Genomic DNA, 45,098 nt, shown 5'->3' on the forward strand with positions numbered 1-45,098 from the left:
GGGGCCGAAGGCGCCGACCAGGATCCACCGGGTGCCCCACTTCTCCAGACCTTCGTCGTCGATCTGCTCCGGGAACACCCAGCGCTTGTCGGCGTCGCGGATCGCGTCGATCGCGGCCAGCCCGGCCGCCCGGTGGTCGGCCTGGTTGTAGCCAAGGCCGGGGAACTCGACGTCCCAGGGCCCGACCACCACGGCGTCCGGCCGGAACTGCCTGATCTCGCGGGCGATGTCACGGCGCAGGTCGAGGTTGTAGACCAGCACGCCGTCGGGGTGGTCGAGGACGGTGAGGCGCTCGACCCCGACCGCGGCGCACGCCGCCTCTTGCTCGGCCCGGCGCAGCCGCGCGGTCTCCTCCGGCGGGTTCGGCATCCCGGCCTCGCCGCGGGTGAGCAGCAGGTAGCCGACCTCGGCCCCCTGCGCGATCCACTTGGCGACCGCCGCGGACGTGCCGTACTCGACGTCGTCCGGATGTGCGACCACGCAGAGCACGCGCTCGAAGGTGTCGTCTGGGAGGGCTGGCAGCGTCATGCCGATCAGCATGCCCGACCGACCCGCATGGTGCGACCGGATTTGACCCGTCCCGGGTCGACAGGGGTCGGCTCAGGGGCGGCGGTACGGACGCTGGTGGAGCAGGTGTACGGCGTGGTTGCGGCAGCCGAGCGTCGCGAACCGGACGAACCGCGAGCGGGTGGCGTTCGGGACGTAGACCCGGAAGCCGTCCGCCCGGGCCCGCTTGCAAGTCCGGGCCGGGTAGGTCTCGGCGGTCGCCAGCCGGACCGGGCTGACCAGCCGCTGGCCGGGGCGCACGACGTACGACCTCACCGCGTCCCGCTGCTCGCGGACGGCGGACCGGCCGATCTGGGTGCCGTCGCCGTCGCCGACGTACGAGATGCCGCCGTAGCCGCCGGTCAAGCACGCGTGACCGGACACGTTGGTCAGCCGCATCCGGCGTAGGTGCTGCCGGCACCGGCGTCGGTGGCTACGAAACCCTCGGCGAGGTCGGCGTTCGTGCAGCGTGGCGTCGCGGCCGGCGTAGCTGCGGTCGTTTCAGCGCATCGAGCGGTACGCCGGAGCGACCTCGTTGATCGCGTCGCCCATCCGGTGGATCCGCAGCGCGTTCGTCGAGCCGGGGATGCCGGGCGGGCTGCCCGCGACGACCACCACCAGGTCACCCTCGTGCACCCGCCCGATCTGCAGCAGCTGCTCGTCGACCTGGCGCACCATCTGGTCGGTGTGCTCGACCGAGACCGTCTTGAAGGTCTCCACGCCCCAGGTCATCGACAGCTGCGAGCGGGTCGCGGCCTCCGGCGTGAACGCGAGGATCGGGGTGGTCGCCCGCAGCCGGGACAGCCGGCGCGCGGAGTCACCGCTCTGGGTGAACGCGACCAGGTACTTGGCGCCGACACGCTCCGCCACCTCGGCCGCGGCCTTGGAGATGACGCCGCCGCGGGTCCGCGGGTTCCACTCGATCTTGGCCATCCGGTCCAGGTGCTGCTCGGTCGCCTCCACGATCTTGGCCATGGTCTGCACGGTCTGGATGGGGTACTCCCCCACGCTGGTCTCGCCGGACAGCATCACCGCGTCGGCGCCGTCCAGCACCGCGTTGGCGACGTCGGACGCCTCGGCGCGGGTGGGCGCCGGCGCGGCGATCATCGACTCCAGCATCTGGGTCGCCACGATCACCGGCTTGGCGTTGCGGCGGGCCTTCTCGATGACCTGCTTCTGCAGGAACGGGACCTCCTCGAGCGGACACTCCACGCCGAGGTCACCGCGCGCCACCATGAACCCGTCGAAGGCGTCGATCAGCTCGTCGAGGTTCTCGATCGCCTGGGGCTTCTCGATCTTGGCGATGACCGGGATCCGGACGCCTTCTTCGGCCATGATCCGGCGTACGTCGTCGGCGTCGGACGCCGAGCGCACGAACGACAGCGCGATGAAGTCGACCGACAGGTGCAGCGCCCAGCGCAGGTCCTCGACATCCTTCTCCGACAGCGCCGGCACCGACACCGCAACCCCGGGCAGGTTGATGCCCTTGTGGTCGCTGACCCTGCCGGCGACGACGACCTCGGTGTGTACGTCGTGACCCTCGACGCCGACCACCTTCAGCCGGACCTTGCCGTCGTCGATCAGCAGCGGGTCCCCGACCGACACGTCGCCGGGCAGCCCGTCGTACGTCGTACCGGACTCGTCGGCATTGCCGAGGATGTCGCGAGTGGTGATGGTCCAGGACTGGCCCTTGGCCAGCTCGACCGGCCCGTCCGCGAACCGGCCGAGCCGGATCTTCGGCCCCTGCAGGTCGGCGAAGATGCCGACTCCGTGGCCGGTCGCATCGCTGGCCTCACGGACCAGCCGGTAGGCACGCTCGTGGTCGGCATGGGTGCCGTGGCTCATGTTGAGCCGGGCGACATCCATGCCGGAGTCGACAAGCTCTCGGATCCGCTCGGGAGTCGCCGTCGCCGGACCGAGGGTGCACACGATCTTTGCTCTTCGCACACCACGACCCTACTTCCTGGATCGTTAAAACCGCCGCAAACAACCAGCGTCGAGACGGCGCCAGTTTGTGCGAGACCCGGTCAAGTCGGCGCGGCAGTTTCACTAGGTACCTAGTGAAGCTGTCCCAACCCGTCGGAAACTTCGCGCGGGCCGGGACAAATTCACTAGGTACCTAGTGAAACTGCCGGCCAAGTCAGACCGTCAGCGGCCTGGCTGTCGGCGGGATGGGGGCCGGGAGGGCGGTGGAGCCGGTGAGGAACTCGTCGACCGCGGCGGCGGCGGCGCGTCCCTCGGCGATCGCCCAGACGATCAGCGACTGGCCGCGGCCGGCGTCGCCGGCGACGTACACGCCGTCGACCGACGACTTGTACTTCCCGTCGCGCGCCACGTTGCCGCGCGCGTCCAGCTCGACGCCGAGCTGCTCGATCAGGCCCGCCTTCTCAGGTCCGGTGAAGCCCATTGCGAACAGCACCAGCTCGGCCGGGATCTCGCGCTCGGTGCCCTCGACCTCGTTGAACTTCCCGCCCTCGAAGACCACGTCGACCAGGCGGAGCGCCCGGACGTTGCCGTCGGCGTCGCCGAGGAACTCCTTGGTGGACACGGCGTACACGCGGTCGCCGCCCTCCTCGTGGGCCGAGGAGACCCGGAAGATCATCGGGTACGACGGCCACGGCTGGCCCGCGGGTCGTGCCTCCGGCGGCTCCGGCATGATCTCGAGCTGGGTGACCGAGGCGGCGCCCTGGCGGTGCGAGGTGCCGAGGCAGTCCGCGCCGGTGTCGCCGCCGCCGATGATCACAACGTTCTTGCCGGTGGCCAGGATCTGGTCCTCGACATCTTCGCCGAGCGAGGTCCGGTTGGCCTGCGGCAGGAACTCCATCGCCTGGTGGATGCCACCGAGCTCGCGCCCGGTGACCGGCAGGTCCCGGGCCTCGGTGGCGCCGACGGCGAGGACGACGGCGTCGTACCGCTCCTTCAGCTGGGTTCCGGTGAGCTCGGCGCCGACATCGATGCCGGCCCGGAAAATGGTGCCCTCGCGGCGCATCTGCTCCAGCCGCTGGTCGAGGTGCTTCTTCTCCATCTTGAACTCGGGGATGCCGTAGCGGAGCAGGCCGCCGATCTTGTCGGCGCGCTCGTAGACCGCGACGGTGTGCCCGGCCCGGGTGAGCTGCTGCGCGGCGGCCAGGCCGGCTGGCCCGGAGCCGACGACGGCCACGGTCTTTCCGGACAGCCACTCCGGCGGCTGCGGTCGGACGAAGCCGGACTCCCAGGCACGGTCGATGATCGAGACCTCGACGTTCTTGATCGTCACCGGGTCCTGGTTGATGCCGAGCACGCAGGCGGTCTCGCACGGCGCCGGGCACAGCCGCCCGGTGAACTCCGGGAAGTTGTTGGTCGCGTGCAGCCGGTCGATCGCGCCGTCCCAGTCGTTGCGCCAGACCAGGTCGTTCCACTCGGGGATGATGTTGCCGAGCGGGCAGCCCTGGTGGCAGAACGGGATGCCGCAGTCCATGCAGCGGCCGGCCTGCTTGCTGATGATCGGCAGCAGCGCCCGGCCGGCGCTGCCCGGGTAGACCTCGTTCCAGTCCTGGACCCGCTCCTCGACCGGGCGTCGGGTCGCCACCTCGCGCCCGTGCTTCAGGAATCCCTTCGGGTCAGCCATGGAGCACCTCCATAATCCGCGCGGCGGCCTCGTCCTCGTCGAGGCCCTCCTCCAGGGCCTCCTCGCGGGCCTCGAGCACCCGCTTGTAGTCGCTCGGCATCACCTCGGTGAACCGGCCCAGCGCGGCGGCCCAGTCGGCGATCAGCGCCTCGGCGACCGGCGAGCCGGTCTCCTCGAAGTGGCGTGTGACCAGGTCGTACAGCTCGTCGGCGGCCTTGCCCTCGACCTTGCCGAGCTCGACCAGCTCCGGGTTGACCCGGCCCTCGTCGAGGTCGAGCACGAACGCGTAGCCGCCGGACATGCCGGCCGCGAAGTTGCGGCCGGTCGGGCCGAGGATCACGGCCCGGCCGCCGGTCATGTACTCGCAGCCGTGGTCGCCGACACCCTCGACCACGGTGGTGGCACCGGAGTTGCGGACGCAGAACCGCTCCCCCACCTGCCCGCGCAGGAAGATCTCGCCGGAGGTCGCGCCGTACGCGATCGTGTTGCCGGCGATGATCTGCTCCTCGGCCGCGAACGTCGCCGTCCGCGCCGGTCGGACGACCAGCCGGCCGCCGGACAGGCCCTTGCCGACGTAGTCGTTGGCGTCGCCCTCCAGCCGCAGCGTGACCCCGCGCGGCACGAACGCGCCGAACGACTGGCCGGCGGAGCCCGTGAAGGTGATGTCGATGGTGCCCTCGGGCAGACCTTCACCGCGGTACCGCTTGGTCACCTCGTGACCGAGGATGGTGCCGACGGTGCGGTTGACGTTGCGGATCTCGACCTGCGCCCGCACCGGCTCGCCGCGCTCCAGCGCCGGCTCGGCGATCCGCACCAGCTCGTTGTCGAGCGCCTTGTCCAGGCCGTGGTCCTGCGTCTTGGTGCAGTGCCGGTCCTGGCCAGGGAAGAGGCTGACGTCGGGCATGTGCAGGATCGGCGTCAGGTCCATCCCGGCCGCCTTCCAGTGCGTGACCGCCCGCTCCACGTCGAGTGCGTCGGCCTGGCCGATCGCCTCGTCGACCGTGCGGAAGCCCAGTGACGCGAGCAGCTCGCGGACCTCCTCGGCGACGTACTCGAAGAAGTTCACGACGTACTCGGCCTTGCCGGTGTACCGCTCGCGCAGCACCGGGTTCTGGGTTGCGACGCCGACAGGACAGGTGTCGAGGTGGCAGACCCGCATCATGATGCAGCCGGAGACCACCAGCGGCGCGGTCGCGAAGCCGAACTCCTCGGCACCCAGCAGCGCCGCGATCACCACGTCCCGGCCGGTCTTGAGCTGGCCGTCGGTCTGGACGACGATCCGGTCCCGCAGGCCGTTGAGCAGCAGCGTCTGCTGGGTCTCGGCCAGGCCGAGCTCCCACGGACCGCCGGCGTGCTTGAGCGAGGTCAGCGGGGAGGCGCCAGTGCCGCCGTCGTGCCCGGAGATGAGTACGACGTCCGCGTGCGCCTTGCTGACACCCGCGGCGACCGTGCCGACGCCGACCTCGGAGACCAGCTTCACGTGGATCCGAGCCGACGGGTTGGCGTTCTTGAGGTCGTGGATCAGCTGCGCCAGGTCCTCGATCGAGTAGATGTCGTGGTGTGGCGGCGGGCTGATCAGGCCAACGCCCGGCGTGGAGTACCGGGTCTTGGCCACCCACGGGTAGACCTTGTGGCCGGGCAGCTGGCCGCCCTCGCCGGGCTTGGCGCCCTGAGCCATCTTGATCTGGATGTCGTCGGAGTTGGTGAGGTACTCGCTCGTGACGCCGAAGCGCCCCGAGGCGACCTGCTTGATCGACGAGCGCCGCTCCGGGTCGTAGAGGCGGTCCGGGTCCTCGCCGCCCTCACCGGTGTTGGACTTGCCGCCCAAGCGGTTCATCGCGATCGCGAGGGTCTCGTGGGCCTCCTGCGAGATCGAGCCGTAGGACATCGCGCCGGTCGAGAACCGCTTCACGATCTCCGAGACCGGCTCCACCTCGTCGATGCCGATCGGCTGCCGACCACTCGCCTCGGCGTCCTTGAACCGGAACAGCCCGCGCAGCGTCATCAGCCGCTCCGACTGCTCGTCGACGGCCTGGGAGTACTGCTTGAAGATGTCGTAGCGACCGCTGCGGGTGCTGTGCTGGAGCCGGAAGACAGTCTCCGGGTCGAACAGGTGCGGCTCGCCGTCGCGGCGCCACTGGTACTCGCCGCCGATCACCAGCTCCCGGTGCGCCGGGACGATGCCGCCACGCGGGTACGCCGTGGCGTGCCGGCGCGCGACCTCCTCCGCGATCGTGTCCAGCCCGATCCCGCCGAGCTTGGAGGTGGTGCCGGTGAAGTATTTGTCGACGACGGTCTGGGAGAGGCCGACCGCCTCGAAGATCTGCGCACCGGTGTACGACGCCACCGTGGACACGCCCATCTTCGACATCACCTTGAGCACGCCCTTGCCGAGCGCCTTGATCAGGTGCTTGACGGCGGTCTCGCCGTCGGTCTTGACGTAGTAGCCCTCGCGCGCGAGGTCCTCGACCGACTCCATCGCGAGGTACGGGTTGACCGCGGCCGCGCCGTACCCGACCAGCAGCGCGACGTGGTGGGTCTCGCGGACGTCGCCGGCCTCGACCAGCAGCCCGACCCGGGTCCGGGTCTTCTCCCGGACCAGGTGGTGGTGGACCGCGCCGGTCAGCAGCAGCGACGGGATCGGCGCCAGCTCGGCGGTGTGGTGCCGGTCGGAGAGCACGATGATCCGCGCTCCCCCCGCGATCGCCTCGCTGACCTCCTCGCAGATCTCCTCGATCTTCGCCGCCATCGCGGCGCCGCCGCCGGAGACGTCGTACAGACCGCGCGCGACGTGGGTGATGAAGCCCGGCATGTCGCCGTCGCGGTTGATGTGCCGGATCTTGGCCAGGTCGTCGTTGCTGATCACCGGGAACGGCAGCACCACCTGGCGACACGACGCCGGCGTGGGCTGCAGAAGGTTCGCCTCGGGCCCGATCGAGCCGTTCAGCGAGGTGACCAGCTCCTCGCGGATCGCGTCCAGCGGCGGGTTGGTGACCTGGGCGAACAGCTGGCTGAAGTAGTCGAACAGCAGCCGCGGCTTCTCGCTCAGCGCCGCGATCGGGGTGTCGGTGCCCATCGAGCCGATCGGCTCGAAGCCGGTGTTGGCCATCGGCGTGAGCAGGACCCGCAGCTCCTCCTCGGTGTAGCCGAAGACCTGCTGCCGGCGGGTGACCGAGGCGTGGGTGTGGACGACGTGCTCGCGGCCGTGGATGTCGTCGAGGTGGATCAGGCCGGCGTGCAGCCACTCGTCGTACGGGTGCTCGGCGGCCAGCTCGGACTTGATCTCCTCGTCCTCGATGATCCGGTGCTCGTCGGTGTCGACAAGGAACATCCGGCCCGGTTGCAGCCGGCCCTTGCGGACCACCGTCGCCGGGTCGAGGTCGAGTACGCCGACCTCGGAGGCGAGGACGACCAGGCCGTCGTCGGTGACCCAGTAGCGCGACGGGCGCAGGCCGTTGCGGTCGAGCACCGCGCCGATCTGGGAGCCGTCGGTGAAGACCACGCAGGCCGGGCCGTCCCACGGCTCCATCATCGTGGCGTGGAACTGGTAGAAGGCGCGCCGCTTGGCGTCCATCTCGGCGTGGTTCTCCCACGCCTCCGGGATCATCATGAGTACGGCGTGCGGCAGCGACCGGCCGCCCATGTGCAGCAGCTCCAGCACCTCGTCGAAGGAGGCGGAGTCGCTAGCGCCGGGGGTGCAGATCGGGTAGATCCGCTCCAGGTCGCCCGGGATCAGGTCGCTGTCGAGCAGCGCCTCGCGGGCCCGCATCCAGTTGCGGTTGCCCATCACGGTGTTGATCTCGCCGTTGTGCGCGATGAACCGGAACGGGTGCGCCAGCGGCCAGCTCGGGAAGGTGTTGGTGGAGAAGCGCGAGTGCACCACGCACAGCGCGGACGCGATCCGCTCGTCGACCAGGTCCGGGAAGAACTTGTCGAGCTGGTCGGTGGTGAGCATGCCCTTGTAGGCCAGCGTGCGGCTGGACAGCGACGGGAAGTAGACGTCGGTCTCGTGCTCGGCGCGCTTGCGCAGCACGAACGCCAGCCGCTCCAGGGCCATGCCGGTGACCTTGCTGCCGGTGCCGGTGACGAAGACCTGCGCGAACTGCGGCATCACCGAGCGCGCGGTCTCACCGAGGGAGTCCGGGTCGACCGGCACCTCGCGCCAGCCGACGACGGTCAGCCCCTCCTCGCCGGCGATCTCCTCGATCCGGCGGCGGGTCTTGGCGACCTCCTCGGCGTCCCCGGGCAGGAACGCGGTGCCGACGGCGTACCGGTGCTGCGCGGGCAGCTCGAAGCCGGCCTCCTGGGCGACCTCGCGGAGGAAGGCGTCGGGGACCTGCATCAGGATGCCGGCGCCGTCGCCCGAGTTGGGCTCGGCACCCGCGGCTCCGCGGTGCTCCAGGTTGCGGAGCGCGGTGAGCGCCTTGGCAACGATGTCGTGGCTGGCAACGCCGGTCAGGGTCGCAACAAAGGCCACACCACATGCGTCGTGCTCGTGGCGGCCGTCGTACAACCCCTGTGGCGGCGGGAACGCGTGCATAGCTGGCACGGGGCATTCTCCCGTCGTCGTCTGCGCCCGAGCGCGTTACGCCGTACGGCGTTCCGGCAGGGCGGTCTGGCAAAGCAGGTCAAGCGTGCTGGCAGGGGACGACATTGGCCCAAGCGGAGAGGCCAGGCTACCACCCGGTTAGGTCCCGACCCGGCGCCTGACCACCCCGGACCAGCGCGTGAGATAGGCCTCAGCCATGCTGCTTGACCTGGCTAGACCTGGGTGCCGACAGCCGCGCCGACGCCGTACGTCGCCGCGAACGCGGCCGCGCCGAGCAGGGCCTGGCGCAGCCCGCCGTACCACCAGCTGCGGGAGGTCACCCGGGTGACGACGGCGCCGCAGACGAACAGGGCAACCAGCGTCAGCAGGATCGCCGGCCAGAGCGCCTCGGCGCCGAGCAGATACGGCAGCACGGGAACCGCCGCGCCCAGGGCGAAGGACACGAACGACGAGCCTGCTGCCACCAGCGGCGAGGGCAGGTCGTCGGCGTCGATGCCGAACTCCTCGCGAGCGTGTACGGCGACCGCATCGTCGAGGTCGCGGTGGACCTGCTGGGCGACCTCCGCGGCGAGGTCCGGGTCGATCCCCTTGTCGACGAACATCGCCGCGAGCTCGGCCTTCTCGCCGACCGGGTTCTCGATGATCTCGCGGCGCTCCTTGGCGATCTCCCGCTCGGCGGACTCAGCCTGGCTGGCGACCGAGGCGTACTCCCCCGCCGCCATCGAGAACGCGCCTGCGGCCAGACCGGCCAGGCCGGCGAGCACGATCGTGGAGGTGTCCTCGGCGCCGCGGGTACCGCCCGCCACGCCCGCGATCAGCGCCGCGTTGGAGACCAGCCCGTCCATCGCCCCGAACACCGCCGGCCGCAGCCAGCCGCCGGTGACGTCCGCGTGCTCGTGGTTGATCTCGGGAGCGTCGGTGCCCGTCATGGCACGAACGCTAGTCCCCCGACGTGCTCTCGACCTTCTTCTCGACCTCGGTTTCGTCGGCCTCGTCGTCGGCCTCGTCCTCGTCGGCGGCCTCGTCCTCGTCGGCGGCCTCGTCCTCGTCGGCTCCGTCCTCATCGTCGTGCTTGACGAGGTCGACCTTGTCGCCGTCACCGGCGGGCGGACCGTCGACGTACATGCTCTCCTCGCGGCCGGGCCGGTTGAGCGTCGCCCAGGCGAAGTACGCCGCAGCGAGGGCGAACAGCACGATCGAGGTCCACACGTTGAGCCGGAGCCCGAGGACGTCGCCGTGCTGGACCTCGTCGATCCGGAGGTTCTCGATCCAGCCGCGGCCGGCGGTGTAGCCCATGACGTACAGCGCCAGCACCTTGCCGTAGCCCAGCTTGAACCGCCGATCGGCCCAGATCAGCAGGCCGAAGATGCCGAGGTTCCAGACGCACTCGTAGAGGAAGGTCGGGTGGAAGGTGTCGAAGTCCTCGTAGCCTTCCGGCCGCTTGCCGAGCGCGATCTCCAGGCCCCATGGCCGGTCGGTCGGCTTCCCGAACAGCTCCTGGTTGAACCAGTTGCCCCAGCGGCCGATCGCCTGCGCCACGAGCACGCCGGGCGCCAGCGCGTCCATCAGGGGCAGTACCCGGATCTTGCGGATCTTGGCGAAGATCCATACGCCCAGTGCGCCGCCGATGATCGCGCCCCAGACGCCGAGACCGCCGCGCCAGATGTACAGCGCGGTGATCGGGCTCTCGCCCTCCCCGAAGTACTGGTTGCTGTCGGTGAGCACGTGGTAGATCCGGCCGCCGACCAGCCCGAACGGCACCGCCCAGATCGCCAGGTCCTGCACCTCGCCGTACCGGCCGCCGCGCGCCTTCCAGCGCCGCTCGCCGATCCAGATCGCGATGATGACGCCGAGGATGATGCTCAGCGCGTAGCCGCGGATCGGGACCGGCCCGAGGTGCCAGACACCCTGGCTCGGACTGGGGATCGACAGCACCGTGACCAGGGGTGTGGCCAGCAGGTCGGTCAGCATCGTGGTTTCCTCACTCGATCAGGACTTGAGTTCAGGGCTTGAGGTTCAGGGCGGGGCCGTCACCGGCCAGCAGGACCGCGAGGTCGTCCGCGAACTGCGCCGCGGAGGTTTCCTCGGTCCAGAGGATAGGGGCCTTGTCGTCGGAGCCGATGCCGACCACGTGGGTGCTGTGCGCGACGTCGTAGCCGCCGCTGGGCAGTTTCTCGCCCTTCTCGACGGCCACGGCGAGCGGCTTCGCGATCTCGATGATGGTGTCCAGGTCGCCGGTCAGCCCGACGTAGGACTCGTCGTAACGGTCCAGGTAGTCGCGCAGCACCTGCTCGGTGTCGCGGGTCGGGTCGGTGGTCACGAAGACCACCTCCACCTGGTCGCTGACGTCCTCGTCCAGCCGAGTCAGTCCGGAGGTCAGCGAGGACATCACGATGTGGCAGATGTCGGGGCAGTTGACGAAGCCGAAGAAGACCAGCGTGAGCCGCTTGTCGGTGTCGCCGGCCAGTGAGTACGGCGCGCCGCCGGTGTCGGTCAGCGGCGTGGTCGGCACGGTGTAGGGGCGGTCGAGGACCGCGCCGTACATGCCGTCGGTGTCGCCGCCGCTGAACTGCATGCCGTCGTCCGGCTCGGACGAGCAGGCAGTCAGCAGCATTGCGGCGGTCACGAGAGCCGCGAGAAGGCACTTACGCACGCCGCACCCCGGCCGCCAGGTCCTCGGTGAGCACGGCCAGCGCGGCGTGGCCCGCCGCCCGGTCCGCGCCGGCGTCGAGCAGGGTGCGGACGAACGCGGAGCCGACGATCACGCCGTCGGCGTACGCCGCGATCTCGGCCGCCTGGTCGCCGTTGGAGACGCCGAGCCCGACGCCCACCGGCAGGTCGGTGACCTTCTTGGTGCGGGCGACGAGGGGCTGGGCGAGGTCGCTGGTGCTGGTCCGGACGCCGGTGACGCCCATGACCGCGGTCGCGTAGACGAAGCCGCGGCAGTTGTCGACGGTCATCGCGATCCGCTCGTCGGTGGAGCTCGGCGCGACCAGGAAGACCTTGTCGAGGTCGTGGGCGTCGGCCGCCGCGATCCACTCCGCGCCGCTGTCGGGCGTCAGGTCCGGCGTGATCAGGCCGGCTCCCCCGGCGCTGGCGAGGTCTCTCGCGAACCGGTCCACGCCGTACCGCTCGACCGGGTTCCAGTAGGTCATGATCAGCGTCGGGGCGCCGGTGGCAGCGACCGCCTCGACGGTGCGCAGTACGTCGGCGGTGCGGACGCCACCGTCGAGGGCCTGCTGGGCGGCGGCCTGGATCGTCGGGCCGTCCATGACCGGGTCGCTGTAGGGCAGCCCGATCTCGACCACGTCGACACCGGCGTCGACCATCACCTTGAGCGCGTCGATGGCGCCGGGCACGTCGGGGAAGCCGGCGGGCAGGTAGCCGACCAGCGCCGCGCGGCCCTCGCCGCGCGCCTTGTCGAAGGCGGGTGCGGCGCTCACTGGCCGGCCTCCTCTTCGTACTCGCCCAGCTTGAACCACTGGGTGACGGTGTCCATGTCCTTGTCGCCGCGGCCGCTGAGGTTGATCAGGATCGTGGTGTCCGGGCCCTTCTCGGCCACCAGCGCCTTCGCCTCGCGCAGCGCACCGGCCACGGCGTGCGCCGACTCGATGGCCGGGATGATCCCCTCGGTGCGGCTCAGCAGTGCGAGCGCCTCCATCGCCTCGGCGTCGGTGACCGGGAGGTACGTCGCGCGGCCGGTCTTGGCGAGGTGGGAGTGCTGCGGCCCGACGCCCGGGTAGTCCAGCCCCGCCGAGATCGAGTGCGACTCGATCGTCTGGCCGTCCTCGTCCTGGAGCACGTAGGTCCGCGCGCCGTGGAGCACGCCGCTGTCGCCGGCGAAGATCGTCGCGGCGTGCCGCCCGGTCTCCACCCCGTCGCCCCCGGCCTCGAAGCCCCAGATCGCGACGTCGGGGTCGTCGAGGAACGCGGTGAAGGCCCCGATCGCGTTCGACCCGCCGCCGACGCACGCCGCGACCACGTCCGGCAGCCGGCCGGTCAGCTCCAGGCACTGGGCGCGCGCCTCGTCGCCGATGCCGCGGCAGAAGTCGCGAACCATGCTCGGGAACGGGTGCGGTCCGGCCGCCGTACCGAACAGGTACGCCGTGTGGTCGACTGTCGCGACCCAGTCGCGCAGCGCCTCGTTGATCGCGTCCTTGAGGGTGGCGCTGCCGGACTCGACCGAGACCACCTTGGCGCCGAGCAGGTTCATCCGGGCCACGTTGAGTGCCTGCCGCTTGACGTCGACCGCGCCCATGTAGACGGTGCAGTCGAGCCCGAAGTACGCCGCCGCGGTGGCGCTGGCCACGCCGTGCTGGCCGGCGCCGGTCTCCGCGATCACCCGCTTCTTGCCCATCCGCTTGGTGAGCAGCGCCTGGCCGAGCACGTTGCGGATCTTGTGGGCGCCGGTGTGGTTGAGGTCCTCACGCTTGAGCAGGATCCGGGCGCCGACCTGCTCGGAGAGCCGGGCCGCGTCGTACAGCGGGCTGGGCACGCCTGCGTAGTCGCGCAGGATCGCGTCGAAGTCGGCACGGAAGGTCTCGTCGGCGGTCGCCTCCTGCCAGGCCTCGGTGAGCTCGTCGAGCGCCGCCACCAGCGCCTCGGGCATGAACCGCCCACCGAAGTCTCCGAAGTAGCCGCTCTCGTCGGCGTCGTACGACCCACTCACTGTCCTGCTCCCAATCCGGTCATCGCGCGGACGGCGGCCTCCGGGTCGCCGTCCTTCACGAGTGCCTCTCCGACGAGCACCACACCAGCCCCATCGCGGGCGTAGCGCTCGGCGTCCTGCGGTCCGCTGATGCCCGACTCGGCGACCTTGACCCGGTCGTCGGGGATCAGCGCGGCGAGGCGGCCGAACGTGTCGGCGTCCACCTCGAGCGTCTTGAGGTTGCGGGCGTTCACACCGATCAGCTCGGCGCCGAGCGCGACCGCCCGCTCGGTCTCCGCCTCATCGTGCACCTCGACCAGCACGGTCAGGCCGAGGCCGCGGGCCGCCGCGTACAGCTGCTCCAGCTCGGGCCCGGGCAGCGCGGCGACGATCAGCAGCGCCAGGTCGGCGCCGGCCGCGCGGGCCTCCCAGAGCTGGTACTCGGTGACGATGAAGTCCTTGCGCAGCAGCGGCGTGTCGACCGCGGCGCGGACCGCGCGCAGGTCGTCGAGGCTGCCGCCGAACCGGCGCTCCTCGGTGAGCACGCTGATCGCGCGGGCACCGCCCTTGGCGTACGCCGTCGCCAGCGCCGCCGGGTCCGGGATGTCGGCGAGGTCGCCCTTGCTGGGGCTGCGCCGCTTCACCTCGGCGATCACGCTGAGCCCGGCAGCCCGGAATCCGGGCATCGGGTCGAGCGCCGGCGCCTGCCCTTCGACCGCATCCCGGAGCTGCTCGAGGCTTGTCTCGCGCTGCCGGCGTGCGAGGTCGGTCCGGACACCCTCGACGATGTCGTCGAGCACGGACATGCTGACCTCCAGATCGGTTGCGTTCGAGCGGCCCAAGCCTCTCACGGCGCGGAAAGCCGCCGGATGGCAGTTCCGTGGGAAGGACAAGCGATACCGTCTGCGGGTGACGCAGCCACCCAACTTCGGCAAAGAGCCGGACGAATCGGACGAGCCGACCCGCTACGGCGGGCCCCCGCCGCAGCAGCCGCAGCAGCCGGATACGCCCGGCCAGCCGCCGTACCAACAGCCTGGGTACGGGCAGCAGCCCGGCTACGGCCAGCAACCGGGGTACGGCCAGCCGGCGTACGGTCAGCAGCCCGATTACGGACAGCAGCCGTACGGCGCCCCGCAGTACGGTGCCCCGCAGTACGGCGCGCCCGGCTATGGCCAGCCGGCCTCCCCGACGGGCACCAACGGTCTCGCCATCGGTTCCCTGGTCGCCGGCGTCTCCGCCCTGGTCCTGATGTGCTGCTGCCTGGGGATACCTGCGGGAATCGCCGCGCTGGTCATGGGCTTCATCGCGCGCGGCCAGATCGAGAAGAGCGGCGGCGCGCAGACCGGGATGGGGCTGGCGATCGGCGGCATGGTCACCGGTGGCATCGCCGTCGTGCTGTCCGTCGGGCTCACCATCCTCAGCTTGGCAACAGGCGGCTTCGACGGCTCGTACTACGACAACTACTGATCGGCACCGTGTAGCCTGCGCTGTCGTGCGGGCTGCCGACGGATGTAGCCCATGAACCAATAGGGAGTCTCTGAATGAGCTACCAGCAACCTCCGGGCTACGGCGCGCCGGGCTACGGCCAGGGCCAGCCGATGGGCGACCACCCGAAGGCGCAGACCGCGATGATCCTGGGCATCCTGGGCCTTGTGTGCTGCGGCCTCCTCGGCATCCCGGCCTACATCATCGGCAACAACACCGTGAAGGAGATCGACGCTTCCGGTGGCCAGTACGGCGGCCGCGGCATGGCCAACGCCGGCAAGATCTGTGGCCTGATCGCGATCGTGCTGATGGTTCTCGGCCTCATCTTCTACGCCATTCTCTTCGCCGTCGGCGCAGCGAACGCCTGATCCAAGCCGAGAAGGGCCCGACCGGAGTTCCGGTCGGGCCTTCCGCATCTCTAGGCGGTTGTCGACCTCACGGCGTCGAGGTCAGAACGTCGAGGTCAGGGCGCGAGCCAGGAGCCCGGCAGGTTGCGCAGCACCGTGAACACCACGGCGACGCCGATCAGTCCGGCCCCGAGCCACCAGTGCACCCGGGTCGGCTGCATCGGGCCACCGCCGCGCCAGCCGACGACCAGGCGGCGTACCCAGAGGCCGAGGATCAGCGGGATCAGGGCGATGAAGAGCAGGTTGCTGGAGGCCGCGGCCGCGAAGTCGAGGTTGGTCAGGTCGTTGACCGCCCGCAGGCCTCCGCAGCCGGGGCAGTAGACGCCCATCGCCGCGGACGGGCAGAAGCCCCAGCTGCCCGACTCGTGTGGGTCGCGGAAGTGCAGCGCGACCGTCAGTCCGGCCGCTACCGCGGCGCCCAGCACCGGGCCGCGCACCCGCGTCCACCGGTCGGCGGGGGTCGCGGTCGCGCGGGGCAGGGTCACGGCCATCGCGACCTCAGTGACCGGTCTCGCCGAGGCCGAGCTTGTTCATCACCACGAAGACGACCATGGCGACCGGCGCCAGCGCAACGCCTACCCAGAACAGCTCCAGGCTGACCGGGTCCAGCATCAGCGCGACGCCGCCGACGACGAAGCCGGCCAGCGCGATCGCGACCGCCGTCCAGGCTGCAGGGGTGTTGCCGTGGCTCTCGGCCATGCGTGTTGCTCCTCGGGTGTGGCGTGACTCGTGGTCGCCAGTGTATTCGTAGGGGCGAGCCGTAGGATCACCAGCCACACCTGGCCGAGGAGACACATGGGGAACCCCGCAGCAGCGATCCGGGTGGCCAACACCATCGCCACCTTCAAGTGGATCGTGATCGGCCTGATCGTGCTGGCCATGTTCGTCGTACCGGCCGTCGTGTTCTTCGGCGTGCTCGAGGGCGAGGACCTGGCGCCGCTCGCGATCCTGCTGCTGGCGGTGGCCGCGCTGGTCGGCGGCGTGCTCGGCTCGATCATCGCCTGGGTGCTGTTCGGTTGGTTCGAGCAGACGCTGCGGATGCTGGCGATGGTCGCCGGCAACACCACCACGGCCGCTCCCGCGCTGCAGCCCCAGCAGGCCTACTACCGGTGACCGGCCGGGCCGGCCGTCATGCGGTCGGGTCCTGCCCGTCGTCGAGGGACTTCCACAGGTCCAGGCTGGACCGCTCCTCGGGCGGCACCGACGCCGGCTCGGCGGCCGCGGGTGCGTCGTACCGGCTGCCCATTTCGGGCCACTCCGGGACCAGCCGGACGGCCGCGAGGGTGGCCGCTAGCGAGCGTACGGCGGACAGCGCCGTGACGTAGTACCAGCCGGTCCTGCTGATTCCGGAGTCGGCCATGCCCATCGTCGTCATCTCCTCACGGAGTGCGTCCGGAGCCGCGGTGAAGCCGACCACCACGGTGACCAGCAGGCCCGCTGAGGTCAGCGCGCCCAGCACACCGACCAGGCGCCGCACCCGCCCGCGAGTCACCAGTAGCACGCCCCAGCACGCCAGGACGACCAGGCCGAGTGCCGCCGCGAGCGGCATCTCCGCGACGCTCTCGTCGACCAGTCCGCGCAGGCTCGGCTCGGTCGGCCGGGCCCACGGCTGGTTGCCGGCGACCGCGGCCAGGGCGCCGGCGGCGAGTCCGGCCAGCACCACCGGGCCGAAGGTGCGGCGCTGCTTGTTTTCGTCCCCACTCATGCCTGCTCCACCAGCCCGTCGTCGAAGCAGGTGCGGCTCCCGGTGTGGCACGCCGGGCCTTCCTGGTCGACCTTCAGCAGCAGCGTGTCTCCGTCGCAGTCCAGCCGGACCTCGACAACATGCTGGCGGTGACCGGACGTCTCGCCCTTCACCCAGTACTCCTGGCGGGACCGGCTCCAGTACGTCGCCCGTCCGGTCGCCAGAGTCCGCGCCAGCGCCTCGTCGTCCATCCAGCCGAGCATCAACACCTCACCGGTGTCGTGCTGCTGAGCGATCGCGGGCACCAGCCCGTCGGCGTTGCGCTTCAGCCGAGCGGCCAGATCCGGGTCAAGCGAGGGAACAGGTGGAGATGTCACCGCCCCATCATCGCCGACCCGGCCCGTGTTCACGCCACCCACCGTCGACCCGGCCCGTGTTGACGCTCCAGGCCGCTGACCCGGCCCGTGTTGACGTGAGTCATGTCAACACGGGCCGGGTGGGCGACGTACGACGTGAAGACGGGCCGGGTCAGCGACGTACGGCGTGAACACCGGCCGGGTCAGCGACGTACGACGTGAACACGGGCCGGGTCGGCGCGAGCTACTTGCCTTGTTGGGCGACCCAGGAGGCGTGGAGGCCGCCGTAGACGCCGCCTTCGGCGACCAGGTCGGCGTGCGGGCCGCGCTGAACGACGCGGCCGCGGTCGACCACGATCACCTCGTCGGCGTTCTCGGCGGTGGTGAGCCGGTGGGCGATGGTGACCGACGTACGGCCGGACATCAGGCGCTCCAGCGCCTGGCCGATCCGCATCTCGAGGGCCGGGTCGACGGCGCTGGTGGCCTCGTCGAGGACCAGCAGGTCGGGGTCGGCGAGGTGGGCGCGGAGCAGGGCGACCAGCTGCCGCTCGCCCGCGGACAGCGACTCACCGCGCTGGCCGACCGGGGTCCGAAGCCCGCGCGGCAGCCCAGCCAGCCAGTCGGCCAGGCCCAGCTCGGCGGCCGAGGCGACGATCTCCTCGTCTGTGGCGTCGAGCTTGCCGTAGCGGGCGTTGGCCGCGAGCGTGTCGTCGAACAGGAAGCCCTCCTGAGGCACCAGCACCACCGAGCGCCGCAGCGAGGCGTCGCCGATGTCGCGGACGTCGACGCCGTCGAGCAGCACCGAGCCCGAGGTCGGGTCCATCAGCCGGGTCAGCAGCTTGGCCACGGTCGACTTGCCGGAGCCGGTCTCCCCCACCACCGCGATCCGGCTGCCGGACTCGATCCGCAGCGACACGTCGTGCAGCACCGGTGGGCCGCCCGGGTAGGCGAAGGTGACCTCGCGCAGCTCGATGTCGATCGGCCCGCGCGGCAGCACCTCGCCGTCCGGCCCTGGGTCGACCAGGTCGGCCGGCGTCTCGAGGATGCCGATCACCCGGCGCCAGCCGGCGATCGCGTTCTGGGCGTCGGTGAGGATCTGGGTGCCGAACTGCACCGGGCCGACGAACAGAGTCACGAGGAACGCGAACGCCAGCACCTCACCGGCGGTGATCTGATCCGCGAAGCCCAGCCAGATGCCGATCACCAGCACGCCGGCGTTGGCCAGGCCGGCGGAGATGCCGCCGAGGGAGAAGGAGAACGCCGTGTAGCCCTGGGCGCGGGTGCTCGCCGACTGGTGCCGGGCGATGGCCTCGTCGATGCGGGCCTGGGTGCGGTGCTCCACGGCGTACGACCGGACCACGGCCGCTCCGACCACCGGCTCCGAGATCGCCGACAGCATCGCGCCGACCTGTTGCCGGACCGTGCCGTAGGCGTCGGACAGCTTGCGCTGGAAGAAGCGCAGCGACAGGAACAGCGGCAGGAAGCAGAGCCAGACCACCAGGGTCAGCTGCCAGCTGTAGATCGCCATGATCACGGTCGCGACCAGCATCTGGCCGACGCTGACCACGAACATGATCCCGCCGAAAACCAGGAACTGGCTGATCTGGTCGACGTCGCTGGTCACCCGGGACACCAGCGCGCCGCGGCGCTCGGTGTTCTGCGTTAGCAGCGGCAGGTCGTGCACATGCCGGAACGCCTTGATCCGCAGCGTGGCCAGGCCGTGCTCGGCGCGGGAGAACAGTCGCGCGGTCATGGCGTACGACGCGATGCTGGTCAGCAGGATCGCGGCACCGGCGACCAGGCCCATGCTCACCATGAACGACACGTCCGGACCGTCCGGACCGTTGAGGCCGCGGTCCAGCGTCTGCTGGACCGCGATCGGCACGATGACCTGGCCGAGGGTCGCGAGTACGGCGAGCAGCAGGGTGCCGACGAAACCCTCCTTGAGCTCGGGCGAGAAGGCCACGCCACGGCGCAGCGTCTCGATCGCACCGATCTCCTCGCCGGTCTCGACGGTGGTCCCGGCGGCTACCGTCGCGCTCATCGACCCTCCCCCGTCAGCTGCGGCTCGCGGCCGTCGCCGGCCTCGGGCTGCTCGTAGGCATTGACCAGATTGGCGTAGTCGGGGCTGCGCTCCAGCAGCTCGTCATGCGGGCCACGTGCGGCGACCCGGCCCTCGTCGAGGAAGATCACCTCGTCGGCCAGGCCGATCGTGGCCTTGCGGTAGGCGACCACCACCAGGGTCGCGTCACCGTCACCGGACCGGAGCGCACCCAGGATCCGAGCCTCGACCTCCGGGTCGACCGCGCTGGTCGCGTCGTCGAGGATCAGCAGCCGCGGGTGGCGCACGAGCGCCCGGGCCAGCGAGATCCGCTGCCGCTGACCTCCGGAGAGCGAGGTGCCGCGCTCCCCCAGCTTGGTGTCAAGACCATCGGACAGGGCGGCCACGAAGCCGTCTGCCTGGGCGGTCCGCAGCGCCGCCCAGACCTCGGCGTCGGGGATGTCGGCGCCGAGGGTGACGTTGCCGCGGACGGTGTCGTCGAAGAGGAACGCGGTCTGCGGAACCACCGCGACCGACTCGGCCAATGCGCCGCGGCGCAGGTCGCGCAGATCGACCCCGTCCACCCGGATCGCGCCGCCGTCCGGGTCGACCAGGCGGGTCATCAGGCCGGTGAGCGTGGACTTGCCGGAGGCGGTGGCGCCGACCAGCGCGACCGTCCGGCCCGGCTCGACGGTGAAGGTCACCTCGTCGAGGACCGGCTGGTCGCGGTCGTAGGCGTAGGCGAGGTGGTCGACGTCCAGCCGGGCGCCCCCGACGGGCTGGCCGGACTTGCCGCCGTCGAGCCGGCGCGCGCCGTACTCCATCTCGCCGGTGGCGTCGAGCACGGTGTGCACCCGGTCGAAGCCGACCACGCTGCGCGGGAACTCGCCCAGCAGCCAGCCGATCGACCGGATCGGGAAGGACACGATCGTCAGCAGGTAGGCCACGGTCACGACCTCGCCGGCGCCGGTCTGGCCGTGGAGAACGCGAGAGACACCGACCGCGAGGACGATGAGTACGCCGATGTTGGGCAGCGCGGCCAGGGTCGGGTCGAACACAGCCCGGATCCGGCCGGCCTTGATCGACACGTTGCGGAGCTCGTGGGCCTTGGCCGCGAAACGGGCGGTCTCCTCGCCCTCACGGCCCAGGGTCTTGACCACCATCGCCCCGTCGAACGACTCGTGGGCGATCTCGCTGACCTCGGCGCGCAGAGCCTGGGCCTTGGTCATCAGCGGCGAGGCCAGCCGCTGGTAGGCGAGGTTGGCCCCGATCACCGCCGGGAAGACCAGCAGCCCGATCAGGGCGAGCATCAGGTCGGCGAGAAGCATCTGGCCGACCGCGATCAGCATCATCGCGACCGTGCCGACCGCCATCGGCAGCGGCGCGATCGGACCCCACGCGGCCTCGACGTCGGAGTTGGCGTTGGACAGCAGCTGGCCGGTCGGGTGGCGCTGGTGCCACTCCATCGGAAGCGAGAGGTACTGGCGGGTGACCGCGCGCCGGTAGTGGGCCTGCATCCGGTACTGCATGACACCCGCGCCGAGCCGGCGCGCGACGATGCCGACCGCGCGCAGGATCGCCACGCCGAGGAAGAGGCCGAGCACCGCCCAGAGCAGGCCGGCGCCGATCTCGCCGTCGCGGAAGGCGGGGAGTACGACGTGCTCGGTGGCCCAGCCGAGCACCCACGCATCGGCGACGGTCAGCGCGCCGAACAGCAGGCTCCCGACGGTCGAGAGGGCGAAGATCCGGGGTTCGCGCTTGATCGCGACCCAGAGGACGGCGAACCCGTCGCGCAGGGTCGCCCTGCGGGTCGATCGCTCCGGTCCCACTATCGCCTCAGCCGTCACCTGGCTCGCACTCTCCTCGCCCGTATCTCTCGCAACTCGCACTGCCCAGCCAACATTAGGAGGCGCCTCCGACATTCCCCAGTGGATTATTCGGCGGGCGGCGGTGGACGCCGCCCGGTCACGCCCGGCGCCCGCACTAACCTCGACCCATGAACTCGTTTGCGCGCGCCGAGCGCGAAGCCCTCTGCGACCTCGCTCTCGAGATCGGCGAGGACGCGCCGACGCTATGCGGGGACTGGACGGTCAAGGACCTGGTCATCCACCTCCTGGTCCGCGAGCGCAGCCTGGTCGGCTCGCCGGGGATCCTGGTGCCAGCGCTGTCCGGCGGCACCAGGAAGGTCAGCGAGAAGTACGCCCGCGCCGACCTCGCGCTGCTGGTCGACCAGCTCCGCAAGCCGCGGATCACCTGGGCCGCGGTCGGGCCGGTCGACGCACTTCTGAACACCGCCGAGTTCTTCGTTCACCACGAGGACATCCGCCGCGCCCAGCCGGGCTGGACGCCGCGCACGCTGACCGACGGTCAGGAGAAGATGCTGTGGCGGGTCGCGAGCATGAACGGCCGCGGCCTGGTCCGGCCGGCGGGCGTGCCGGTCGTCATCGAGCGCGCCGACGACGGGTCGACGGCGACGCTGCGCCGGGGCGATGACCCGGTCGTGATCCGCGGCCTGCCCAGCGAGATCGTGATGTTCCTCTACGGCCGCGGCCAGCTGGGCGACCTGGAGTTCTCGGGGCCGGGCGAGCGCGTCGAGAAGCTCAAGAAGGCCAAGCTCGGGATCTGAGCGGCATGAGAATCTCGACGGACTAAGTCCCCGGGGCCTGTCGTGCGTCATTCCGGTGTGAGCAACCGTGAGTTCGTCGAGTTCTACGCCGCCAACAAGGACCGGTGCCTACGGGCGGTCCTCGCCAGCGGAGTGAGATCCGTCGAGGCAGAGGACGCCGTGGCCGAGGCATTCGCCCGGGCCTGGGCGTCGTGGCGCAAGGTACGCGCCTTGAAGCATCCGTCCGCATGGGTCGTGCGGACCGCGGTCAACGCCAATATCTCTTGGTGGCGGAAGCGCCGGCGCGAGGTCGTGTGGGACCGGCCGCCGGACTCGGCGACGACCGACGGCGAACCACCGAGCGACCTCGTCGCCGCCGTACGCCGGCTGCCCAGGCGGCAGCGAGAGGTGGTGGTGCTGCGCTACTTGCTCGATCTCAACACCGCAGCCACCGCCGACTGGCTCGGCATCGCGCCTGGGACGGTCACGGCACACCTACATCACGCGCTCGCCACCTTGCGGACACACCTCGTCGAGACCGAAGGGACCAACCGATGAACGCGTCAACCGAGAGCATGGTTCTCGACGCGCTGCGGACCGGTACGGCGGACGTCGTCCTCGACCGCCCGGTCGACGACATCCTGCGTCGAGGCGCCCGGCTGCGTCGCCGACGTATGAGCCGCATCGCCACCGCGGTGACGGCGGCGTCGGTGATCGGAGCGGCGGGCATCTCGCTGGCAACACGCTCCCCAGAGCCCCCGCCGGTTCGTCCCGCCGTCAAAGCCTGGGGCGCGGACCTGGTGAACCTGCCGCCGTGGGAGCTCAAGGAGGCCGGAGGGAGATGCCGTGAGGCACTCCGTGGCATCGGCATCTCGGTTCCGGCCAATGCCCGGCCGGTAGCGGCAGATGCCCGGGGCCGGGTCGCGATCATCATCTGGCGTGTCGACCACGACCTCGCCAAGTGCACTCTCAGCCGCGAGCAGGGCGAGTGGCAGGTCGGAGGCTGGGGCGGCCATGACTGGCAAGAGCTGCCACCGGACAAGCACTACTCGATGATCACCCTCAGCGCCGGATCAACGGAGCCGCAGGACCCAGGATCGGGCCCAGGGTTCACCGGCCCACTCCAGAAGGTCAGTGGCGTGGGGCAGGTGTCGGACGCGGTCGACGCCGTTCTCATCGTCGTTGACGGGCGGACCTTCGAGGCAACGGTCGGGAAGGGGCTGGCGTTGTTCTGGATGCCCGACGGGATCTCCCAGGAGGACCTCGACGATGCCACCGTCTGGACGTACGACGCGGACGGTCGAGTGCTCGACCACTACGGGGTCCTCGACTAGCGCACCGGAATGCCCGAGTCGGCGAGGCCTCGCTTGACGTCGCCGATCCGGAGCGTGCCGAAGTGGAAGACGCTCGCAGCGAGTACGGCGTCGGCACCGGCCGCGACCGCCGGTGGGAAGTGCTCGGTTGCCCCGGCGCCGCCGGAGGCGATCACCGGCACGGTCACGACCGCCCGGACCGCTCGGATCAGGTCCAGGTCGAAGCCCGCCTGGGTGCCGTCGGCGTCCATCGCGTTGAGCAGGATCTCCCCTGCCCCGAGCTCGGTCGCGCGGGCCGCCCACTCGACCGCGTCCAGGCCGGCCGACTGGCGGCCGCCGTGGGTGGTGACCTCGAAGCCGCTTTCAGTTCCGGCCGCGCGCCGGGCGTCGACCGACAGGACCAGCACCTGGCTGCCGAACCGGTCCGCGATCTCCGCGACCAGCTCCGGCCGCCGGATCGCGGCAGTGTTCACCGCGACCTTGTCGGCGCCCGCGCGCAGCAGCCGGTCCACGTCCTCGACCGCGGCCACTCCCCCGCCCACGGTGAGCGGGATGAAGACCTCCTCGGCGGTGCGCGACACGATCTCCATCGTGGTCGCACGGCCTTCGTGGGAGGCGGAGATGTCGAGGAAGGTCAGCTCGTCGGCGCCCTCCGCGTCGTACACCCGGGCCAGCTCGACCGGGTCGCCCGCGTCCCGCAGCTCCTGGAAGTTGACGCCCTTGACCACCCGGCCGGCGTCCACGTCCAGGCACGGGATCACGCGTACGGCGAGGCTCAAGGCCGGTCCCCGGGCAGCGTCAGCGCGAGCGCGTCCTCGAGGGTGAACCGGCCTTCATAGAGCGCGGTGCCGATGATCGCGCCCTCGACCCCCTCACCGACCAGCCCCTGCAGCGCCTCCAGGTCGGCCAGCTCGGTGATCCCGCCGGAGGCCACGACCGGCCGGTCGGTCGTGGCACACACGTTGCGCAGCAGGTCGAGGTTGGGACCTTGGAGCATGCCGTCCTTGTTGACGTCGGTGACCACGTAGCGGGCACAGCCCTCGCCGTCCAGTCGGGCGAGGACGTCGTACAGGTCACCGCCCTCGCGGGTCCAGCCTCGCGCGGCGAGCGTCCGGCCGCGGACGTCCAGACCCACCGCGACCCGGTCGCCGTACTCGGCGATCGCGGCCGCACACCACTCCGGCTGCTCCAGCGCGGCGGTGCCGATGTTGACCCGGCGGCAGCCGGTTCCCATGGCAGCGGCCAGCGAGTCGTCGTCGCGGATGCCACCGCTCATCTCGACGTCGATGTCGAGGGTGCCGACGATCTTGGCCTGCAGGTCACGGTTGTGGCCGCGCCCGAACGCGGCGTCCAGGTCGACCAGGTGGATCCACTCCGCGCCGGCCTCCTGCCACCGCAGCGCGGCCTCGATCGGGTCACCGAACCGCTTCTCCGACCCCGCCACGCCCTGCACGAGCTGGACGGCCTGGCCGTCCGCGATGTCGACGGCGGGCAGGAGCTCGAGGTAGCTGCTCACAGGGACTTCACCCAGTTTCGTAGTAGTGCGGCACCGGCGTCGCCGGACTTCTCGGGGTGGAACTGGGTCGCGGACAGCGGCCCGTTCTCGACTGCAGCCACAAAGCGGTCACCGCCGTGCTCGGCCCAGGTGACCAGAGGCGCGCGGGTGCGGCCGTCGGTGACCAGCGTCCAGTCGCGGACGCCGTACGAGTGGACGAAGTAGAACCGCTCGTCCTCGACGCCCGCGAACAGCGAGGTGCCCTCGGGGACCGACACGGTGTTCCAGCCCATGTGCGGTACGACGGGCGCCTGCAGCCGCTCGACAACGCCGGGCCACTCGTCGCAGCCGTCGGTCTCCACGCCGTGCTCGACCCCGCGCTCGAACAGCACCTGCATCCCGACGCAGATCCCGAGCACCGGCCGGCCACCGGCCAGCCGCCGCCCGATCAGCCGTTCGCCCTTGACCGCCCGCAGCCCGGCCATGCACGCGGCGTACGCCCCGACGCCCGGCACCACCAGTCCGTCGGCCGCGAGTCCGGTCTCGAAGTCGGCGGTCAGGGTGACCTTCGCGCCCGCACGCTCGAGGGCGCGGACAGCGGAGCGGAGGTTGCCGGAGCCGTAGTCGAGAACAACGACCTCGGTCACAAAGAACCCTTCGTCGAAGGGATGCCCTTCTCCCGCGGGTCGATCTCGATCGCGGCCCGGAACGCCCGCGCGAACGCTTTGAACTGGGTCTCCACGATGTGGTGCGGGTCGCGGCCGGCGAGCACCCGGATGTGCAGCGCGATCTGGGCGTGGAAGGCGATCGTCTCGAAGACGTGCCGGGTCAGCGAGCCCAGGTAGTCCCCGCCGATGGTGACGAAGTTCTGGCCCTCGGGCTCGCCGGTGTGCACGCAGTAGGGCCGCCCGGACACGTCGACGACCGCGTGCACCAGCGCCTCGTCGAGCGGCACGGTGGCGTCGCCGAAGCGGCGGATACCGCGCTTGTCGCCGAGCGCCTCGCGGATCGCCTCACCGAGCACGATCGCGGTGTCCTCGACGGTGTGGTGGGCGTCGATGTGGGTGTCGCCCATGGTGTGCACGGTCAGGTCGAGCAGCGCGTGCCGGGCGAACGAGCCGAGCATGTGGTCGTAGAACCCGACGTTGGTCGAGACCTGGGCCTTGCCGGTGCCGTCGAGGTCGAGCTCGACGTGGACCTTCGACTCCTTGGTCGTCCGCTCGATCGTCGAGATCCGGCGTCGGTCGGTCATGTCAGCACCTCCGTGAGTGCGTTCTTGAAAGCTGTCATCTCGTCGGGGGTGCCGACCGAGACCCGGAGCCAGCCGTCGGGGCCGGTCTCGCGGATGAGTACGCCGCGGTCGAGCATGCCCTGCCAGACCGCGTGCCGGTCGCCGAACACCCCGAACAGCACAAAGTTCGCGTCGCTGTCGGCGACCTGGAGCCCCTGGTCGCGCAGCCAGTCGACCGTCGTGTCGCGCTCGGCCCGCAGCGCGTCAACGGCCCCGAGCAGCTCCGGCGCGTGCCGGAGCGCAGCGAGCGCGGTGGCCTGGGTGACCGCGCTCAGGTGGTACGGCAGCCGGACCACCCGGATCGCGTCGCAGATCTCCGGCGCCGCCGCGAGGTAGCCGAGCCGGGCACCGGCGAGCGCGAACGCCTTGCTCATGGTCCGGGTGACGACCAAGTTCCGGTACGCCGGCAGCAGTTCGAGCGCGCTCGGGGTGCCGGTCCTGCGGAACTCGCCGTACGCCTCGTCGACGACGACGATCCCGTCGCCTGCGGCCTCGCAGAGCATCGAGACGGCCTCGGGTGGCAGGGCGGTGCCGGTGGGGTTGTTCGGCGACGGCAGGAGTACGACGTGCGGCCGGATTTCCTTGACCTTGGCGCGCGCGGCGTCGAGATCGAGCGAGAAGTCGGTCTCGCGGTGCCCGACGACCCACTCGGTGACCGTGTCGCGGGCGTACTCGGGGTACATCGAGTACGTCGGCGCGAAGCTCAGCGCGGTCCGGCCAGGCCCGCCGAACGCCTGCAGCAGCTGCAGCATCACCTCGTTGGACCCGTTGGCGGCCCACATCTGGCTCGGGCTGACGCCGTGGCCGAGATACGCGGCGAGCGCCTCCCGGAGCTCGGTGAACTCCCGGTCCGGGTAGCGGTTCAGGGTCGCCGCAGCCTCCGCCACCGCCTTGGCGATGTCGGCGACGACTGCTTCTGACGGCGGGTACGGGTTCTCGTTGACGTTGAGCTGAACCGGTGCTGTGTCCTTGGAGAGCTGGGGCGCGCCGTACGGCTCCAGCCCGCGCAGCTCGTCGCGGATCGGCGGGAACGTCATCGGCGTACCCGCACCGCCGCGGCGTGCCCCGGCAGGTCCTCGGCCTCGGCGAGCGCGATCACGTGGTCGGCGACCTGCTCCAGCGCTGCCTGTGTGTAGTCGACAACGTGCACGGCCTTCAGGAAGCTGCGCACCGATAGGCCCGACGAGTGGCACGCGCAGCCCGCGGTGGGCAGCACGTGGTTGGAGCCGGCGCAGTAGTCGCCGAGGGAGACCGGCGCGTGCGGGCCGACGAAGACGGCACCGGCGTTGCGGACCTTGGCCGCCACCGCGGTCGCGTCGCGCGTGTGGATCTCAAGGTGCTCGGCGGCGTAGGCGTTGACCACGTCCAGACCCTGCTCGACGCCGTCGACCAGGACGATCGCCGACTGCTTGCCGGTGAGCGCGGTGCGTACCCGCTCGACGTGCTTGGTGGCGGCCACCTGGGTCTCGAGCTCGGCCTCGACGGCGGTCACCAGCTGCTCGGCGTCGGTCACCAGCACCGACGCCGCGAGCGGGTCGTGCTCGGCCTGGCTGATCAGGTCGGCGGCGACGTACGCCGCGTCGGCGGTGTCGTCGGCGAGGATCGCGATCTCGGTCGGGCCGGCCTCGGAGTCGATGCCGACGATGCCCTTGAGCAGCCGCTTCGCGGAGACGGTGTAGATGTTGCCGGGGCCGGTGACCAGGTCGACCCGGCGGCACGGCCCGGCGCCGTACGCGAACATCGCGATCGCCTGGGCTCCGCCGACGGCGTACACCTCGTCGATGCCGAGCAGCGCGCAGGCGGCCAGGATCGTCGGGTGCGGCAGACCGTCGTGCTCCTTCTGCGGGCTCGATGAGAGCGCGATCGACGGCACGCCGGCGACCTGCGCGGGGACCACGTTCATGACCACGCTGGACACCAGCGGTGCGACCCCGCCCGGCACGTACAGCCCGACTCGGTCCACCGGCACCAGCCGGTGAGTGACCCGGGCGCCCGGCGCCACCTCGGTGGTCACGTCCTGCTCGCGCTCGGCCTCGCAGGTGGTCCGCAGCCGCGCGATCGACTCCTCCAGCCCGGCACGAACGTCCGGGTCGAGCCGCTCCAGCGCCGCGGCGATGGCGTCGGCTGGTACCGCGACCTCGGTCTGCTCGACACCGTCGAACCTCGCGGCGTACTCGGCGATCGCCGCGACTCCGCGGTCCCGGACGTCGTCGCAGATCGGCTTGACCACATGCAGCGCAGCCTCGACGTCGAAGTCGGCCCGCGGCACCGCGGACCGGTAGTCGACAGGAGCCTCTGCTCCCCTGAGGTCGATCCGGCGCATCATGGACAGAAGTCTAGTTCCGCTACCGTCCGGCCCTGCCTCGGCGACCTCCCGTGGGATTTCGCCGACCCGGCCCATGTCGACGCCCACAACCGCTGACCCGGCCTGATTTCACGCCGCAGACCGCTGACCCGGCCCGTCTTGACATCGTCCCGGTCAAGACGGGCCGGGTCGGCGCACGCTCGCGTGAATTCGGGCCGGGTCAGCGCGCGACGGCGTCAAGAAGGGCCGGGTCAACGCAAGTCTGAGCCTGCGAAGACTGGCTTTGACCCGGAGCTCCGCTGGCGGCGGGCTAGGGTCGGAGGTGTGACCGAGACGATGCCGATGTTCCCGCTGAACACCGTGCTGTTTCCCGGTGTCTCGGTGCCGCTGCACGTGTTCGAGGACCGCTACCGGGCGCTGGTTCACAAGCTGCTGACGGTTGACGACCCTGCGGAGCGGCTGTTCGGATCGTTCGCGATCCGCGAGGGCTACGAGGTGGGCGACCACGGCGGGCAGTCGCTGCACCGGATCGGCTGTTACCTCCAGCTGACCGAGGTCGAGGCGCACGAGGACGGCACCTTCGACATCGTCGCGGTCGGGCGCGGCCGGGTCCGGCTGGACGCGGTCGACACCAGCAACGCCTACCTTAGCGGAGAGGTCGTGCGCCTCACCGAGACCGACGACGGCGTACATCCCGAGGTCGCCGAGCGCACGCTGGCGCTCTTCACGCGCTACCGCGAGGAGCTGTCGGAGCTGCGGGGCTCGGAGGTCCTCGCCGGCGACCTGCCGCACGACCCGGCGTACCTCGCCTGGAGCCTGGCCGCGACCTGCCTGCTGACCATGCGGCAGCGGCAGGCGCTGCTGGAGGCCGAGACCGTCGAGCTCCGGCTGGCGATGATCGCGGAGATGCTGCACGACGAGCTCAGCGCGATGCGCGCGGTCCCCTCACTGCCGGCGACCGAGGTCGCCCGCACCCGCTGGTCGCCCAACTGATGGCGAAGAAGTCGAAGCGCCCCGGCGGTACGCCGGCCACCGTCGCCCTGACCGCGGCCGGCGTCGAGTTCACGGCCCACACCTACGAGCACGACCCACGCGCCGCGTCGTACGGCCTGGAGGCGGCCGAGGCGCTCGGCGTCCCATCCGAGCGGGTCTTCAAGACGCTGCTCGCGCGCGTCGACGATCGGCTCGCGGTGGCCGTGGTGCCGGTCGGCGGCCAGCTCGACCTCAAGGCACTGGCGCGCGCGCTCGGCGGCAGCAGAGCGGTGATGGCCGACCCGGCCGCCGCCGAACGCGCCACCGGGTACGTCGTCGGCGGCATCTCTCCCGTCGGCCAGAAGCGCGCGCACCCGACCGTCGTGGACAGCTCGGCGTCGGTGCACCCGACGGTCTTCGTGTCCGGGGGCCGGCGCGGCCTCGACCTCGAGCTGGCGCCCGCCGACCTGGTCCGGGTCACCGAGGCGACCACCGACCAGATCGGCCGGCCGTAGCCCAGCTAGCCGGCGATTGTGGCGGCGACCACCTCGGCCGCGCCCTCCATGCCCAGCAGGTTCGGGTGTACCGGCGCCGCGACGGCGCCGGGAATGATGCCCTCGACCCAGCGCACCCCGATCGGCTTGCAGATGTCGTGACCGAGGCTGTTCGGGTAGATGTCCACGAACTCGGCGCCCGCGTTGGCTGCCGCCTTGGCGAAGGTGCGGTTGAGGTTCTTGGTGACCTTGACCAGGTACGGGTAGTCGCCGGGCGCGATCGGCACGTTCAGGCTCCAGCACGACGGCCCGGACTCGGGGATCACCGACGGTACGCCGACGAACAGCACCCGGGCCTGCGGTGAGCGCTGCTTGATCGTCTTCACGACGTCGGTGAGCCGCGGCTCGAGCTGCGTCGCCATCCGCTGCGCCAGCTCGTCGACGCCGCCGCGGTTGTAGTACGTCGTGCACGGCTTGCCGAACGGCTGGAGCGCGCCCAGCCCGCCGCACACTCCGACCACCTCGGCGAAGGGCAGGTCGTTGCCGCCGATGCCGACGGTCACGATGTCGGTGTCCGGCTGCAGCGCGTCGAACTGAGGCGCGGTCCAGGGGAACTGGCGGCCGGTCATGTCCTGGATCCGCGCTCCCCCACAGCTGACGTCGGTCAGCGAGGCGCCGACGGCCGCCGCGGCCAGGTGCGGATAGTTGTGGTCGGAGCGACCACACGGCAGGTCGACCTGGTTCGGGATCAGCGGCCCGGAGACGAACGAGTCGCCCAGCGCGACGTAGCTCGGCGGGTCGTCGGCGGCCGTGGCCGGAGCCGTGGTGAGCAACGCCGCTCCGGCAGCGAGGGCGGCGAAGGCTGACCCGATCCGGGTCCGAGAGGTACGACGCGACATGCCGGCTCCTTGGGAGGCTCGAATGAGAAACTAACGCGTACCCGGAACCGTAGTGTCGGCCGTCACACCCGCGCAAGAGTGAGGAACTCCTGAGTTCCCGAAACCGGTAAGGTCGCTGGGGTGAGCATCCAGCCCGAGCCGATCGACGTACGGCAGGCGGCCGTCTCAGGCGGCCTGCCGCGGCTGCCGAGCGGCCGGCACCAGCTGACCGTCGAGGAGGTCCTCGCCTCCCAGCAGGGGCGGCTGCTGTTCGCGCTGTTCGACGCGCTCACCGAGAAGGGCTATCCGGCGACCACGATCGCCGACGTCGTCACCAGGGCCGGCGTCTCCCGGCGTACCTTCTACGAGCACTTCGCCAGCAAGCAGGCCTGCTTCGCCGCTGCCTTCACGATGGCCGAGGAGTTCATCGTCAGCAACCTGGACAGCGCCGTGTCCGACCTGGCCGAGGGCGACTGGCGCAGCTTCGTCGAGGTCCCGCTGCGGACCTACCTGGAGACCCTCGCAGCCCATCCGACGGCTGCGTGGGGCCTGGTCGTGGAGACCCTCAACGCCGGCCCGGAGATCTACGAACAGCGCGTTCGGATGCAGAGCACCTTCGCCCACCGGATGGGCCAGGCCTACGAGCTGACCCGCCGCCCGGGCGGACCGCCGTGGCCGAGGTCGGACGACAGCCTGTTCGAGGTCCTGGTGGCCGGCATCGACGGCCAGGTGTACCACTGCATCCGAACTCGCGGCGCGGCCGCGCTCCCCGATCTGCTGCCGGGGCTGGTCGCGGCCACGCTCGCGATGTTCGGGACCCGGCCGAGCTAGTCGGTGGTGACCTTCAAGAGGCCGTGCGATACGCCGTCCTCGGTCCAGGTCGAGAGTCCGAGCGCGGACAGCGGCGCGACGTTGTCGACGATCTCCTCGGGTGCCCCAAGGTCGCGCAGCAGCGTGTCGAGCCAGTCGTCGCTCGCGTCGAAGTTGACGAAGAGGACCGATGAGGCGTCATCGGCATCCGGGACGACCGACTGGAAGGTGTCGCTACCGCCGAGATCGCCGTCCTCGGTGAGGGTGCCGATGTAGCTCTCGTTCATGCCGATCGCCACCGTGCCGTCGTCGCCCTCCTCGGACACGAGGGTCTCCCCCTCCTCCGCGGCCTGCGGTCGGAGCTTGTCGAGCACCTGCTCGATGTCGTCCGGCTCCCCCTTGACCTTCAGCCCGGCCTCGATCTCGGACGGGTCACCGCTGTCGAAGGCCTCGGCGTCGGTGTTCCCGCCCAGCGCGATCGCCAGCGACTCACCAGCGAGGGTCTCGGCGTCCTCCGGCAGGGCCAGCCCAGACTCAGCCTCCAGGTCGGCGACCACCTCGTCGATGGTCGACTCCTCGCCGGTCGCCGCGAGCAGCTGCTCGACCACCGGCTCGAACCAGTCCTCGCCGAAGCCAACGCCATACGCCGCGGCGGTGTCCTCCGGGAGCGTCGCGAGTACGTCGTCACCGGCGTCCCCGGCGCCGATCGCGGCGGTGACGGCGTCATCGCCGGTCTGCCCGGCGACCTCGAGCTCGACCGAGCCGCCCGCGAAGCGGATGGTGCCGGCCATGCCCTGGAAGTCCTCGAACGCCTTCTCGATCTCTTCGGTGGCCGGGTCGGGAGCGACCGGCTCGTCGTCGTAGGTGAGGTCGGTGTCGGCGCCCAGCTCGCTCGCGACCAGGTCCGCGATATAGGGACCGGCCTCGGGTGCGGCGTACAGGTTCACGAAGCCCGGGTCACCGACCTCGTCGGTCCACTTCTGGTAGTCCTCGTCATCGGCCAGGCTCGCCTTCTCGGTCGCCTCGAGCAGCTCGTCGGCGGTGTCCTGGTCCTCGGCCAGGATCAGCCAGTCGCCCTTGATCGCGTGGCCGGTTGAGTCGCCGCCCAGGCAGTCCTTGAGTGCCTTGACGCCGTCCTCGGCCTTCTTGGCGCTGCTGGTCTGTACGACGATCGCCGGGACCGGCTCGTCGCCACCGAGGTCGACGGCCGCGAAGCCGGCCCGCTTGCCGATCCACGGCTCGATGTCGTCGTCGTAGTCGAGCGAGTCACAGCCGGCGTCCTCCTGGATGAGATCGAACAGCTCCTCGCGCAGGTCGGCGTTCGGGTCGAGGTCGACCTCGTCGCGGAAGGCCTCGAACTTGCGCAGCGTCTTGATGCCCTCGATCTTCTGCTTGCCACTCGGGTCGAGGTCGATACTGACGTAGCCGATCGTCGAGTCCGGCAGCGCCTCGGCCGGCTGCGGCCCGGCGCCGAGGAACGAGATCGCGGCCCAGACTCCCCCGCCGAGCAGCGCCGCGCCACCGACCGCGATGCCGGTCACCACGAGTGCCCGGCCGCCGAACCTGCCACCCGAGCTGCCGCCGGGGGGCACGGGTGCGCCGCCCGGCGAGGTCAGGACTTCATGCTGGCCTGGTGGCTGCGGGATCTGGTCGGACACGGTGGTTACCCCCTGGTCGAGAACCCGGGCCTCGGACGGCCCCGGCGTGTCTGTGTGACGGGGAACCTACCCGCGGAGTTCCCGTTGAACCCTGATCGTGGATCAGGTTTAAGCCCTCCGGCTGAGGCCGAACCAGACGATCACTGCCCCGGTGAGGGCGCCGGCCGGGAAGGCGACGTACGGACTCCGGCCCTCGACCCGCAGGTCGGAGACCAGCTCGGTGGAGTCCTCCTTGTCGGGCGCCAGCTCGCGTGGGTCCGGCGGGCCGAGCAGGTTGCCGACCCACGCCATCACCAGCGCGGCCAGCAGCGAACCGACCGCGACCCCGACCAGGGTCGCCACCTCGTCGCGATCGAGGGCCAGGCTGAGCACCGTCCCGAGCAACAGTCCGGCGATGGCAGCGATCAGGATGTAGCGGCCGGTGCCGTCGAAGGAGTCCACCGCGTCCGGGCCGACGAGGTACCACTTGCCCTCGAAGACGATGCCCGTCGGAGCGGTCCAGAACCGCTCCCAGAGCACGCCGCAGCCGGCGCCGACCACCACGAAGATGCCGATGATAAGCGAGGCCTGTCGCGCCGCGCCGCGGTCCGGCGCCGACGTCTCGGCGGGCCGCTCGGTGATCAACTGCCCATCCTCAATCAACACAGCATCCTGGTCCTAATAGTTGCTTCAGATCGGCGAACAAGGCGGGCGTCGGGGTCACTCGCAGCCCGTCGTCCAGGCGCACCACGATAGTGCTCTCCCGGGTCACCAGGTTCAGCCGGACCTCGGTGGTGCCGGCGTGGGCCCGCAGGATGTCCTTCAGATGCGCCACCGTGTCCGGCGTACACCGGGTCTGCGGCAGCCGGATCCCGACCGGTCCGGTCTGCGCCTCGGTGAGGTCGGGAACGCTGATCTCCTGGCCGTGCACCTCGGGCTGGTCCTTGCTCCGCGAGAGCCTGCCTTTGACGGTGAGGATGGCGTCCTCGTTGAGGTAGGTGCTGGCCAGCTGGTAGGCGCTCGGGAACAGGAGTACGTCGATCGCGCCCTCCAGGTCCTCCAGGGTCACCATCGCCCAGGCGTCACCACGCTTGGTGATCTTGCGCTGCACCGAGGTGACCAGCCCGGAGATCGTGATCGACGAGCCGTCGGGCCGCTCCTCGTCGAGCATCAGCTGGCCGATGGTGCAGTCGGTGCCGTTGGCCAGCACGTGCTCCAGGCCGAGCAGCGGGTGGTCGGACACGTAGAGGCCGAGCATGTCCCGCTCGTGGCCGAGCAGGGTGGTCTTGTCCCACTCGTCGATGTCGGGCAGCGTCACCGAGATCCCGAAGCCGGCGCCGCCGCCGTCCATGTCGTCCAGACCGGCGAACAGCGAGTCCTGACCGATCGCCTCGTTCTTCTTGATGTCGACGTACTGATCGACCGCGGTCTCATGGATGGCGACCAGCGACCGGCGCTTGTGTTTCATGTCGTCGAAGGCACCGGCCTTGATCAGCGACTCGATCACCCGCTTGTTGCAGACCAGCGCGGGCACCTTGTCCATGAAGTCGTTGAAGTCGACGTACCGGCCCTTCTCGCGGCGCCCCTGCACGATCCCGTCCACGACGTTCGCGCCGACGTTGCGGACCGCGGTCAGCCCGAACCGGATGTCGTTGCCGACCGGAGTGAAGTTCGACTGCGACTCGTTGACGTCCGGCGGCAGCACCTGGATCTTCATCCGGCGGCACTCGTTGAGGTACACCGCCATCTTGTCCTTGTCGTCCTTCACCGACGTCAGCAGCGCGGCCATGTACTCGGGTGCGTAGTTCGCCTTGAGGTAGGCGGTGTAGTAGGACACCACGCCGTACGCCGCGGAGTGGGCCTTGTTGAAGGCGTAGTCGGAGAACGGCAGCAGGATGTCCCACAGCGTCCTGACCGCGGCCATCGAGAAGCCGCGCTCCTTCATGCCGCCGGAGAAGGTCTCGAACTGCTTGTCCAGCTCGGCCTTCTTCTTCTTGCCCATCGCGCGGCGCAGCAGGTCGGCCTGACCGAGCGTGTAGCCGGCCAGCTGCTGGGCAATCGCCATCACCTGCTCCTGATAGACGATCAGGCCGTAGGTCTCACCGAGGATCTCCTCGAGCGCCTCGGCCAGCTCGGGGTGGATCGGCTCTACCGGCTCACGGCCGGTCTTGCGGCGGGCGTACTTGTTGTGGGAGTCCGCGCCCATCGGGCCGGGCCGGTACAGCGCGCCGACCGCGGAGATGTCCTCGAAGACGTCGGGGCGCATCGAGCGCAGCAGCGCCCGCATCGGCCCGCCGTCGAGCTGGAAGACCCCGAGGGTGTCGCCGCGCTGGAGCAGGGTGTACGTCGCGGGGTCGTTGAGCTCGAGCTCCTCGAGCACGATCTGCTCGCCGCGGTTGGCCTCGATGTGGCGGACGGTGTCGTCGAGCACCGTCAGGTTGCGCAGCCCGAGGAAGTCCATCTTGATCAGGCCGAGGCCCTCACAGGTGGGGTAGTCGAACTGGGTGATCATCGCGCCGTCGGCGGGCCGCTTGAGCAGCGGGATCACGTCGATCAGCGGCTCGTTGGACATGATCACGCCGGCCGCGTGCACGCCCCACTGCCGCTTCAGGCCCTCGATGCCGATGGCGGTGTCGACCACGGTCCGGACGTCGTTGTCGGAGTCGTAGAGGGCGCGGAACTCGCCCCCCTCGCCGTACCGCTTGTGCTCGGGGTCGAAGATCTCCTTGAGCGGGACGTCCTTGCCCATCACCGCCGGCGGCATCGCCTTGGTGATCCGGTCGCCCATCGCGAACGGGTAGCCGAGGATCCGCGAGGAGTCCTTGACCGCCTGCTTGGCCTTGATGGTGCCGTAGGTGACGATCATCGCGACCCGGTCGTCGCCGTACTTGTCGGTGACGTACCGGATCACCTCGCCGCGCCGACGCTCGTCGAAGTCGATGTCGAAGTCGGGCATCGAGACCCGGTCCGGGTTCAGGAACCGCTCGAAGATAAGGCCGTGCTGGAGCGGGTCGAGGTCGGTGATCCGCATCGCGTAGGCGACCATCGACCCGGCGCCCGAGCCGCGGCCCGGCCCGACCCGGATGCCGTTGTCCTTGGCCCAGTTGATGAAGTCGGCGACCACCAGGAAGTAGCCCGGGAAGCCCATCTGCAGGATCACGCCGAGCTCGAACTCCGCCTGCTTGCGGACCTCGTCGGGGATTCCGGTCGGGTAGCGGAAGTGGAGGCCCTTCTCGACCTCCTTGACCAGCCAGGACTCCTCGTTCTCGCCCTCGGGGCACGGGAACTTCGGCATGTAGGTGCCGTTGCCCTCGGTGAACTCGACGTCGCACCGCTCGGCGATCCAGAGCGTGTTGTCGCAGGCCTCGGGCAGCCCGTTCCGGTCGGCCCACAGCGCACGCATCTCCTGCGGCGACTTGATGTAGTAGCCGTCGCCGCTGAAAGCGAACCGCTGCCCGGGGCCGTCGCCGGCCGGGATGGTCATGGTGCTGCCGGAGTTGATGCAGAGCAGGTGCTCCTGGGACCTGGCGTCCTCCCGCTTGACGTAGTGGGAGTCGTTGGTCGCCAGCAGCGGGATCTGCAGGTCCTTGGCCAGCCGCAGCAGGCCGTCACGGACCCGGTTCTCGATGTCGAGCCCGTGGTCCATCAGCTCCAGGAAGTAGTTCTCACGGCCGAGGATGGTCTGGAAGTCGCCGGCCGCCTGCCGGGCCGCGTCGTAGTTGCCGTGGCGCAGATGCACCTGCACCTCCCCGGAGGGGCACCCCGTCGTGGCGATCACCCCCCTGCCGTACTGCTGGAGCAGGTCGCGGTCCACGCGCGGCTGCTTGAAGAAGCCGTCGCGCCAGGCTCCGGTCGAGAGCCGGAACAGGTTGTGCATGCCCTCGGTGGTCTCGGCCAGCAGCGTCATGTGGGTATATGCGCCGCGGGCCGACACGTCGTCCGGACCGCCGCCGTAGAAGTTGACGCCCTTGCGCTCGAACCGGGAGATGTTCGGAGTGCCGTAAGCCTCCATGCCGATGATCGGCTTGACGCCCGCGGCCTTGGCCTTCTTGTAGAACTCGTAGGCACCGAACACGTTGCCGTGGTCGGTCATCGCGATCGCGTCCATGCCGAGCTCGGCGGTCCGCGCCGCAAGGTCCCCCAGCCGCGCAGCGCCGTCGAGCATGGAGTACTCGGTGTGCACGTGCAGGTGCACAAATCCGTCCCCAGAGCCACCCGCCATGAACTAACCACTCCTGCCGCTCGTGACCCGTCGACCCTTGGGGAAGGCCTCCACCCTAACCCGCTCCGGCAACCGCTTGGGGAGGCGCTCAGGGTGTCCTCGGGCGACCCTAGAACGGCCCACCGACAACCGGCCCAGACCGCCTTGACCGGCGTCGTCGGGAGGAGAAAAGTGCGTGATAGTACGCACATCCACCGACAGGAGGACCGTGAGATGTCCGGCAAAGTGGTGCACTTCGAGATCCCCTTCGACGACGGCGAGCGGGCGCGGAACTTCTACAGCGGCGCGTTCGGCTGGCAGCTGATGCAGGTACCCGTGATGGAGTACACGATCGTGATGACGGGGCCGAGCGACCCGGAGACCGGGCCGACCGAGCCCGGCTTCATCAACGGCGGGCTGTTCGAGCGCAGCGAGCAGTTCCCCGGCAAGGCGCCCAACCTGGTCATCGACGTACCCAGTGTCGACGAGGCGCTCAAGCAGGTCGAGGCTGCCGGAGGCAAGACCGTCACCCCGCGGATGGCGGTCGGCGACATGGGCTTCACCGGCTACTTCACCGACACCGAGGGAAACCTGATCGGGCTCTGGGAGACCGCTCCGACCGAACAGTGAGTACGACGCCGGTCGGCGCTTGAACTAAGCGCCCCAGGTGTGAGCGCGGTCGATCTCGATCCAGGCGCTCACTCGCGGCCGCTCCCGGTTCGGGTACGCGTCCTCTCGGTAGTGACGCGACAGCCGGTCGATGTCGGCCAGCCCCTCGTCGTCGCGCCACTCGGTGATCCGGCCCTGCACGCTGATGTGCTGGTACCAGCCGTCTGCGCTGAGCACGGTCAGCGAGACGCGTGGGTCGGCGCGCAGGTACTCCAGGCGCTTGCGGCGGGCGTCCATGTTCACCAGGATCCGGCCGTCGTCCTCGAGCAGGTACCACGTCGCGACCGTCACCGGCTGCCCGTCCGGGCGGACCGAGGCGATCACGGCGGGGTTGGCTGCGGACAGGAAGGCGACGATCTCGTCGGTCAGTGTCGTAGGCACGGATCCATCATGGCGGGCCCGGTGTACCCGGCTCCGTCGCGGCGTCGAGGCTCTCGGTGATCACCGTGTGCATGATCCGCTCCAGCCGCGCCGTACCGAGTGCGGGTGCCTGCTGGGCCATCCGCTCGGCCAGCTCCCGCTCGCGGTCCAGGTCACGGCTGCCGGGCACCGCCTTGAACTGCTGGACGGCGGCGGTCAGCGCGGCGCGCCGGGCCAGCATCGGGGCTAGCTGGTCGTCGACCTCGTCGATCCAGCCACGCAGTGCCGCGACCGGGTCCTCCCCCGGCCAGGCCATCCGGACGTCGGGCGCCTTCTCCTCGTTGGTCGCGCCGTCGGTGCGCTCCAGCTCCAGCAGCCCGTGCCGGGCGTAGAACCTCCGAGCGCCGAGGTTGGTCTCGAAGACCCACAGCGCGAAGCCGCGCGGGCGCAGCGACTTCACCAGCTCCAGGAGTACGCCGCCGACGCCGGAGCCGGTGCGGTCGGGCCGGATGAACAGGTGGTCCAGCCAGGTCTCGGTGAACAGCGCGTACCCGAGCAGGGCGCCGGCGTCCTCGGCCACCCATGCCTCGTGGTCGCCGTCGGCGAGCCGGGCCGCCATCCAGGCCCGGTCCTCGGCGTTGGTGTGCAGCGCCGGTGGCATCTGGGGGACGGCGGCGACCCGGGCCGCGGTGTAGAGGTCCGCCATCGCCTCGGCGTCGGCCGCCTCCGCCGCTCGCACGGTCAGCGACTCAACGAAGGACTCGCCGCCGGTCTCGTCAGTGGATCTCACGAATGATGTCCAGGGCGCGCTGGAGGTCGGCGGGGTACGGGGACTCGAACTCGACGTACTCACCGGAGTCGGGGTGCTCGAAGCCGAGCCGGACCGCGTGCAGCCACTGCCGCTCCAGCTCGATCCGCTTGGCGAGCACCGGGTCGGCTCCATAGGTCAGGTCGCCGGCGCACGGATGCTTCAGTGCCGCCATGTGTACCCGGATCTGGTGGGTGCGGCCGGTCTCCAGCTTGATCTCGAGGAGGCTCGCGAACCGGTGCGCCTCCAGGGTCTCGTAGTGGGTGACGCTGTGCCGGCCGTCGGCGCGGACGGTGAACTTGTAGTCGGCCTTCGGGTGCCGGGCGATGGGGGCGTCGATGGTGCCCTCAAGCGGGTCCGGATGGCCCTGCACCAGCGCGTGGTAGGTCTTGTCGACGGTACGGCGGCGGAAGGCGTTCTTGAGCCGGGAGTAGGCGACCTCGGACTTGCAGATCACCATCACTCCCGACGTACCGACGTCGAGCCGCTGGACGATGCCCTGCCGCTCACTGGCGCCGCTCGTCGCGATCCGGAACCCGGCGCCCGCGAGGTGGCCGACCACGGTCGGCCCGGACCACCCAGGGCTCGGGTGTACGGCGACTCCGACGGGCTTATCGATCACCACGATCGACTCGTCGTCGTGGATGATCTTGATCCCCTCGACGATCTCCGGGACGACCTCGAGCGGGTCACTGGTCGCCGGGATGGTGACGTCGAGCATGCCGCCGGCGTGCACCCGGTCGGACTTGGCGACACCCGCGCCGTCCAGCTGGACGTGCCCGCCGCTGACCAGGTCGGCCGCGCGGGTGCGCGAGAGGCCGAACATCCGGGCGATCGCGGTGTCGACCCGCTCGCCAGCCAGGCCCTCGGGCACCAGCACCACCTTGTGCTCGGTGAAGGTTCCTGACATCAATGTCCCTCGTCGTCCTTGTGGCGGGTGCCGTCGATCCGGATCCCGCGTACCGCCTGCAGGATGATCACGCCGGCCGCGACATTGATCAGGATGTCGGCCACGTTGAACACCGGCCAGTTCGGCAGCTCCAGGAAGTCGACGACGTGGCCGCGGAACGGACCCGGCGCCCGGAAAATCCGGTCGGTGAGGTTGCCGACGATGCCGGCAAGCAGGAAGCCGAGGCCGATCGCCCAGCCGGTGCTGCCCAGCCTGCGGCTCACCCAGAGCACCAGCACTGCGGCCGCGATCGCGATCGCGCTGAGCACGGCGGTGTAGGAGGTGCCGGTGCTGAACGCCGCGCCCGGGTTGCGGACCAGGTTGAGCTTGAGGATCGAGCCGATCAGCTCGACGTCGTCACGGCCCTGGAGCCAGTGCACCGCCGCGACCTTGGTGCCGAGGTCGGCCAGCCAGGCGATGGCTGCGATCGAGAGGAACAGCGTCCGCAGCCGTCTGGGGCTGGGTGAGGGGTCGCTGACCGGTTCTGGCTGATCGCTGGGGCTCAGCGACGCTCCTCGCGCTGCTTGCATGACATGCACAGTGTGGCACGCGGGAAGGCCATCAGCCGCATCTTGCCGATCGGGTTGCCGCACGACTCACACACGCCGTACGTGCCGTCGCCGATCCGCGCCAGCGCGCGCTCGGTCTGGCTCAGCATCTCGCGCGCGTTGTTGACCACAGTCAGCTCGTGGTCCCGCTCGAAGCTGGTCGCACCCATGTCCGCCTGGTCGTGACCGGCGCCGTCGCCGGCGTCGCGCATCAGACCGGCCAGCTCCTCCTCCTGGTCGTGAAGCTCGCGGCGGAGGCGCTCGGCGTACTCGTTCAGCTCGGTCAGGACCTCGTCGAGCTCGGCCTTGGTCCAGGCCTTCTCGCCTTCCTTGACGGCCAGGGCCGCGAGTGCACCCTTCGAGGTTGTTGCGGTGTCAGTCACTCTCGCTGCGCTCCTCGTCGTCTTCTTCGCGGTCCCCGAGCGGGCCGCTGCCTTCTTCGCGGGTGCTGCCTTCTTCGCCGGAGCCGCCTTCTTGGCCGGCGCCTTCTTCGCCGGCGCGGTCACCTGGGTCTTCTTTGCAGGTGTCTTCTTTGCCGGTGTCTTCTTGGCCGCGGTCTTCGCGGCTGACGCCTTCTTACCAGGCGACGCAACCTTCGCCGCCGGCTTCTTGGCGGCCGCCTTCTTCTTGGGAGCGGGTGGGGCCGGCTCGTCGTCCTTGGGCCGGCGTCCGATGACCTTCTTCGCCGCTGCCGCGGCCGTACCGGCCAGAGACTTCCTCGCGCTGCGTGCCATCGGATCGCCTCCTTCGGGGCCGTTGGCTGCGGCCGTAGCCACAAGAGGGTGCAGGGGAGGTTAGCCGTTGGCAGAGGCCGACTCAACCGACCACGCGCAAAAAAACAGATGAATCGCGGAACGCGAGCGAAGCCCGCCCGTCCCGCGACACATCAATGAGGCCGCCGATGGCGGCCCGGCCCTGCGGTTGAGTTCCTAGCCCTCGTCGTCGCCGAGGATCGAGCGGAGCCGCTTGGGCGAGGAGACCGTGGCCTCGGCAACCGGAGCTGAGGTCTCCGGAGCCGTGGAAAGTGCCTCGAGCTGCTGGGTGAAGTAGCTCTTCAGGCGCGAGCGGTACTCGCGCTCGAAGGACCGCAGCCGCTCGACCTCGAGGTTGAGCTTGTCGCGCTCCTTCTCGAGATCACCGAACATTTGCTGGCGGCGCTCGGTGGTCTCGGCGTCCAGCATCTGGGAACGGGTGCGGGCGTCGGACTCGAGCCGGTCGGCCTTGCCCTTCGACTCGGCCTCCAGGCGCTCGGCCTTGGTGCGGGCCTCGCCGACGATCTTGTCGGCCTCGTTCTTGGCCTCTTCCACCAGCTCGTCGGCGTTGCGGGTCGCGATCTCCAGCAGACGGGCAGCGGCGTTCGACGCGTCCGGCACGGTCTCGACACGGATCGTCTCCACCGAGTTGCCGGCGGCCGCAACGACCGGCGCCATGGGCTGCGGCGGGGGCGGCGGCGGCGGGGCCATCGGCTCGGGCTTCTTCTCGACGACCGGCTCAGGGGGCTTGCCGAAGGCGGCAGCGGGAGCGCCGGCCTGGGCGGCAGCGAGCTTCGAGCGCAGGTCCTCGTTCTCCTTCGTGAGTCGGGCCAGCTCGGCCTCCACCTCGTCGAGGAACTGGTCCACTTCCCCCATGTCGTAACCCTCACGGAGCCGGACCGGAGTAAAGCGCTTGTTGCTCACGTCCTCAGGCGTCAGCGGCATGACCTCACCCATTCGTTAGTCGTCTACGGAAGTTCTGCTTGTCGAACAATAGCGCGACTCCCCGTTCGAGGAGTTCGCCCCCGCGTTCGCTTCCGTTCAGGAAGCGAAGAACACGGCGCGGTTCAGCTGGAGCAAAAGGTAGGCGCCCAGCAGCACAATCAGGAAGCTCAGGTCGAGCGAAATGCTCCCCAGCCGCAGCGGCGGGATGAACCTCCGCAGCAGTTTGATCGGGGGATCGGTGACGGTGTAGACGGCCTCCAGGACCACCAACAGCGCACCGCGTGGCGACCAGGATCGGGCGAAAACCTGCACCCAGTCGACCACGAAGCGTATCCACAGCATGGCAATGAAAACCCAGAGCACGATCTCAATGACCGACCCAACAGCGTTCAACGACGGTTCCTCGACTAGCTCTGGTTGAAGAAGCCGCCCTCGACGATCCGCTGCTTGTCCTCGGCGGCGACGGTGACGTTGGGCGGTGAGAGAAGAAACACCTTGCTGGTCACGCGCTCGATGGTCCCCCGGCTCGCGAAGACCAAACCAGCAGCGAAGTCAACCAGACGCTTGGCGTCCGAGTCGTCCATCTCCGAGAGGTTCATGATGACGGGCGTGCCGTCCCGGAAGTTCTCGCCGATCGTGCGGGCCTCGTTGTAGGTGCGCGGGTGCAGGGTGGTGATGCGGGACAACTCGGCGACGACTCCTTGGGGACCCGAGGCCGGACGGCGGCGCTCGGCGAGGTCGGACACAGGGGCGGGACGTGACTCCTTGACGACAGCGCGGACCTCGCGCGGCTCGTGGCCGACCGGCTGCTCGTCGTACTCGTCATCGAACTCGTCGTACCGGCCAGTGTCCTCGAGCAGGCCGAGGTACTCGCCGATCTTGCGCATCGCGCCGCTCATGAGTGCTGTCCTCCGGAACTCCGGCGCCCCCGACAGGAACGCTGTGACATCGACACTACTTGACAGGAGGGCGCTGACCGAGGACCGCGCGCCCAAGGCGAACGTGTGTCGCGCCGGCTGCTACGGCGTACTCCAGGTCGTCGGTCATGCCCGCTGAGAGCCGGTCGGCGGCCGGGTAGAGCTCACGGAAGTCGGCGGCGATCTCGGCCAGCCGGCCGAACGCCGGCTCCGGGTCCGCACCCAGCGGCGCGACCGCCATCAGCCCACGCAGGGTGAGCATGCCGCGCTCGGCGACGGCGTCGGCGAGCGCCGGCAGCTCGTCGGGCAGCGCACCCGAGCGGCCCTCGCCGCCGCCGGGAGGGTCCAGGCTCACCTGGAGCAGGCAGTCGAGTGGGTGGGACCGCTGGTGGGCCCCCTTGGACAGGGCCGGCACCAGCTTCACCCGGTCGACCGACTCCACGACGTCGGCGTACGTCGCCACGGCGGCCGCCTTGTTGGCCTGCAGGCCGCCGATGAAGTGCCAGCGCAGGTCGAGGTCGCGGCATTCGGCGGCCTTGGCCGCCGCCTCCTGGTGCCGGTTCTCCCCCACCGAGGTCACTCCGAGCTCGGCCAGCAGCCGGACGTCCGAGACCGGGAAGAACTTGGTGACCACGACCAGCTCGACCTCGCCAGGGTCGCGCCCAGCAGCACGGCAGGCCGCGGCGATGCGGTCGGTGACGGCCCGAAGGTTGGCCGCCAGCTCGTCGCGGCGGGTCACCGCACGATCCGGATCAGCCCACCGAGCCGGCCGGCACCCGCGCCCTGGCGCCGGTGCGACCAGAGCGCGTCGTCCTCGATCGTGCACCGCTCGACCTCGGTCACGGCGACGCCGTCGGCGGCGAGCTGTGCGCGTACGCCGGCTCCGATGTCCAGCGCGGGCGTCCCCCACGAGGTCTCGGCCCAGGTCTCCGGGACGGACGCGGCCACCTCGGCCCGCATCTCCTCGGGGACCTCGTAGCAGCGGCCGCACACGTGCGGTCCCACCCAAGCCGTGATCTCGCTGGCGCCGAGCTCGCGCATGGCAGCCACGGTGTGGGGTACGACGCCGGCCACGACGCCGGGCCGCCCGGCGTGCGCGGCGCCGATCACACCGGCGTCGGTGTCGGCGAGCAGGAGCGGCACGCAGTCGGCGGCCCGCACCAGCAGGGTCAGCTCGGGCTCCGCCGTCACCAGCGCGTCGGCGACGATCTCGCTGCCGTCGTACGACGCGTCGACGGGGACGACGTCGCCGCCGTGCACCTGCCGCAGGCCGACCACCGGACCGCTCAGGCCGAGCTCCTCAGCCACCGCGCGCAGCCCGGCCTCGGGTGGGGCCACCTCGGCCGGCGCGGAGCCGGGAAGCGCGAGGTTCAAGGGCTCGCCGGAACGCCCGTGGCGGTCGGTGAAGGCCACCTCGACCCGGCCACTGCGGTCATGGAACGCAAACACACCGAGAGGCTAGTCGGCACGTCGGGAGCACGCCGACCCGGCCGCTGTTGACGCCGGTACACGCCGACCCGGCCCGTCTTCACGCCGGTAGACGCTGACCCGGCCCGTCTTCACGTGTCGCGCCGTGAATACCGGCCGGGTCGACCGACTCCAGCGTGAACACCGGCCGGGTCAGCGCGAGTCTGAGACGCTTCTATAGGTTGTCAACCCCTGCCGCGAGGTGTCGGTAGAGCTCGCGGGCGATGTATCTCTTGAGGCAGCGGCGGATGCGGGGCTTGCTAAGGATGCGCTGATCATCGGACCAGTTGGCGAGTGAGTAGCAGGCGCGGGCCTCAGGGTGTGGTCGTGGGGTCTGGGAAGTTCTGCCAACCGGTCCC

Annotated in this window: 47 protein-coding genes (1 of these 47 only partly in view); 10 read left to right on the forward strand and 37 right to left on the reverse strand. The window is 70.4% G+C overall.

Annotated elements, in window-relative coordinates; all coding sequences use genetic code 11:
- The 11 genes from DDV73_RS06190 to trpC all read right to left on the reverse strand — a co-directional run.
- Positions 1-528 carry the 5' portion of a PIG-L deacetylase family protein gene (locus DDV73_RS06190; RefSeq protein ID WP_109506422.1) on the reverse strand. 225 nt of this gene lie to the left of the window's left edge, so the window shows 528 of its 753 coding nt (coding positions 1-528); it begins with the start codon at positions 526-528; its stop codon lies off the left edge, out of view.
- A 72-nt stretch (positions 529-600) separates the two neighbouring features.
- Positions 601-945, reverse strand: coding sequence for a DUF4232 domain-containing protein (locus DDV73_RS06195; protein WP_109506339.1), 345 nt, complete (start codon positions 943-945; stop codon positions 601-603).
- Positions 946-1,047: 102 nt separating this feature from the next.
- Positions 1,048-2,493: a pyruvate kinase gene (gene pyk, locus DDV73_RS06200; RefSeq protein WP_109506340.1), complete on the reverse strand. Its 1,446-nt coding sequence runs from the start codon at positions 2,491-2,493 to the stop codon at positions 1,048-1,050.
- Between the two features lie 193 nt (positions 2,494-2,686).
- Positions 2,687-4,153: a glutamate synthase subunit beta gene (locus DDV73_RS06205; protein ID WP_109506341.1), complete on the reverse strand. Its 1,467-nt coding sequence runs from the start codon at positions 4,151-4,153 to the stop codon at positions 2,687-2,689.
- Positions 4,146-8,693, reverse strand: coding sequence for a glutamate synthase large subunit (gene gltB, locus DDV73_RS06210; protein WP_109506342.1), 4,548 nt, complete (start codon positions 8,691-8,693; stop codon positions 4,146-4,148). Before gltB ends, DDV73_RS06205 begins: the two co-directional genes overlap by 8 nt.
- A 221-nt stretch (positions 8,694-8,914) precedes the next feature.
- On the reverse strand, positions 8,915-9,631 hold the full coding sequence (locus DDV73_RS06215; protein ID WP_109506343.1) for a VIT1/CCC1 transporter family protein: 717 nt from the start codon (positions 9,629-9,631) through the stop codon (positions 8,915-8,917).
- Positions 9,632-9,641: 10 nt separating this feature from the next.
- Positions 9,642-10,673, reverse strand: a complete 1,032-nt coding sequence (gene lgt, locus DDV73_RS06220) for a prolipoprotein diacylglyceryl transferase (RefSeq protein WP_109506344.1) — start codon at positions 10,671-10,673, stop codon at positions 9,642-9,644.
- A gap of 31 nt (positions 10,674-10,704) precedes the next feature.
- A complete protein-coding gene (locus DDV73_RS06225; RefSeq protein ID WP_240617150.1) occupies positions 10,705-11,328 on the reverse strand; it encodes an SCO family protein in 624 nt (207 codons plus the stop codon).
- Between the two features lie 19 nt (positions 11,329-11,347).
- Positions 11,348-12,145 (reverse strand): tryptophan synthase subunit alpha, encoded by a 798-nt coding sequence (gene trpA, locus DDV73_RS06230; protein WP_109506346.1) that lies wholly within the window; start codon positions 12,143-12,145, stop codon positions 11,348-11,350.
- Entirely contained in the window at positions 12,142-13,311 is a 1,170-nt protein-coding gene (trpB, locus tag DDV73_RS06235; protein ID WP_109506423.1) for a tryptophan synthase subunit beta, read from the reverse strand. Before trpB ends, trpA begins: the two co-directional genes overlap by 4 nt.
- A 56-nt stretch (positions 13,312-13,367) precedes the next feature.
- On the reverse strand, positions 13,368-14,156 hold the full coding sequence (gene trpC, locus DDV73_RS06240) for an indole-3-glycerol phosphate synthase TrpC (protein ID WP_109506347.1): 789 nt from the start codon (positions 14,154-14,156) through the stop codon (positions 13,368-13,370).
- A 103-nt stretch (positions 14,157-14,259) separates the two neighbouring features.
- On the opposite strand from trpC, the gene DDV73_RS06245 reads away from it, so the two are divergent.
- On the forward strand, positions 14,260-14,817 hold the full coding sequence (locus DDV73_RS06245) for a DUF4190 domain-containing protein (protein ID WP_161962296.1): 558 nt from the start codon (positions 14,260-14,262) through the stop codon (positions 14,815-14,817).
- 74 nt (positions 14,818-14,891) lie between these two features.
- Entirely contained in the window at positions 14,892-15,203 is a 312-nt protein-coding gene (locus DDV73_RS06250) for a DUF4190 domain-containing protein (protein ID WP_109506349.1), read from the forward strand.
- A 95-nt stretch (positions 15,204-15,298) separates the two neighbouring features.
- On the opposite strand, the gene DDV73_RS06255 is transcribed toward DDV73_RS06250, so the two are convergent.
- Both DDV73_RS06255 and DDV73_RS06260 read right to left on the reverse strand, forming a co-directional pair.
- Entirely contained in the window at positions 15,299-15,727 is a 429-nt protein-coding gene (locus tag DDV73_RS06255) for a DUF2752 domain-containing protein (RefSeq protein WP_206050733.1), read from the reverse strand.
- A 13-nt stretch (positions 15,728-15,740) separates the two neighbouring features.
- On the reverse strand, positions 15,741-15,941 hold the full coding sequence (locus tag DDV73_RS06260; protein ID WP_109506351.1) for an HGxxPAAW family protein: 201 nt from the start codon (positions 15,939-15,941) through the stop codon (positions 15,741-15,743).
- A gap of 96 nt (positions 15,942-16,037) precedes the next feature.
- Here DDV73_RS06260 and DDV73_RS06265 point away from each other — a divergent pair, with 96 nt between their 5' ends.
- Entirely contained in the window at positions 16,038-16,355 is a 318-nt protein-coding gene (locus DDV73_RS06265; RefSeq protein ID WP_109506352.1) for a hypothetical protein, read from the forward strand.
- 16 nt (positions 16,356-16,371) lie between these two features.
- On the opposite strand, the gene DDV73_RS06270 is transcribed toward DDV73_RS06265, so the two are convergent.
- From DDV73_RS06270 to DDV73_RS06285, 4 genes are all read right to left on the reverse strand, one after another.
- Positions 16,372-16,947 carry a Trp biosynthesis-associated membrane protein gene (locus DDV73_RS06270; protein WP_109506353.1) on the reverse strand — a complete coding sequence of 192 codons (576 nt, stop codon included), beginning with the start codon at positions 16,945-16,947 and terminating at the stop codon, positions 16,372-16,374.
- On the reverse strand, positions 16,944-17,303 hold the full coding sequence (gene hisI / locus DDV73_RS06275; RefSeq protein ID WP_206050734.1) for a phosphoribosyl-AMP cyclohydrolase: 360 nt from the start codon (positions 17,301-17,303) through the stop codon (positions 16,944-16,946). The genes DDV73_RS06270 and hisI overlap by 4 nt, the downstream gene beginning before the upstream one ends.
- A 223-nt stretch (positions 17,304-17,526) precedes the next feature.
- On the reverse strand, positions 17,527-19,326 hold the full coding sequence (locus tag DDV73_RS06280) for an ABC transporter ATP-binding protein (protein ID WP_109506355.1): 1,800 nt from the start codon (positions 19,324-19,326) through the stop codon (positions 17,527-17,529).
- Positions 19,323-21,152, reverse strand: coding sequence for an ABC transporter ATP-binding protein (locus DDV73_RS06285; RefSeq protein WP_240617151.1), 1,830 nt, complete (start codon positions 21,150-21,152; stop codon positions 19,323-19,325). The genes DDV73_RS06280 and DDV73_RS06285 overlap by 4 nt, the downstream gene beginning before the upstream one ends.
- 167 nt (positions 21,153-21,319) lie before the next feature.
- On the opposite strand from DDV73_RS06285, the gene DDV73_RS06290 reads away from it, so the two are divergent.
- The 3 genes from DDV73_RS06290 to DDV73_RS06300 are packed head-to-tail and all read left to right on the forward strand — an operon-like array spanning position 21,320 to position 23,262.
- Entirely contained in the window at positions 21,320-21,949 is a 630-nt protein-coding gene (locus DDV73_RS06290; RefSeq protein ID WP_109506357.1) for a TIGR03085 family metal-binding protein, read from the forward strand.
- Between the two features lie 57 nt (positions 21,950-22,006).
- Positions 22,007-22,486, forward strand: a complete 480-nt coding sequence (locus tag DDV73_RS06295) for a SigE family RNA polymerase sigma factor (RefSeq protein WP_109506358.1) — start codon at positions 22,007-22,009, stop codon at positions 22,484-22,486.
- Positions 22,483-23,262, forward strand: a complete 780-nt coding sequence (locus tag DDV73_RS06300; protein ID WP_109506359.1) for a hypothetical protein — start codon at positions 22,483-22,485, stop codon at positions 23,260-23,262. Before DDV73_RS06295 ends, DDV73_RS06300 begins: the two co-directional genes overlap by 4 nt.
- On the opposite strand, the gene hisF is transcribed toward DDV73_RS06300, so the two are convergent.
- Genes hisF through hisD form a run of 6 tightly spaced genes read right to left on the reverse strand, consistent with a single transcriptional unit; the run spans position 23,259 to position 28,353 of the window.
- Positions 23,259-24,020 (reverse strand): imidazole glycerol phosphate synthase subunit HisF, encoded by a 762-nt coding sequence (hisF, locus tag DDV73_RS06305; protein WP_109506360.1) that lies wholly within the window; start codon positions 24,018-24,020, stop codon positions 23,259-23,261. The genes DDV73_RS06300 and hisF overlap by 4 nt on opposite strands.
- Positions 24,017-24,757, reverse strand: a complete 741-nt coding sequence (gene priA, locus DDV73_RS06310) for a bifunctional 1-(5-phosphoribosyl)-5-((5-phosphoribosylamino)methylideneamino)imidazole-4-carboxamide isomerase/phosphoribosylanthranilate isomerase PriA (protein ID WP_109506361.1) — start codon at positions 24,755-24,757, stop codon at positions 24,017-24,019. The genes hisF and priA overlap by 4 nt, the downstream gene beginning before the upstream one ends.
- On the reverse strand, positions 24,754-25,383 hold the full coding sequence (gene hisH, locus DDV73_RS06315) for an imidazole glycerol phosphate synthase subunit HisH (RefSeq protein WP_109506362.1): 630 nt from the start codon (positions 25,381-25,383) through the stop codon (positions 24,754-24,756). Before hisH ends, priA begins: the two co-directional genes overlap by 4 nt.
- Positions 25,380-25,988, reverse strand: a complete 609-nt coding sequence (gene hisB / locus DDV73_RS06320) for an imidazoleglycerol-phosphate dehydratase HisB (protein ID WP_109506363.1) — start codon at positions 25,986-25,988, stop codon at positions 25,380-25,382. Before hisB ends, hisH begins: the two co-directional genes overlap by 4 nt.
- Positions 25,985-27,064, reverse strand: a complete 1,080-nt coding sequence (locus DDV73_RS06325) for a histidinol-phosphate transaminase (protein WP_109506364.1) — start codon at positions 27,062-27,064, stop codon at positions 25,985-25,987. Before DDV73_RS06325 ends, hisB begins: the two co-directional genes overlap by 4 nt.
- Positions 27,061-28,353, reverse strand: coding sequence for a histidinol dehydrogenase (gene hisD / locus DDV73_RS06330; RefSeq protein ID WP_109506365.1), 1,293 nt, complete (start codon positions 28,351-28,353; stop codon positions 27,061-27,063). Before hisD ends, DDV73_RS06325 begins: the two co-directional genes overlap by 4 nt.
- Positions 28,354-28,656: 303 nt before the next feature.
- Here hisD and DDV73_RS06335 point away from each other — a divergent pair, with 303 nt between their 5' ends.
- Positions 28,657-29,325, forward strand: coding sequence for an LON peptidase substrate-binding domain-containing protein (locus DDV73_RS06335; RefSeq protein ID WP_109506366.1), 669 nt, complete (start codon positions 28,657-28,659; stop codon positions 29,323-29,325).
- Positions 29,325-29,819, forward strand: coding sequence for a Cys-tRNA(Pro) deacylase (gene ybaK, locus DDV73_RS06340; RefSeq protein ID WP_109506367.1), 495 nt, complete (start codon positions 29,325-29,327; stop codon positions 29,817-29,819). The genes DDV73_RS06335 and ybaK overlap by 1 nt, the downstream gene beginning before the upstream one ends.
- Positions 29,820-29,824: 5 nt before the next feature.
- On the opposite strand, the gene DDV73_RS06345 is transcribed toward ybaK, so the two are convergent.
- Positions 29,825-30,697, reverse strand: coding sequence for an SGNH/GDSL hydrolase family protein (locus DDV73_RS06345; protein ID WP_109506368.1), 873 nt, complete (start codon positions 30,695-30,697; stop codon positions 29,825-29,827).
- A 120-nt stretch (positions 30,698-30,817) separates the two neighbouring features.
- On the opposite strand from DDV73_RS06345, the gene DDV73_RS06350 reads away from it, so the two are divergent.
- On the forward strand, positions 30,818-31,507 hold the full coding sequence (locus DDV73_RS06350; protein WP_206050735.1) for a TetR/AcrR family transcriptional regulator: 690 nt from the start codon (positions 30,818-30,820) through the stop codon (positions 31,505-31,507).
- On the opposite strand, the gene DDV73_RS06355 is transcribed toward DDV73_RS06350, so the two are convergent.
- The 3 genes from DDV73_RS06355 to dnaE form a co-directional block, all read right to left on the reverse strand.
- Positions 31,504-33,144, reverse strand: a complete 1,641-nt coding sequence (locus DDV73_RS06355; protein ID WP_109506369.1) for a DUF3352 domain-containing protein — start codon at positions 33,142-33,144, stop codon at positions 31,504-31,506. The two genes, DDV73_RS06350 and DDV73_RS06355, sit on opposite strands and share 4 nt — an antisense overlap.
- Positions 33,145-33,252: 108 nt before the next feature.
- Positions 33,253-33,768 (reverse strand): hypothetical protein, encoded by a 516-nt coding sequence (locus DDV73_RS06360; RefSeq protein ID WP_109506370.1) that lies wholly within the window; start codon positions 33,766-33,768, stop codon positions 33,253-33,255.
- A gap of 10 nt (positions 33,769-33,778) precedes the next feature.
- Positions 33,779-37,345, reverse strand: coding sequence for a DNA polymerase III subunit alpha (gene dnaE / locus DDV73_RS06365; protein ID WP_109506371.1), 3,567 nt, complete (start codon positions 37,343-37,345; stop codon positions 33,779-33,781).
- Positions 37,346-37,558: 213 nt separating this feature from the next.
- Here dnaE and DDV73_RS06370 point away from each other — a divergent pair, with 213 nt between their 5' ends.
- The gene (locus tag DDV73_RS06370; protein ID WP_109506372.1) at positions 37,559-37,954 is read left to right on the forward strand and encodes a VOC family protein; all 396 of its coding nucleotides are present in this window, start codon (positions 37,559-37,561) and stop codon (positions 37,952-37,954) included.
- A 24-nt stretch (positions 37,955-37,978) separates the two neighbouring features.
- On the opposite strand, the gene DDV73_RS06375 is transcribed toward DDV73_RS06370, so the two are convergent.
- The 10 genes from DDV73_RS06375 to DDV73_RS06420 all read right to left on the reverse strand — a co-directional run bounded on the left by DDV73_RS06375 (position 37,979) and on the right by DDV73_RS06420 (position 44,721).
- Positions 37,979-38,374, reverse strand: a complete 396-nt coding sequence (locus DDV73_RS06375; protein WP_109506373.1) for a TIGR03618 family F420-dependent PPOX class oxidoreductase — start codon at positions 38,372-38,374, stop codon at positions 37,979-37,981.
- 7 nt (positions 38,375-38,381) lie between these two features.
- On the reverse strand, positions 38,382-39,143 hold the full coding sequence (locus tag DDV73_RS06380) for a GNAT family N-acetyltransferase (RefSeq protein WP_109506374.1): 762 nt from the start codon (positions 39,141-39,143) through the stop codon (positions 38,382-38,384).
- Entirely contained in the window at positions 39,130-40,071 is a 942-nt protein-coding gene (locus DDV73_RS06385; RefSeq protein ID WP_109506375.1) for an RluA family pseudouridine synthase, read from the reverse strand. Before DDV73_RS06385 ends, DDV73_RS06380 begins: the two co-directional genes overlap by 14 nt.
- Positions 40,071-40,640, reverse strand: coding sequence for a signal peptidase II (locus tag DDV73_RS06390; protein WP_109506376.1), 570 nt, complete (start codon positions 40,638-40,640; stop codon positions 40,071-40,073). The genes DDV73_RS06385 and DDV73_RS06390 overlap by 1 nt, the downstream gene beginning before the upstream one ends.
- Positions 40,613-41,392 carry a TraR/DksA family transcriptional regulator gene (locus tag DDV73_RS06395; RefSeq protein WP_109506377.1) on the reverse strand — a complete coding sequence of 260 codons (780 nt, stop codon included), beginning with the start codon at positions 41,390-41,392 and terminating at the stop codon, positions 40,613-40,615. The genes DDV73_RS06390 and DDV73_RS06395 overlap by 28 nt, the downstream gene beginning before the upstream one ends.
- Positions 41,393-41,587: 195 nt before the next feature.
- Positions 41,588-42,355 carry a DivIVA domain-containing protein gene (locus tag DDV73_RS06400; protein ID WP_170126011.1) on the reverse strand — a complete coding sequence of 256 codons (768 nt, stop codon included), beginning with the start codon at positions 42,353-42,355 and terminating at the stop codon, positions 41,588-41,590.
- A 96-nt stretch (positions 42,356-42,451) separates the two neighbouring features.
- On the reverse strand, positions 42,452-42,748 hold the full coding sequence (locus tag DDV73_RS06405; protein ID WP_109506379.1) for a YggT family protein: 297 nt from the start codon (positions 42,746-42,748) through the stop codon (positions 42,452-42,454).
- Between the two features lie 14 nt (positions 42,749-42,762).
- The gene (locus DDV73_RS06410) at positions 42,763-43,254 is read right to left on the reverse strand and encodes a cell division protein SepF (protein ID WP_109506380.1); all 492 of its coding nucleotides are present in this window, start codon (positions 43,252-43,254) and stop codon (positions 42,763-42,765) included.
- A gap of 55 nt (positions 43,255-43,309) precedes the next feature.
- The gene (locus DDV73_RS06415) at positions 43,310-44,011 is read right to left on the reverse strand and encodes a YggS family pyridoxal phosphate-dependent enzyme (protein WP_109506381.1); all 702 of its coding nucleotides are present in this window, start codon (positions 44,009-44,011) and stop codon (positions 43,310-43,312) included.
- Positions 44,008-44,721, reverse strand: a complete 714-nt coding sequence (locus DDV73_RS06420) for a purine nucleoside phosphorylase YfiH/LACC1 family protein (RefSeq protein ID WP_109506382.1) — start codon at positions 44,719-44,721, stop codon at positions 44,008-44,010. The genes DDV73_RS06415 and DDV73_RS06420 overlap by 4 nt, the downstream gene beginning before the upstream one ends.
- Positions 44,722-45,098 lie beyond the last annotated feature (377 nt).

Source organism: Nocardioides speluncae (genome assembly GCF_003121585.1).
Taxonomy (GTDB): domain Bacteria; phylum Actinomycetota; class Actinomycetes; order Propionibacteriales; family Nocardioidaceae; genus Nocardioides; species Nocardioides speluncae.

Excerpts from the sequence above, each read along its gene's own strand:
- DDV73_RS06195 (WP_109506339.1), bottom strand. The coding sequence starts at position 945 with ATGCGGCTGACCAACGTGTCCGGTCACGCGTGCTTGACCGGCGGCTAC.
- DDV73_RS06205 (WP_109506341.1), bottom strand. The coding sequence starts at position 4,153 with ATGGCTGACCCGAAGGGATTCCTGAAGCACGGGCGCGAGGTGGCGACC.
- gltB (WP_109506342.1), bottom strand. The coding sequence starts at position 8,693 with ATGCACGCGTTCCCGCCGCCACAGGGGTTGTACGACGGCCGCCACGAG.
- DDV73_RS06215 (WP_109506343.1), bottom strand. The coding sequence starts at position 9,631 with ATGACGGGCACCGACGCTCCCGAGATCAACCACGAGCACGCGGACGTC.
- lgt (WP_109506344.1), bottom strand. The coding sequence starts at position 10,673 with ATGCTGACCGACCTGCTGGCCACACCCCTGGTCACGGTGCTGTCGATC.
- trpB (WP_109506423.1), bottom strand. The coding sequence starts at position 13,311 with ATGCCCGAGGCGCTGGTGGCGGCGCTCGACGAGCTCACCGAGGCCTGG.
- trpC (WP_109506347.1), bottom strand. The coding sequence starts at position 14,156 with ATGTCCGTGCTCGACGACATCGTCGAGGGTGTCCGGACCGACCTCGCA.
- DDV73_RS06250 (WP_109506349.1), top strand. The coding sequence starts at position 14,892 with ATGAGCTACCAGCAACCTCCGGGCTACGGCGCGCCGGGCTACGGCCAG.
- DDV73_RS06260 (WP_109506351.1), bottom strand. The coding sequence starts at position 15,941 with ATGGCCGAGAGCCACGGCAACACCCCTGCAGCCTGGACGGCGGTCGCG.
- DDV73_RS06265 (WP_109506352.1), top strand. The coding sequence starts at position 16,038 with ATGGGGAACCCCGCAGCAGCGATCCGGGTGGCCAACACCATCGCCACC.
- DDV73_RS06270 (WP_109506353.1), bottom strand. The coding sequence starts at position 16,947 with ATGAGTGGGGACGAAAACAAGCAGCGCCGCACCTTCGGCCCGGTGGTG.
- DDV73_RS06280 (WP_109506355.1), bottom strand. The coding sequence starts at position 19,326 with ATGAGCGCGACGGTAGCCGCCGGGACCACCGTCGAGACCGGCGAGGAG.
- DDV73_RS06290 (WP_109506357.1), top strand. The coding sequence starts at position 21,320 with ATGAACTCGTTTGCGCGCGCCGAGCGCGAAGCCCTCTGCGACCTCGCT.
- DDV73_RS06300 (WP_109506359.1), top strand. The coding sequence starts at position 22,483 with ATGAACGCGTCAACCGAGAGCATGGTTCTCGACGCGCTGCGGACCGGT.
- hisB (WP_109506363.1), bottom strand. The coding sequence starts at position 25,988 with ATGACCGACCGACGCCGGATCTCGACGATCGAGCGGACGACCAAGGAG.
- DDV73_RS06325 (WP_109506364.1), bottom strand. The coding sequence starts at position 27,064 with ATGACGTTCCCGCCGATCCGCGACGAGCTGCGCGGGCTGGAGCCGTAC.
- hisD (WP_109506365.1), bottom strand. The coding sequence starts at position 28,353 with ATGATGCGCCGGATCGACCTCAGGGGAGCAGAGGCTCCTGTCGACTAC.
- ybaK (WP_109506367.1), top strand. The coding sequence starts at position 29,325 with ATGGCGAAGAAGTCGAAGCGCCCCGGCGGTACGCCGGCCACCGTCGCC.
- DDV73_RS06345 (WP_109506368.1), bottom strand. The coding sequence starts at position 30,697 with ATGTCGCGTCGTACCTCTCGGACCCGGATCGGGTCAGCCTTCGCCGCC.
- dnaE (WP_109506371.1), bottom strand. The coding sequence starts at position 37,345 with ATGGCGGGTGGCTCTGGGGACGGATTTGTGCACCTGCACGTGCACACC.
- DDV73_RS06370 (WP_109506372.1), top strand. The coding sequence starts at position 37,559 with ATGTCCGGCAAAGTGGTGCACTTCGAGATCCCCTTCGACGACGGCGAG.
- DDV73_RS06385 (WP_109506375.1), bottom strand. The coding sequence starts at position 40,071 with ATGTCAGGAACCTTCACCGAGCACAAGGTGGTGCTGGTGCCCGAGGGC.
- DDV73_RS06390 (WP_109506376.1), bottom strand. The coding sequence starts at position 40,640 with ATGCAAGCAGCGCGAGGAGCGTCGCTGAGCCCCAGCGATCAGCCAGAA.
- DDV73_RS06395 (WP_109506377.1), bottom strand. The coding sequence starts at position 41,392 with ATGGCACGCAGCGCGAGGAAGTCTCTGGCCGGTACGGCCGCGGCAGCG.
- DDV73_RS06400 (WP_170126011.1), bottom strand. The coding sequence starts at position 42,355 with ATGCCGCTGACGCCTGAGGACGTGAGCAACAAGCGCTTTACTCCGGTC.
- DDV73_RS06410 (WP_109506380.1), bottom strand. The coding sequence starts at position 43,254 with ATGAGCGGCGCGATGCGCAAGATCGGCGAGTACCTCGGCCTGCTCGAG.